General features: G+C 37.5%; 58 protein-coding genes (2 of these 58 only partly in view). 57 read left to right on the top strand and 1 reads right to left on the bottom strand.

The window, feature by feature from the left end; translation table 11 throughout:
- The 17 genes from KPL75_RS05930 to spoVM form a co-directional block, all read left to right on the top strand.
- On the top strand, positions 1 to 744 hold the 3' portion of the coding sequence (locus tag KPL75_RS05930; protein WP_219919748.1) for a calcium-translocating P-type ATPase, SERCA-type. Its footprint begins 1,980 nt before the window's first position; only the last 744 of its 2,724 coding nucleotides appear in the window; the start codon falls outside the window, past its left edge; its stop codon occupies positions 742 to 744.
- Positions 745 to 843: 99 nt separating this feature from the next.
- Complete coding sequence (locus tag KPL75_RS05925; RefSeq protein ID WP_219919747.1) at positions 844 to 1,719, top strand: YicC/YloC family endoribonuclease; 876 nt, start codon at positions 844 to 846, stop codon at positions 1,717 to 1,719.
- Between the two features lie 67 nt (positions 1,720 to 1,786).
- Positions 1,787 to 2,050 (top strand): extracellular matrix/biofilm regulator RemA, encoded by a 264-nt coding sequence (gene remA / locus KPL75_RS05920; protein ID WP_001251456.1) that lies wholly within the window; start codon positions 1,787 to 1,789, stop codon positions 2,048 to 2,050.
- A gap of 13 nt (positions 2,051 to 2,063) precedes the next feature.
- A complete protein-coding gene (gene gmk / locus KPL75_RS05915; protein ID WP_219919746.1) occupies positions 2,064 to 2,681 on the top strand; it encodes a guanylate kinase in 618 nt (205 codons plus the stop codon).
- 2 nt (positions 2,682 to 2,683) lie between these two features.
- Positions 2,684 to 2,896 carry a DNA-directed RNA polymerase subunit omega gene (gene rpoZ / locus KPL75_RS05910; protein ID WP_002146068.1) on the top strand — a complete coding sequence of 71 codons (213 nt, stop codon included), beginning with the start codon at positions 2,684 to 2,686 and terminating at the stop codon, positions 2,894 to 2,896.
- Between the two features lie 200 nt (positions 2,897 to 3,096).
- Positions 3,097 to 4,302, top strand: coding sequence for a bifunctional phosphopantothenoylcysteine decarboxylase/phosphopantothenate--cysteine ligase CoaBC (gene coaBC / locus KPL75_RS05905; RefSeq protein WP_219919745.1), 1,206 nt, complete (start codon positions 3,097 to 3,099; stop codon positions 4,300 to 4,302).
- Positions 4,299 to 6,704 carry a primosomal protein N' gene (gene priA, locus KPL75_RS05900; RefSeq protein WP_219919744.1) on the top strand — a complete coding sequence of 802 codons (2,406 nt, stop codon included), beginning with the start codon at positions 4,299 to 4,301 and terminating at the stop codon, positions 6,702 to 6,704. The genes coaBC and priA overlap by 4 nt, the downstream gene beginning before the upstream one ends.
- 11 nt (positions 6,705 to 6,715) lie before the next feature.
- Positions 6,716 to 7,186 carry a peptide deformylase gene (def, locus tag KPL75_RS05895; RefSeq protein WP_002014496.1) on the top strand — a complete coding sequence of 157 codons (471 nt, stop codon included), beginning with the start codon at positions 6,716 to 6,718 and terminating at the stop codon, positions 7,184 to 7,186.
- Positions 7,187 to 7,208: 22 nt separating this feature from the next.
- Positions 7,209 to 8,153, top strand: coding sequence for a methionyl-tRNA formyltransferase (gene fmt, locus KPL75_RS05890; RefSeq protein WP_219919743.1), 945 nt, complete (start codon positions 7,209 to 7,211; stop codon positions 8,151 to 8,153).
- A complete protein-coding gene (gene rsmB / locus KPL75_RS05885) occupies positions 8,150 to 9,484 on the top strand; it encodes a 16S rRNA (cytosine(967)-C(5))-methyltransferase RsmB (protein WP_219919742.1) in 1,335 nt (444 codons plus the stop codon). Before fmt ends, rsmB begins: the two co-directional genes overlap by 4 nt.
- Before the next feature lie 4 nt (positions 9,485 to 9,488).
- Complete coding sequence (gene rlmN, locus KPL75_RS05880) at positions 9,489 to 10,577, top strand: dual-specificity RNA methyltransferase RlmN (RefSeq protein ID WP_002146075.1); 1,089 nt, start codon at positions 9,489 to 9,491, stop codon at positions 10,575 to 10,577.
- A gap of 4 nt (positions 10,578 to 10,581) precedes the next feature.
- Positions 10,582 to 11,334, top strand: coding sequence for a Stp1/IreP family PP2C-type Ser/Thr phosphatase (locus tag KPL75_RS05875; RefSeq protein WP_219919741.1), 753 nt, complete (start codon positions 10,582 to 10,584; stop codon positions 11,332 to 11,334).
- A gap of 8 nt (positions 11,335 to 11,342) precedes the next feature.
- The gene (pknB, locus tag KPL75_RS05870; protein WP_219919740.1) at positions 11,343 to 13,316 is read left to right on the top strand and encodes a Stk1 family PASTA domain-containing Ser/Thr kinase; all 1,974 of its coding nucleotides are present in this window, start codon (positions 11,343 to 11,345) and stop codon (positions 13,314 to 13,316) included.
- Positions 13,317 to 13,586: 270 nt separating this feature from the next.
- Positions 13,587 to 14,468, top strand: coding sequence for a ribosome small subunit-dependent GTPase A (gene rsgA, locus KPL75_RS05865; RefSeq protein WP_219919739.1), 882 nt, complete (start codon positions 13,587 to 13,589; stop codon positions 14,466 to 14,468).
- Between the two features lie 2 nt (positions 14,469 to 14,470).
- Positions 14,471 to 15,115 (top strand): ribulose-phosphate 3-epimerase, encoded by a 645-nt coding sequence (gene rpe / locus KPL75_RS05860; RefSeq protein ID WP_219919738.1) that lies wholly within the window; start codon positions 14,471 to 14,473, stop codon positions 15,113 to 15,115.
- Between the two features lie 100 nt (positions 15,116 to 15,215).
- Positions 15,216 to 15,896 (top strand): thiamine diphosphokinase, encoded by a 681-nt coding sequence (locus KPL75_RS05855; protein ID WP_219919737.1) that lies wholly within the window; start codon positions 15,216 to 15,218, stop codon positions 15,894 to 15,896.
- Between the two features lie 66 nt (positions 15,897 to 15,962).
- Entirely contained in the window at positions 15,963 to 16,043 is an 81-nt protein-coding gene (gene spoVM / locus KPL75_RS05850; RefSeq protein WP_001213599.1) for a stage V sporulation protein SpoVM, read from the top strand.
- 73 nt (positions 16,044 to 16,116) lie between these two features.
- Here spoVM and rpmB read toward each other — a convergent pair whose 3' ends face one another.
- Complete coding sequence (gene rpmB / locus KPL75_RS05845) at positions 16,117 to 16,305, bottom strand: 50S ribosomal protein L28 (RefSeq protein WP_000124776.1); 189 nt, start codon at positions 16,303 to 16,305, stop codon at positions 16,117 to 16,119.
- Between the two features lie 378 nt (positions 16,306 to 16,683).
- On the opposite strand from rpmB, the gene KPL75_RS05840 reads away from it, so the two are divergent.
- From KPL75_RS05840 to KPL75_RS05645, 40 genes are all read left to right on the top strand, one after another.
- Complete coding sequence (locus KPL75_RS05840) at positions 16,684 to 17,046, top strand: Asp23/Gls24 family envelope stress response protein (RefSeq protein WP_000021109.1); 363 nt, start codon at positions 16,684 to 16,686, stop codon at positions 17,044 to 17,046.
- A gap of 22 nt (positions 17,047 to 17,068) precedes the next feature.
- Entirely contained in the window at positions 17,069 to 18,745 is a 1,677-nt protein-coding gene (locus KPL75_RS05835) for a DAK2 domain-containing protein (RefSeq protein ID WP_219919736.1), read from the top strand.
- Between the two features lie 405 nt (positions 18,746 to 19,150).
- Positions 19,151 to 21,199 (top strand): ATP-dependent DNA helicase RecG, encoded by a 2,049-nt coding sequence (gene recG, locus KPL75_RS05830; RefSeq protein ID WP_002146083.1) that lies wholly within the window; start codon positions 19,151 to 19,153, stop codon positions 21,197 to 21,199.
- An 88-nt stretch (positions 21,200 to 21,287) separates the two neighbouring features.
- Complete coding sequence (gene fapR, locus KPL75_RS05825) at positions 21,288 to 21,881, top strand: transcription factor FapR (protein WP_219919735.1); 594 nt, start codon at positions 21,288 to 21,290, stop codon at positions 21,879 to 21,881.
- A complete protein-coding gene (gene plsX, locus KPL75_RS05820) occupies positions 21,878 to 22,870 on the top strand; it encodes a phosphate acyltransferase PlsX (protein ID WP_097949888.1) in 993 nt (330 codons plus the stop codon). The genes fapR and plsX overlap by 4 nt, the downstream gene beginning before the upstream one ends.
- Before the next feature lie 14 nt (positions 22,871 to 22,884).
- On the top strand, positions 22,885 to 23,829 hold the full coding sequence (gene fabD, locus KPL75_RS05815) for an ACP S-malonyltransferase (RefSeq protein ID WP_219919734.1): 945 nt from the start codon (positions 22,885 to 22,887) through the stop codon (positions 23,827 to 23,829).
- Positions 23,829 to 24,569: a 3-oxoacyl-[acyl-carrier-protein] reductase gene (gene fabG / locus KPL75_RS05810; RefSeq protein WP_002014514.1), complete on the top strand. Its 741-nt coding sequence runs from the start codon at positions 23,829 to 23,831 to the stop codon at positions 24,567 to 24,569. Before fabD ends, fabG begins: the two co-directional genes overlap by 1 nt.
- 69 nt (positions 24,570 to 24,638) lie before the next feature.
- On the top strand, positions 24,639 to 24,872 hold the full coding sequence (gene acpP, locus KPL75_RS05805; protein ID WP_002014515.1) for an acyl carrier protein: 234 nt from the start codon (positions 24,639 to 24,641) through the stop codon (positions 24,870 to 24,872).
- Positions 24,873 to 24,930: 58 nt separating this feature from the next.
- The gene (gene rncS, locus KPL75_RS05800; protein WP_070144596.1) at positions 24,931 to 25,668 is read left to right on the top strand and encodes a ribonuclease III; all 738 of its coding nucleotides are present in this window, start codon (positions 24,931 to 24,933) and stop codon (positions 25,666 to 25,668) included.
- Between the two features lie 148 nt (positions 25,669 to 25,816).
- Entirely contained in the window at positions 25,817 to 29,386 is a 3,570-nt protein-coding gene (gene smc, locus KPL75_RS05795; RefSeq protein ID WP_219919733.1) for a chromosome segregation protein SMC, read from the top strand.
- A 14-nt stretch (positions 29,387 to 29,400) separates the two neighbouring features.
- Entirely contained in the window at positions 29,401 to 30,390 is a 990-nt protein-coding gene (gene ftsY / locus KPL75_RS05790; RefSeq protein ID WP_002146088.1) for a signal recognition particle-docking protein FtsY, read from the top strand.
- 132 nt (positions 30,391 to 30,522) lie between these two features.
- Positions 30,523 to 30,855, top strand: a complete 333-nt coding sequence (locus KPL75_RS05785; RefSeq protein ID WP_002146089.1) for a putative DNA-binding protein — start codon at positions 30,523 to 30,525, stop codon at positions 30,853 to 30,855.
- Positions 30,856 to 30,867: 12 nt separating this feature from the next.
- Positions 30,868 to 32,217: a signal recognition particle protein gene (ffh, locus tag KPL75_RS05780; protein ID WP_002111383.1), complete on the top strand. Its 1,350-nt coding sequence runs from the start codon at positions 30,868 to 30,870 to the stop codon at positions 32,215 to 32,217.
- 100 nt (positions 32,218 to 32,317) lie between these two features.
- Positions 32,318 to 32,590 carry a 30S ribosomal protein S16 gene (rpsP, locus tag KPL75_RS05775; protein ID WP_219919732.1) on the top strand — a complete coding sequence of 91 codons (273 nt, stop codon included), beginning with the start codon at positions 32,318 to 32,320 and terminating at the stop codon, positions 32,588 to 32,590.
- 14 nt (positions 32,591 to 32,604) lie between these two features.
- Complete coding sequence (locus KPL75_RS05770) at positions 32,605 to 32,832, top strand: KH domain-containing protein (RefSeq protein WP_219919731.1); 228 nt, start codon at positions 32,605 to 32,607, stop codon at positions 32,830 to 32,832.
- A 121-nt stretch (positions 32,833 to 32,953) separates the two neighbouring features.
- On the top strand, positions 32,954 to 33,469 hold the full coding sequence (gene rimM / locus KPL75_RS05765) for a ribosome maturation factor RimM (RefSeq protein WP_002014521.1): 516 nt from the start codon (positions 32,954 to 32,956) through the stop codon (positions 33,467 to 33,469).
- The gene (gene trmD / locus KPL75_RS05760) at positions 33,469 to 34,203 is read left to right on the top strand and encodes a tRNA (guanosine(37)-N1)-methyltransferase TrmD (RefSeq protein ID WP_002014522.1); all 735 of its coding nucleotides are present in this window, start codon (positions 33,469 to 33,471) and stop codon (positions 34,201 to 34,203) included. Before rimM ends, trmD begins: the two co-directional genes overlap by 1 nt.
- A 146-nt stretch (positions 34,204 to 34,349) precedes the next feature.
- Positions 34,350 to 34,694 carry a 50S ribosomal protein L19 gene (gene rplS, locus KPL75_RS05755; protein ID WP_002014524.1) on the top strand — a complete coding sequence of 115 codons (345 nt, stop codon included), beginning with the start codon at positions 34,350 to 34,352 and terminating at the stop codon, positions 34,692 to 34,694.
- Positions 34,695 to 34,794: 100 nt separating this feature from the next.
- On the top strand, positions 34,795 to 35,346 hold the full coding sequence (gene lepB / locus KPL75_RS05750) for a signal peptidase I (RefSeq protein ID WP_002066791.1): 552 nt from the start codon (positions 34,795 to 34,797) through the stop codon (positions 35,344 to 35,346).
- A 20-nt stretch (positions 35,347 to 35,366) separates the two neighbouring features.
- Positions 35,367 to 36,257: a ribosome biogenesis GTPase YlqF gene (gene ylqF, locus KPL75_RS05745; RefSeq protein WP_002088188.1), complete on the top strand. Its 891-nt coding sequence runs from the start codon at positions 35,367 to 35,369 to the stop codon at positions 36,255 to 36,257.
- Positions 36,258 to 36,312: 55 nt separating this feature from the next.
- Complete coding sequence (locus tag KPL75_RS05740) at positions 36,313 to 37,086, top strand: ribonuclease HII (protein ID WP_219919730.1); 774 nt, start codon at positions 36,313 to 36,315, stop codon at positions 37,084 to 37,086.
- A gap of 193 nt (positions 37,087 to 37,279) precedes the next feature.
- On the top strand, positions 37,280 to 38,440 hold the full coding sequence (gene sucC, locus KPL75_RS05735) for an ADP-forming succinate--CoA ligase subunit beta (protein ID WP_002121788.1): 1,161 nt from the start codon (positions 37,280 to 37,282) through the stop codon (positions 38,438 to 38,440).
- A gap of 19 nt (positions 38,441 to 38,459) precedes the next feature.
- Positions 38,460 to 39,362, top strand: coding sequence for a succinate--CoA ligase subunit alpha (gene sucD, locus KPL75_RS05730; RefSeq protein ID WP_070144589.1), 903 nt, complete (start codon positions 38,460 to 38,462; stop codon positions 39,360 to 39,362).
- 88 nt (positions 39,363 to 39,450) lie between these two features.
- The gene (dprA, locus tag KPL75_RS05725; protein WP_219919729.1) at positions 39,451 to 40,320 is read left to right on the top strand and encodes a DNA-processing protein DprA; all 870 of its coding nucleotides are present in this window, start codon (positions 39,451 to 39,453) and stop codon (positions 40,318 to 40,320) included.
- A 144-nt stretch (positions 40,321 to 40,464) separates the two neighbouring features.
- Complete coding sequence (topA, locus tag KPL75_RS05720; RefSeq protein WP_219919728.1) at positions 40,465 to 42,543, top strand: type I DNA topoisomerase; 2,079 nt, start codon at positions 40,465 to 40,467, stop codon at positions 42,541 to 42,543.
- 48 nt (positions 42,544 to 42,591) lie between these two features.
- Positions 42,592 to 43,896 carry an FADH(2)-oxidizing methylenetetrahydrofolate--tRNA-(uracil(54)-C(5))-methyltransferase TrmFO gene (gene trmFO, locus KPL75_RS05715; protein WP_219919727.1) on the top strand — a complete coding sequence of 435 codons (1,305 nt, stop codon included), beginning with the start codon at positions 42,592 to 42,594 and terminating at the stop codon, positions 43,894 to 43,896.
- Between the two features lie 71 nt (positions 43,897 to 43,967).
- The gene (gene xerC, locus KPL75_RS05710; protein ID WP_219921072.1) at positions 43,968 to 44,867 is read left to right on the top strand and encodes a tyrosine recombinase XerC; all 900 of its coding nucleotides are present in this window, start codon (positions 43,968 to 43,970) and stop codon (positions 44,865 to 44,867) included.
- A 42-nt stretch (positions 44,868 to 44,909) separates the two neighbouring features.
- A complete protein-coding gene (hslV, locus tag KPL75_RS05705; protein WP_002014538.1) occupies positions 44,910 to 45,452 on the top strand; it encodes an ATP-dependent protease proteolytic subunit HslV in 543 nt (180 codons plus the stop codon).
- Between the two features lie 22 nt (positions 45,453 to 45,474).
- Positions 45,475 to 46,866, top strand: a complete 1,392-nt coding sequence (gene hslU, locus KPL75_RS05700) for an ATP-dependent protease ATPase subunit HslU (protein ID WP_219919726.1) — start codon at positions 45,475 to 45,477, stop codon at positions 46,864 to 46,866.
- 77 nt (positions 46,867 to 46,943) lie between these two features.
- Complete coding sequence (gene codY, locus KPL75_RS05695) at positions 46,944 to 47,723, top strand: GTP-sensing pleiotropic transcriptional regulator CodY (RefSeq protein ID WP_002014541.1); 780 nt, start codon at positions 46,944 to 46,946, stop codon at positions 47,721 to 47,723.
- A 353-nt stretch (positions 47,724 to 48,076) separates the two neighbouring features.
- On the top strand, positions 48,077 to 48,778 hold the full coding sequence (rpsB, locus tag KPL75_RS05690; RefSeq protein ID WP_000111485.1) for a 30S ribosomal protein S2: 702 nt from the start codon (positions 48,077 to 48,079) through the stop codon (positions 48,776 to 48,778).
- 82 nt (positions 48,779 to 48,860) lie between these two features.
- Positions 48,861 to 49,748 (top strand): translation elongation factor Ts, encoded by an 888-nt coding sequence (tsf, locus tag KPL75_RS05685; RefSeq protein ID WP_002088177.1) that lies wholly within the window; start codon positions 48,861 to 48,863, stop codon positions 49,746 to 49,748.
- Positions 49,749 to 49,814: 66 nt separating this feature from the next.
- Positions 49,815 to 50,537, top strand: a complete 723-nt coding sequence (pyrH, locus tag KPL75_RS05680; protein ID WP_002111372.1) for a UMP kinase — start codon at positions 49,815 to 49,817, stop codon at positions 50,535 to 50,537.
- Positions 50,538 to 50,540: 3 nt separating this feature from the next.
- Positions 50,541 to 51,098 carry a ribosome recycling factor gene (gene frr / locus KPL75_RS05675; RefSeq protein WP_000531506.1) on the top strand — a complete coding sequence of 186 codons (558 nt, stop codon included), beginning with the start codon at positions 50,541 to 50,543 and terminating at the stop codon, positions 51,096 to 51,098.
- Positions 51,099 to 51,183: 85 nt separating this feature from the next.
- A complete protein-coding gene (uppS, locus tag KPL75_RS05670) occupies positions 51,184 to 51,960 on the top strand; it encodes an undecaprenyl pyrophosphate synthase (RefSeq protein ID WP_002111371.1) in 777 nt (258 codons plus the stop codon).
- A gap of 17 nt (positions 51,961 to 51,977) precedes the next feature.
- Complete coding sequence (gene cdsA, locus KPL75_RS05665; RefSeq protein ID WP_219919725.1) at positions 51,978 to 52,769, top strand: phosphatidate cytidylyltransferase; 792 nt, start codon at positions 51,978 to 51,980, stop codon at positions 52,767 to 52,769.
- Positions 52,770 to 52,792: 23 nt separating this feature from the next.
- Positions 52,793 to 53,935 (top strand): 1-deoxy-D-xylulose-5-phosphate reductoisomerase, encoded by a 1,143-nt coding sequence (gene dxr / locus KPL75_RS05660; RefSeq protein ID WP_219919724.1) that lies wholly within the window; start codon positions 52,793 to 52,795, stop codon positions 53,933 to 53,935.
- Positions 53,936 to 53,952: 17 nt separating this feature from the next.
- Positions 53,953 to 55,209, top strand: coding sequence for an RIP metalloprotease RseP (rseP, locus tag KPL75_RS05655; protein WP_144505428.1), 1,257 nt, complete (start codon positions 53,953 to 53,955; stop codon positions 55,207 to 55,209).
- Between the two features lie 109 nt (positions 55,210 to 55,318).
- Positions 55,319 to 57,019 (top strand): proline--tRNA ligase, encoded by a 1,701-nt coding sequence (locus tag KPL75_RS05650; protein ID WP_219919723.1) that lies wholly within the window; start codon positions 55,319 to 55,321, stop codon positions 57,017 to 57,019.
- Between the two features lie 124 nt (positions 57,020 to 57,143).
- On the top strand, positions 57,144 to 57,671 hold the beginning of the coding sequence (locus KPL75_RS05645; RefSeq protein WP_219919722.1) for a PolC-type DNA polymerase III. The gene runs 3,774 nt beyond the window's last position; 528 of the gene's 4,302 nt are visible here — the first part of the coding sequence; the start codon lies at positions 57,144 to 57,146; the stop codon falls past the right edge of the window.

Genomic DNA, 57,671 nt, shown 5'->3' with positions numbered 1-57,671 from the left:
GAAGCTTCTTCACTTGTGTTGTTAGATGATAACTTTGCTACGATTAAATCGGCGATTAAAGAAGGTAGAAACATATATGAAAATATTCGGAAGTTTATTCGTTATTTGTTAGCATCAAACGTTGGTGAAATTTTAGTTATGTTATTTGCGATGTTACTTGCACTGCCATTGCCGATGGTTCCAATTCAAATTTTATGGGTGAACTTAGTTACTGACGGTTTACCAGCGATGGCATTAGGTTTGGATAAGGCTGAAGGAGACGTGATGAAGAGAACACCACGCCATCCGAAAGAAGGGGTGTTCGCTAGAGGGCTTGCGTGGAAAATTATAAGTCGTGGTTTTCTAATCGGAGCAGTGACATTAGTAGCGTTTATTATTGCATTTAACCAGCATCCGAATGAATTGAAGTATGCACAAACGGTAGCTTTCGCAACATTAGTACTGGCTCAGCTTATTCATGTATTTGATTGTCGTAGTGAACATTCTATATTTCACCGCAACCCGTTTGGAAATATATATTTAGTAGGGTCGGTTATTATTTCTTTACTGTTAATGCTTGTAGTTATATATTATCCACCATTACAGCCGATTTTTAGCACAATGCCGATACAAGCACGAGATTGGTTGCTAATTGGGGGATTATCATCTATTCCGACCTTCTTATTAGTAGGATCTTTATTAACAAGAAAAAAGGAAAAAAAGAAAAAGCCACTGTTATATAAGAAGGGATTAAACTTGAAATAGTCAATGATATGAAAATATGATATAATTTAATGAAGGTAGTAGAGCCTTGTCTCTATTACCTTTTTCATTGAGTTATTTCATGGCTTGGATGTGATAAAGATGATTTGTAGTATGACAGGATTTGGAAGATCAAAGATAGAAAACGATACTTTTCAAATAACAGTAGAAATGAAGTCGGTGAACCATCGTTTTTTAGAAATGAGTATTCGGCTTCCGAAGCAAATGATGGTATTTGAAGACAAGATTCGTAAAATAATTGCAAAGCAAGTTCGCCGTGGACGTATTGAAGTGTCTATTAGTATAGCAGGTGAAGGGCTTGTTGAAAGAAAATTAACTGTGAATTGGGAACTTCTCAAGCAGTACCAATCCATTATGGAAGATATAAAAGGGAAATTTCAATTACAAGATTCTATTACACTTGGGCAGCTAATGGGAATGCCAGAAGTAACGGCAGTTGAAGAAATAGAAAATGTAAATGAACAATTTGAAACCGGTTTATATGAGGCTGTTCGCCAAGCTGCTCATATGTTGAAAACGATGAGAGATGGCGAAGGAGAACGATTACATAAAGATATAGCATATCGCTTGCAAGAGATTCATAATTGTGTAAATGCAATTATTCCACATGCACCAATTGTTACACAAAAATATCGTGAACGATTAGAAAATCGTTTAAAAGAATTACATAACCAAGATTTAGATGAACAACGATTGTTGACAGAAGTAGCAATATTTGCAGAGCGTTCAGATATTCACGAAGAATTAGTTCGATTACAAAGTCATTTAGATCAATTTCGTGAAGCACTGCAAATTACAGAGCCTGTTGGAAGGAAAATGGATTTCATCGTGCAAGAGATGCATAGGGAAGTTAATACGATAGGTTCTAAGGCAAATGACTTAACAATTTCAAAATATGTCGTAGAAATGAAAAATAACCTTGAAAAAATTCGTGAACAAGTACAAAATATTGAGTAGCTTTCAAAAAATATATAAAGTTATATGTGGTGGAGAAATCGGATAGACTTACTAGGAGGCGCAAGCTATGGCCATGCGGTTTTTAAATATTGGATACGGAAATATTGTATCTGCTCATCGAATTATTGCTATTGTAAGTCCGGAGTCAGCTCCTATTAAACGAACAGTACAGGAAGCGCGTGAACATAATGCTTTGCTTGATGCTACGTATGGGAGAAAAACAAGGGCGGTTATTGTTATGGATGATGGGCATGTAGTATTAAGTCCAATTCAGCCAGAGACGATTGCACATCGTTTGAATAATAAAGAAGATTTAAGTGAGGAAGGGTAGGTTTTACATATTTATGAGAAGTAGAAGAGGATTGCTCATCGTTCTTTCGGGACCTTCTGGTGTCGGGAAAGGAACGGTTCGAAAAGAGCTGTTTAGCCATGAAGACACACGTTTTCAGTACTCTATTTCAGTAACGACACGTAAACCGCGTGAAGGTGAAGTAGATGGTGTGGATTATTTCTTTAAAGAGAGAGAAGAATTTGAAGACATGATTCGTAATGAAAAGTTACTTGAATGGGCTGAGTTCGTTGGTAATTATTACGGAACACCGATTGATTATGTTGAAAAAACGTTACAAGAAGGAAAAGATGTGTTCTTAGAAATTGAAGTGCAAGGAGCAATTCAAGTTAAGAAAGCCTTCCCAGAAGGTGTATTTATTTTCTTAGCACCTCCAAGTTTATCTGAACTAAAGAACCGAATTGTCGGCCGTGGTACAGAAACTGAAGATGTTATTGAAAATCGTTTAACTGTAGCGAAAGAAGAAATCGAAATGATGGACGCTTATGACTATGTTGTAGAAAACGATCAAGTTGAATTAGCTTGCGACCGAATTAAAGCAATTGTGGTTGGTGAACATTGCCGCCGCGAAAGAGTGGCAAAATACTATAAAGAAATGACGGAGGGTCTATAATTATGTTAAATCCATCAATTGACTCATTATTAACAAAAATCGATTCTAAATATACACTTGTAACAGTAGCTGCAAAGCGTGCACGTGAAATGCAAATTGCTGACAATTGTGTTATTGAAAATCCTGTTTCTCATAAATGTGTAGGTAAATCATTAGAAGAAATCGATTTAGAAGTATTAAAATATGTACCAAGCGATGACAAAATAATTGATTAAGACATTCTTTTCGACAAATTAAAACATAGACTTTATAATTTTCTATGTAACGGTAACAACCTATTTACAAGTAGGTTGTTATTTTTTTACGACAGAGCTGAAAAGAACTTGGATAAAGATGAAACGAAATGCTAGCACTGACGAGCTGAAAAAATTCCATTTCAGCAGAATAAGTTTGAAAAAGAAAGAGGACGAGTCATATGCTAAAAGGGAAAAAAATACTTCTATGTGTAACAGGAGGCATTGCGGTTTTTAAAGCAGCGGCGTTAACGAGTAAATTGACACAAGCGGGGGCAATTGTAAAAGTAATGATGAGTGAGTCGGCAATGAAATTTGTTACGCCTCTTACATTTCAAGCACTTTCCCGCCATGATGTATATACAGATACGTTTGATGAGAAAGACTCGGCTGTTATCGCTCATATTGATTTAGCGGATTGGGCAGATGTTGTACTTGTTGCACCGGCTACAGCTAATTGCATTGGAAAGTTAGCTGGCGGTATTGCTGATGATATGATTACAACTACTTTGTTAGCTACTACAGCTCCAGTGTGGATTGCACCGGCTATGAATGTGCATATGTATGAAAATAAAATTGTTCAAAAAAACATGATGACGTTAAAAACATTAGGATATACATTTATTGAGCCTGGGGAAGGTTTTTTAGCATGTGGTTATGTAGCAAAAGGAAGACTGGAAGAACCTGAAGTGATTATTGGACGATTAGAAGAGGTTTTCTCAGAACAAAAACCATTGCAAGGAAAGCGAATATTAATAACAGCTGGACCGACACGTGAAAAGATTGATCCGGTTCGTTTTATGACGAATTTTTCTTCTGGAAAGATGGGGTATGCAATCGCAGAAGTTGCAGCAAGCTTAGGTGCTGATGTCATACTTGTGTCAGGACCGACAGCATTAGAGTCACCATTACATGTAACAACAATACAAGTAGAATCTGCACAAGATATGTTAGAGGCGGTCCTTCAACATTATCAGAATGTGGATGTTGTCATCAAAACAGCAGCAGTTGCAGATTACCGTCCAAAATATGTTCATGATAATAAAATGAAAAAGAAAAATGGCGATGCTGTAATTGAATTAGAAAGAACAGTGGATATTTTAAAAATGTTAGGTGAGAAGAAGGACCGACAGTTACTTATCGGTTTTGCAGCTGAAACGACAAACATAGAGGAATATGCAACGAGAAAATTACGTGAGAAAAATGCGAATATGATTGTTGCGAATGACGTGAAAGCTCAAGGGGCTGGGTTTGGTACGGATACAAATATTGTGACAATGTATAGAAAAAATGGAGAAATTATTGAGCTGCCACTTTTAACGAAGAAAGAAGTAGCTCGTGAAATATTAAAGCAAATAGAAATGATGTTAGAAGATGATTGTGTATGAAGTTTGCAAGTGTAATTGTTGATGTACCTGCACGTCAAACAGATCGACCGTTTGATTATATTATTCCTGAAAAATGGGAAGATATTGTGCAAACAGGAATGCGTGTAGTAGTCCCATTCGGTCCGAGGAAATTGCAAGGTTTTATTATTGGCATAAAGGATTCGGTTGACCTAGAAAGTAAAAAGTTAAAAGCGTTGTATGAAATATTAGATGTCACTCCGGTTTTAAATGATGAATTATTAAAGCTTGGGTATTGGCTTACAAGTGAAACGTTATGTTATATGATTTCAGCTTTTCAGGTAATGCTTCCGACGGCGATAAAAGCAACATATAAAAAGCGTCTGCAACTTCGCAACCAAGAAGAAGTTGCGCCAGAAATTCTTTCTTTATTTCAAGGGAAGGAAACGATAGATTGGGAAGCTATCGAAGCGCAGCCGCACCTATATCGTACTATTCAACAAGAAATTAAAAATGGTACGACTGAAGTGGTTTATCAAGTAAAGGATAAAGTGCAGAAGAAGAAACAAAGAGTAGTTCAACCGGAGTTGCCGGCAAATAAATTGGAATTAGCAGCATTCGAACTGAAAAGTAAAAAACAACAAGACGTACTCTATTATTTTGTAGAAAACTACAAAAGTGTATCGTTAAAAAATTTAACAGAAGAATTACAAATAACAGATGCTCCAATAAAAGCACTTGTTAAAAAGGGTCTAATCTCAGAAAAGTATGTAGAAGTATACCGGAATCCGTATGACGATGATGATTTTGAACAAACAAAACCATTTCCGCTTACTGAGGAACAAAAACAAGTAATTACACCGATTTTGTCATCAATTACAAATGAAACTTACAATCCATTTTTACTATATGGTGTTACAGGAAGTGGTAAGACTGAAGTGTATTTACAATCTATAGCAGCGGTGCTCGAGAAAGGAAAAGAAGCAATTGTGCTTGTTCCTGAAATTGCGCTAACGCCCCAGATGGTAGACCGCTTTAAAGGTAGGTTCGGTTCGCAAGTTGCAGTTCTTCACAGTGCGCTTTCTGTTGGCGAGAAATATGATGAATGGCGAAAGATATTAAGAAAAGAAGTGAAAGTTGTAGTTGGTGCGCGTTCAGCTATTTTTGCTCCATTTGAAAATTTAGGAATCATTATTATTGATGAAGAGCATGAATCAAGTTATAAGCAAGAGGATAACCCAAAGTATCATGCAAGAGATGTAGCAGTGTGGAGAGGACAATACCATAAGTGTCCAATTGTTCTCGGAAGTGCAACGCCGACACTTGAATCGTTTGCTAGAGCGAAAAAAGGTGTCTATGGGTTGCTTACAATGGAAAAACGTATGAACAAACAAGCTTTGCCGACTGTAGAAATTGTTGATATGCGTGAAGAACTTCGTGATGGAAATCGCTCAATGTTTTCAAAGGCACTGCATGAAAAAATAGCAGATCGATTAGAAAAGAAAGAGCAAATGGTTCTCTTTTTAAATAGAAGGGGTCATTCTACGTTTGTGATGTGCCGTGATTGTGGGTATGTCGTACAATGTCCGCATTGTGATATTTCGTTGACATATCATAAAATGAACCATCGTTTAAAATGTCATTATTGTAGTCATGAGGAAAATATGCCAACGGAGTGTCCTGCTTGTAATAGTACGTATATTCGTTTCTTTGGTACAGGGACGCAAAAGGTTGAAGAAGAAATCACAAAACTATTTCCACAGGCGCGGGTCATTCGAATGGATGTGGATACAACAAGCCGTAAAGGAATGCATGAAAAATTATTAAAGGCATTTGGTGAAGAGAAAGCAGATATATTACTTGGAACACAAATGATTGCAAAAGGGCTTGATTTTCCGAAGGTGACGCTTGTTGGGGTTTTAACGGCGGATACGATGCTTCATCTACCTGATTTTCGGGCGAGTGAAAAGACATATCAGCTATTGACACAAGTGAGTGGACGTGCAGGAAGACATGAATTGCCAGGGGAAGTTGTAATTCAAACGTATACGCCGGAACATTACAGTGTAGAATTAGCAAAGAATCAACAATATGATGTATTTTATGAGCAAGAAATGCAAATGAGGCGAATGAGACAATATCCGCCATATTACTACGTTGTACTTGTAACTGTCTCTCATCCGGAATTATTAAAGGCAGTCCAAGTGACGGAAAAAATTGGCGGTCATTTACGAACGCATTGTTCAAGGCAAACAATGGTGTTAGGGCCGGTTGCTTCAGCAATTCCAAGGATAAAAGATAGATATCGTTACCAATGCATGATAAAATACAAACGGGAACCAAACTTAAAGAACGTGCTCAAAATGGTAAATGAACATTATCAAGCAGAAATGCAAAAAGAGCTACAAATCTCAATTGATTTTAATCCAACAATGTTAATGTAGCGGAGGGAAATATGGCAGTTTTAGAAATTGTAAAGCATCCAAATGAAGTGTTAGAAACACCATGCGAAAGAGTAATTAACTTTGATAAAAAGTTAGTGAAATTGTTAAAAGATATGCATGAAACAATGTTAATTGCAGACGGCGTTGGTCTAGCTGCGCCACAAGTAGGTGTAAGCTTACAAGTTGCTGTTGTTGATATAGGTGATGATACGGGGAAAATTGAATTAATTAATCCTGTTATTTTAGAAAAACGTGGTGAACAAGTAGGTCCCGAAGGCTGCTTAAGCTTTCCGGGACTTTATGGTGAAGTGGAGCGTGCAGATTACATTAAAGTACGTGCACAAAATCGTCGCGGTAAAATATTTTTATTAGAAGCGGATGACTTCTTAGCGCGTGCAATTCAGCATGAAATCGATCATTTACACGGTGTTTTATTTACATCTAAAGTGAAAAGATATTATGAAGCAGGCGAATTAGAATAGGTTTAAAAGGAGCGGTTTTTGAATGATGAAAGTAGTATTTATGGGGACACCGGACTTTTCTGTGCCGGTGCTTCGTCGTCTTATCGAGGACGGATATGACGTAGTTGGTGTTGTAACGCAACCTGATCGTCCAGTTGGTAGAAAAAAGGTTTTAACACCTACTCCTGTTAAAGTAGAAGCGGAGAAACATGGTATTCCAGTATTACAGCCGTTAAAAATTCGTGAAAAAGACGAATATGAAAAAGTATTAGCATTAGAGCCAGACTTAATTGTAACAGCGGCATTTGGACAAATCGTACCGAATGAAATTTTAGAAGCACCAAAGTATGGATGTATTAATGTCCACGCGTCATTACTTCCAGAACTTCGCGGTGGTGCACCAATTCATTATGCGATCATGAAAGGCAAAGAGAAAACAGGTATTACAATTATGTATATGGTAGAAAAATTAGATGCTGGCGATATATTAACGCAAGTAGAAGTAGAAATTGAAGAGCGTGAAACAACAGGTTCATTATTTGATAAGTTAAGCGAAGCAGGAGCACACCTTTTATCTAAAACGGTTCCTTTACTAATTCAGGGTAAACTAGAACCAATTAAGCAAAGTGAAGCTGAAGTGACGTTTGCATATAATATTAAACGTGAGCAAGAGATAATTGATTGGACAAAAACAGGTGAAGAAGTATACAATCACATTCGCGGATTGAATCCATGGCCAGTTGCTTATACGACTTTGGCAGGACAAGTTATTAAAGTATGGTGGGGAGAGAAGGTCTCAATTACAGAGAAAGCTGAACCAGGTACAATAGTAGCTCTTGAAGAAGATGGATTTGTTGTTGCAACAGGGAATGAGACAGGCGTTAAAATCACTGAATTGCAACCATCTGGTAAAAAGCGTATGAGTTGTTCACAATTTTTACGTGGAACAAAACCTGAAATTGGTACGAAGTTAGGAGAAAATGAATGAGACAAAATGTTCGTGAGTTAGCTCTGGATGGCTTAATTCAAGTAGAAAAAAGTGGTGCATATAGCAACTTACTTTTAAATAATCTGATTGAAAAAAATACAATTGACAGAAAAGATATTGGTTTATTAACTGAAATGGTATATGGAACAATTCAACGTCGTGACACACTAGATTATTATTTACAACCATTTTTAAGAAAAAAGGTTGAAGCGTGGGTAAGAGTGTTGCTTCGCCTATCTCTATATCAAATGCTATATTTAGACCGAGTTCCAGAAAGAGCGGCCATTCATGAAGCAGTTGAGATTGCAAAGCGTCGTGGGCATAATGGGATTTCAGGCATGGTGAACGGAGTATTGCGTTCAATTCAGCGAGAAGGTGTACCTTCGTTAGAAGAAATCGAAAATCCAGTAGAACGTCTTGCAATTGCAACGAGTCATCCAATGTGGCTTGTACAAGAATGGGCATCCGAATATGGTTTAGAGACAGCAGAGAAAATGTGTGAAGTAAATATGTTGCCACCTGTACCGACAGCACGTGTAAATGTTGATAAAGTAACGGTAGAAGAAGCGGTTGCGTTATTAGCTGATGAGGGGATAGAAGCAAAACGTGGCGAATTGTCAGAGGATGCAATTCAAATTGAAAGAGGAAATGTCGCACATACAGAAGCGTTCAAAAAAGGTTTCCTTTCTATTCAAGATGAAAGCTCAATGCTTGTAGCACGTGCTTTAGAACCGAATAAAGGAGATACAGTTCTAGATAGTTGTGCTGCTCCTGGCGGAAAAACAACTCATATTGCAGAGCGTTTGGACAGATCTGGTAAGGTAATGTCGCTTGATTTACACGCACATAAAGTACGTTTAATTGAACAACAGGCGAAGAGACTTGGTTTAGAAAATGTAGAAACGATGGCTTTAGATGCTAGAAAAGTTCAAGAGCATTTTGCAAATGAATCTTTTGACAAAATATTAGTAGATGCACCATGTTCTGGATTTGGTGTTATTAGACGTAAACCTGATATTAAGTTAGGTAAAGATAAGGGCGATAGTGAAAGGTTATCAACGATTCAACTTGCGATACTAGAAAAAATAGCACCACTTTTAAAACAAGGTGGTCGCCTCGTTTATAGTACGTGTACAATTGAAAAAATAGAAAATGAACAAGTAATAAAGCAATTTTTACAAGAGCATCCTGAATTTGAATGGGATACTACGATAAAAGATCGTATGCCAGAAAAGTTAAATCCGTATATTGATGAAGGTCAAGTACGAATTTTACCGCATTATTTTGCAACAGATGGCTTTTATATTGCTTGTTTAAGAAAGAAGGTGTAGCATCATGGAAACGACTGTAAAAAAACAAAAGAAAAATCTAGAGACAAAGAAACCATCAATTTATTCTTTACAACTTCATGAAATGCAAGATTGGTTAAAGGAACAAGGAGAACCTAAGTTCCGTGCAGGACAAATTTTTGATTGGCTATATAAAAAACGTGTAAAAAATTATGAGGATATGTCAAACCTTGCTAAAGGATTGCGCGATAAATTGTCGAATTCCTTTGATATTACTACTTTAAGCACTTTAGTAAAACAAACGTCTTCGGATGGAACGATTAAATTCCTATTCCAGTTATACGATGGGTACTCTATTGAAACTGTACTAATGCGACATGAGTATGGAAATTCCATTTGTGTAACAACACAGGTGGGTTGCCGCATTGGCTGTACGTTCTGTGCATCTACACTTGGTGGGTTAAAACGAAACTTAGAGGCTGGAGAAATTGTAGCGCAAGTAGTAGAAGTTCAGCGTGCGCTTGATGAAACAGAAGAACGTGTAAGTTCTCTTGTTGTTATGGGAATTGGAGAACCATTTGATAATTATGATAACTTAATGTCATTCTTACGCATTGTAAATCATGAAAAAGGAATTCATATTGGTGCAAGACATATGACAGTTTCAACAAGTGGAATTGTTCCAAAAATTTATAAGTTCGCTGAAGAAGATATGCAAATCAATTTTGCGATTTCATTGCATGCTGCAAATACAGAGATACGTTCAAAATTAATGCCGATTAACCGTGCTTATAAGCTACCTGATTTAATGGAAGCTGTTAAATACTATGTAAATAGAACAGGGCGTCGTATTACATTTGAATATGGCTTATTTGGAGGAGAAAATGACCAAGTTGAGCACGCTGAAGAACTTGCTGCGCTCTTAAAAGGTGTAAAATGTCATGTAAACTTAATTCCGGTAAACTACGTGCCAGAACGTGATTATGTACGTACGCCACGAGAGCAAATTTTCTTGTTTGAAAAGACGCTAAAAGATCGTGGAGTGAATGTAACAATTCGCCGTGAACAAGGTCATGATATTGATGCAGCCTGCGGTCAGTTGCGTGCAAAGGAGCGCAAAGAAGAGACGAGGTGACAAGATGAAAGCCGTGTTTCTATCGGATAAAGGAAAAGTTCGTCAACATAATGAAGATAGTGCAGGAGTTTTTCGCAATTTAGATGGAAATATTTTAGCGGTAGTAGCAGATGGAATGGGAGGTCATCGAGCTGGCGATGTAGCTAGCTCGATGGCTATTCAATTATTCCATGATTATTGGAAGCAAACGCATAATATGAATGAGCCTAAAAAGGTAGAAAAGTGGTTGCATACTAACGTTGGAATTATTAATGAGCGCATATATGCTTACTCTAAGCAGCATGCAGAATGTAATGGCATGGGAACAACAGTTATCGTAGCGATTTGTACACCTAGTTTTGTAACAATAGGTCATATAGGAGATAGTCGTTGTTATATGGTATCAGAGGGAGAAATATCGCTTGTAACGGAAGATCACTCACTTGTAAATGAACTTGTTAGGCACGGCGAAATTACAAAAGAAGATGCAGAATATCACCCGAAAAAGAATGTTCTGTTAAGAGCTTTAGGAACAGAAGAAAAAGTCGGACTAGATGTTAAAACATTGGTGCTCGAAGAAGACGATCAATTGCTTCTTTGCTCTGATGGATTGTCTAACAAAGTTCCTATGACTGATATGCAGCAAATTTTACAATTGAATGAACAGCTCGAGGCGAAGGGAGAGCATCTCATTCAATTAGCAAATGATCGTGGTGGAGAAGATAATATCACCCTCGTTATTATTGATTATGCGGATTCGACAAACGAAAGTAGGTGAAGTGCAACGTGCTGATTGGAAAACGCTTAAATGACCGTTATAAGCTGCTGAAAATGATTGGCGGTGGAGGAATGGCCAATGTATATTTAGCTCATGATGATATACTTGGCAGGGATGTAGCGGTAAAAATATTAAGACTCGACTATTCAAATAATGAAGAGTTTATTAAACGTTTCCATCGAGAAGCGCAATCTGTTACAACGTTGTCGCATCCAAATATTGTGAATATGTATGATGTTGGGGAAGAGGATGGTATATATTATCTTGTAATGGAATATGTACCTGGACGAACATTGAAGCAATACATAATTGATCGAGGGATGTTACCGATAGGAGAAGCTCTTGATATAATGGAGCAGTTAACGTCCGCCATGGCACACGCTCATCATTTTGAGATTGTGCATCGCGATATTAAACCGCACAATATTTTGATCCGAGATGATGGAGTGATAAAAGTCACAGACTTTGGAATTGCGACAGCTACAAGTGCAGCAACGATTACACATACAAATTCGGTGCTCGGTTCGGTGCATTATTTATCACCAGAACAAGCACGCGGCGGTATAGCGAATAAACAATCAGATATTTATTCACTTGGGATTGTTATGTTTGAATTGTTAACAGGAAGACAACCGTTTTCTGGTGAATCTGCTGTTGCAATTGCGTTAAAACATTTACAAAATGAAATGCCATCTCCAAAAAGATGGAATGAAAATATTCCACAAAGTGTTGAAAATATTATATTAAAGGCAACTGCGAAAGATCCGTTTCATCGATATCAATCTGCTAACGCGATGAAACGAGATATTGAAACAGCACTATACCCAGAACGAATAAATGAACAACCGTTTTACATACCAGAAGATATGGAAGCAACGAAAGCGATTCCAATTATTCAACAAGAACAACTATTTCAAAATGTAAGTGATGAAACGATTGTATTAAAAGGAAGTAAAGTGGATGAACAAGTAAGGAAAGAAGAGACCGAATCAGGTAAGAAGAAAAAACGAAGTAATAAATGGCTGAAAGTTTTAATTACAACATTTTTACTTTTAGCGATAGGGATAACCTTAGCACTTACTGTTATTCCAGGCTTCTTTATTCCGAAAGATGTGAAGGTTCCTGATGTGGCTGGTATGAAATATACGACAGCTGTAAATACATTAGTTGAAAAAGGGTTTGAAGTTACTGAACCTAATCTTGTATATACAGATGATGTTGAAGCCGGAAAAGTGATAAAAACAGATCCTATAGCAGGAAGAGTAGTGAAAGAAAACTCTAAAATTACTATCTATCAATCAGGTGGGAAAAAGAAAAGTAAGATGCGTGATTTGACAGGAAAAGATTTCGAGAGTATAAGAGCTGAGTTAGAAGAAAAATATAAACAAGTTACAATAAATTATATTGAAAATGATAAGCCAAAAGGTGAAATTGTAGAGCAAATACCAACGCCTGATCAAATGGTTATAGAGGCGGAACAAGAACTGAAAATTTGGGTAAGTAAAGGACCTTATCAAATAAGACCAGGTGATTTTTCAGGATGGACTGAAAATAGTGTAAAAGGTTATTTAAATGAAAGAAAGCTTGTTTCTGATATAAAAAGAGAGTATTCAGATACGGTTGATAAAGGCCTTGTTATTTCACAGTTACCAAAGCCTGGGACACCTTTAAAAGAAGGAGATACAGTATCGGTCGTTATCTCCGATGGTCCGAAGCCTAAAGTGACGAAAACGGTAAAAGTGGATAACATTTCTATCCCATATGAAGCTTCTGCAACAGGTGAGAAAAAGCCCCAAACAATAGAAATTTATAAAGAAGATATGCAGCAAAAAATGGATAAACCAGTTGAAACGAGAACAATTACTGAGTCAGCGATTATTTCTTTAGAATTTGTAATTCAAGAAGGTGCAAAGGGACACTATAAAATTGTCCGAGATGGAGTAACGATTATCGACAAGGAAGTACCATATCCAGCTCAATAATAGTAAAATCCATCGTCCTTATATAGAAGATGGATTTTATTACTCTTGCCTGTTATGCTGTCTACATCGTGGACTGTATAACAGGCAAAAATATATGATTCAAAAAGCTGTAAAAGTGATACTGTTGTAAATAATATTTCAAATTTGATGGTAGATTAAATATATGAACCTGGGTATATATTTGGTGGGTTTTGAAATAATTGTTTAAAGAACTCTAGTCTATTCATATTTAATTGCAGTTTCATTTTATACAAAATAAAGGAGAATTATATGCCAGAAGGAAAAATTGTAAAAGCTCTAAGTGGGTTTTATTATGTGCAGAATGAGGAAGGGATTACACAATGTCGCGGGCGTGGTGTATTTAGAAAGAATAAAATTACGCCACTTGTAGGAGACCAAGTTGTTTTTCAAGCGGATAATCCGAATGAAGGTTATGTATTAGAAGTATTTGATCGGAAAAATGAACTTGTTAGACCTCCTATTGCTAATGTTGATCAAGCTATTCTTGTTTTCTCTGCAGTAGAACCAGATTTTAATCCAGGACTGTTAGATCGATTTTTAGTATTGATTGAATATCATAACATTAAACCGATTATTTGTATTAGTAAGATGGATTTAGTAGCTGAAAAAATGAGAGAAACTGTTGAATCTTATGCAAATGATTATCGTGAAATGGGTTATGATGTGTTGTTTACTTCTATAAATACATCGGAAAGTATTGATATTCTGAAACCATTCTTAGAAGGCTGTATTTCCGTCGTTGCAGGCCAATCTGGTGTTGGGAAATCTTCCATGCTAAACGTATTACGTCCAGATTTAGAATTGAAAACTAATGATATTTCTTCACATTTAGGACGTGGAAAGCATACGACAAGACACGTGGAATTAATTACAGTTGGGAGCGGGCTTGTTGCTGATACACCTGGTTTTAGTTCGCTTGATTTCATAGATATAGAGGTAGAAGACCTTACATATTGTTTTCCAGAGTTGAAAGAAGCGAGCCAATACTGTAAATTTAGAGGGTGTACACACCTTGCTGAACCGAAATGTGCGGTGAAAGCTGCGGTTGAAGAAGGAAAGATTACCGAATATCGTTATAAGAATTACAAACAATTCGTAGAAGAAATTAGAGAGAGAAAGCCGAGGTATTAGTCATGATTAAAATTGCACCATCGATTTTATCAGCAGATTTTTCAAGATTAGGGGAAGAAATTAAAGATGTAGAAAAAGGCGGAGCTGACTACATTCACGTCGATGTAATGGATGGACATTTCGTACCGAATATTACGATTGGACCATTAATTGTAGAAGCAATCCGTCCGATTACATCGTTACCGCTAGATGTACATTTAATGATTGAAAATCCTGATAACTATATCCCAACTTTCGCAAAAGCGGGAGCGGATATTATTACTGTTCATGTAGAAGCGTGTCCTCATCTACATCGTACAATTCAGTTAATTAAATCTCATGACATTAAAGCAGGGGTTGTATTAAATCCGCATACTCCGGTTTCAACGATTGAGCATGTATTAGAAGATATAGACATGGTATTATTTATGACAGTAAATCCTGGATTTGGCGGACAGAAGTTTATTCATTCTGTATTACCGAAAATCAAACAAGTTGCAGAAATGGTTAAAGAGCGAAATCTAGAAGTGGAAATTGAAGTTGATGGTGGTGTCAACGCTGAAACAGCAAGACTTTGTATTGAAGCAGGAGCGAATGTTCTTGTAGCGGGATCAGCAGTATATAATCAAAAAGACCGTGGTGAAGCAATTCGTGTAATTCGCGGATAAAGAATGAACGAACCTTTATCCTAGTAAAGCTTCTAGTTCATTAAGACTTCATTATTTATATATGTTAGAGTGGCAAATAAGGAGAAAGGCAATCTACCGAATGGCAGATTGCCTTTTTACAATAGAAGGGGAAGGAAAAATGATTATTCATATTTTAGCGGGAGGACCTACGGAATACTGCGCAGATTTTTCTCGGTATGAAAATGAAGAAGTAGTTTGGGCGGCCGTTGATAGAGGAGTGTACCGTTTGCTGAAAAGAGGAATCACTCCGGCTGTTGCGTTTGGAGATTATGATTCAGTTACTGATGAGGAATTAGCATGGATGAGGCAGCAAACAAATGAATTACATATTGTCCCGCGAGAAAAAGATCAAACAGATTTAGAAATTGCAATTAGCTGGGCCTTAGAACAGAAACCAAAATTAATTCGTATTTTTGGTGCTACTGGTGGAAGACTTGATCATGGTTTAGCGAATATTCAGATGCTTTTAAAAGGGTTAGAAGTAAATATAGAAATGTGTATTGTGGACAATAAAAATGAAATAATGGTGAAAAAGTTTGGTATGTATATAATTGAAGGAAACGAACATTTTCCATACGTATCATTTGTACCAGTTACTGAAAGGGTAGAAGGCATTACACTTGACGGTTTTAAGTATCCTCTTACTAATAAAACAATAGAGTGGGGATCGACACTTTGTATTAGTAATGAACTCGTTGAGGAAAAAGGTACTTTTTCATTTACTTCTGGCATATTAATGATGATAAGAAGTACTGATTGAAGAAACAATTTTGCTCCTTGCATCATATAGTGAACAAGTGGAGTAATGGGGATTAGGAGGGAAACCATGAGATTTTATACAATTAAGTTACCTAAATTTCTTGGTGGAATTGTTCGTGCGATGTTAAATACCTTCAAAAAAGACTAAAAAAAGCACCTATTACCGGTGCTTTTTCCATTGGTATAATAAAAAAAGAGCCTAGCGGCTCTTTTTTTTATTATTAAACACGTTCGATTTTGCCAGATTTTAATGCTCTAGCAGAAACGTAAACACGTTGAACTTTTCCGTCGATGCGTACGCGAACTTTTTGAAGGTTAGCGCCCCATTTACGTTTTGTAGCGTTCATTGCGTGAGAACGAGAGTTACCAGAACGAGCTTTTCTTCCAGTGATAGCACAAACACGAGCCATTTATATTTCCCTCCCTTAACTACCGTAACATACGTAATTTTTCAATGTTAGTCTTCTATGCGATGCTAAAAACACTACTATAATTTAACACAACTAAAAAGAGAATGCAACACCGTAGGAAAAAGAAATCAAGAAAAAATACTTGACACTATATGTCAATGAAGAAAAGGTGAAATCAAGAAAAATTGCTTGACATATTATAGTGGTACATGTTGTATAATAACAATGGACTATTTTGCTCATCATAAAAAAATGTAATTAAAAACATAAAATATGAGAGTGAAAAAGAAAGAACGATGGAATTTTCTTTAAAAAGATTATATGATAGTAACTAAAGTAGTCTAGCTCACTTTCACCATTTATGAAGGGGGAAACGAGATGTCAATTGAAATTAAAACAAAGTACGGTCAAATTGATATTAGTACAGATGTAATTGCAACAATTGCTGGAGGTGCCGCAGTAGATTGCTACGGTATCGTAGGTATGGCATCAAAAAATCAGTTAAAAGATGGATTAACAGACATTTTACGAAAAGAAAACTTCACTAGAGGTGTTATTGTTCGTAAAGATGAAGATGAAGTACATATTGATATGTATATTATTGTGAGCTATGGTACGAAAATTTCAGAAGTAGCACATAACGTGCAGACTAAAGTGAAATATACATTAGATCAAACTGTAGGACTAGCAGTAGATTCTGTAAACATCTACGTACAAGGAGTTAAAGTAATAAACTTGTAATGTGCATTAAGGAGGAAAATCTGTGTCAATTCAAAAAATTGATGGAAAACGTTTATCACAAATGATCATTCAAGGAGCCAATAATTTAACAAATAATGTTCAGCTTGTTGATGCATTAAACGTATTCCCAGTTCCAGATGGCGATACCGGTACAAACATGAACTTATCAATGACTTCAGGCGCACGTGAAGTGAAAGCAAATCCTTCACAGCATGCTGGTAAAGTCGGTGTAAGTTTAGCTAAAGGATTATTAATGGGAGCTCGTGGTAACTCTGGGGTTATTTTATCTCAGTTATTCCGTGGTTTCTCTAAATCCATTGAACAAAAAGAAGAATTAACGACAGTTGATTTTGCTACAGCTTTAGAAGCTGGAGTAGAGGCAGCTTACAAAGCGGTTATGAAACCAATTGAAGGAACGATTTTAACGGTTGCAAGAGAAACGGGTAAATATGCAGTGACAGTTGCGAAAAAACAGCGCGACTTTGTTTTGTTTATGGAAGATGTTGTAAAAGAAGCGAACGCATCGTTAAATCGTACGCCAGATTTATTACCTGTATTAAAACAAGTTGGCGTTGTAGATAGCGGTGGTAAAGGTCTTGTTGTTGTATATGAAGGATTTTTAGCTGACTTAAAAGGAGAAACGATTTCTTCTAATATGCCTGCCCAACCATCTATGAATGACATGGTGCGTGCAGAACATCACCGTAGTGTACAAAGCCAATTGAGTACAGAAGATATTAAGTATGGATATTGTACGGAATTCATGGTGAAATTAGAGCCTGAAAAAATGAAGGAACATAATTTCTCTGAACAAAAATTCCGTGAAGATATTAGTGTGTACGGAGATTCACTACTTGTCGTATCGGATGATGAGGTTGTAAAGGTTCATATTCATGCGGAACATCCTGGAGATCCTATGAACTATGGACAACGTTACGGTAGTCTAATTAAGATTAAAGTAGAAAATATGCGTGAACAGCATACTGCTTTATTAGATGAACCTACCATGGTGCCAGAACAAATGAATCAGCCAATAGAGAAACAACCGTATGGTATTGTAACTGTAGCTATGGGATCGGGTATTAAAACTCTATTTGAGAGCATTGGCGCAACGAAAGTTATCGAAGGTGGCCAAACAATGAATCCGAGTACGGAGGATATTGTGAAGGCGATTGAAGAGGCGAATGCTGAAAAAATCATCATCTTACCAAATAACGGGAATATCGTGATGGCAGCAGAACAAGCAGCATCAGTTGTAGAACAAGAAGTTATTGTTATTCGTTCAAAAACAGTTCCTCAAGGTATGGCTGCAATGTTAGCATTTAATCCAATTGGAACGCTAGAAGAGAATGAAGAAAACATGAAAGAAGCTTTAGCTCATGTGAAAACAGGTCAGATTACGTATGCTGTTCGTGATACGGAAATTGACGGTGTAGCGATTCAAAAAGATGATTTCATGTGTATTGCAGATGGGAAAATTGTATCTACAAATGCAGAGAAAGTAGGAGCTGCAAAGCAATTACTAGAAGCGCTAATTGATGAGGATTCTGAAATCGTAACGATTCTACAAGGTGAAGATGCAACAGATGAAGAAGTGGCTGAATTAGTTGCGTTTGTAGAAGAGAACTTTGAAGATGCAGAAGTAGAAGTACATGCAGGGAACCAACCGGTGTATTCTTTCATCTTCTCTGTAGAATAAGAAAAGATTCGGTTTGAAAATAAATGGGTTACTTACTTGCTAATGGATAAGAAATAGTGATATGGAGTTTATTACTAGTTTTTATTCAAAAGGCTAGCATATTGATGATAGAAAAGAGCCTTGCTGCTAATAGTGAGGCTCTTTTCTTACGTATTGTACAACTTTGTTTTATCCCGCATTAACTGCCCGTAAACGCCCGATTGGTGAAGGCTAATAATCAGTGGGGGGTGAACAAAACCCCCACTGATTATAGTTTCACTTTATATAGAGGGATTAGAGTAGTTTCTCTTAGAATGCCTATGATAGAATATATAAGGTGAAAGAGAGCGATTACGGATGTCAATGGTATTAATGGATAATCAATAGAATGAATCAAAGAAAATAATGTGACGGAGCGTGAGAATCTTGAATGAAGTTGTACAAGTTCCTGTTACGGATGTAAAGGGAATCGGAGGAGAAACATCTGAGTTGTTACACGAGATGGGAATTTATACAGTTTCTCATCTATTAGAACATTTTCCGTACCGCTATGAAGACTATGCGATGAAAGATCTTGCTGAAGTAAAGCATGACGAACGTGTAACGGTTGAGGGGAAAGTTCATAGTGCTCCTTTACTGCAATATTATGGGAAGAAGAAGTCACGTCTTACAGTTCGTGTTCTCGTCGGTCGTTATTTAATTACAGCTGTATGTTTTAATAGACCATACTACAAACAAAAGTTAAATTTAGATGAAACGGTAACGATTACTGGTAAATGGGATCAGCATCGCCAAACAATTGCTGTATCAGAACTGAATTTTGGACCGGTTGTACGGCAACAAGAAGTAGAGCCTGTATATTCAGTGAAAGGAAAACTGACAGTAAAACAGATGCGCCGTTTTGTTGCACAAGCATTTAAGGAGTATGGAGATTCTATAGTCGAAGTGTTACCAGATGGTTTGTTAAGTCGATATAAATTATTATCACGCTATGAAGCGCTCAGAGGGTTACATTTTCCAGTGGGACAGGAAGACTTAAAGCAAGCGCGTCGCCGTTTTGTATATGAGGAGTTTTTCTTGTTTCAGTTAAAAATGCAAACATTACGGAAAATGGAAAGGGAAAACTCGAAAGGGACGAAAAAAGAAATTTCATTGGTAGAATTGCAAGAGTTTACTGATGCACTTCCGTTTCCATTAACTGGCGCACAACGCCGGGTTGTAGATGAAATAATGAAAGATATGACATCTCCGTACCGAATGAATCGATTATTGCAAGGGGATGTAGGTTCTGGGAAAACAGTTGTTGCTGCGATTGCTCTTTATGCGGCGAAATTGGCTCATTATCAAGGTGCTTTGATGGTTCCTACAGAAATTTTAGCCGAACAACATTATCAGTCGCTCGCGGAGACGTTTTCACATTTCGGTATGAAGGTGGAATTGCTAACAAGTTCTGTTAAAGGTGCGAGACGTCGAGAAATTTTGTCGAGATTAGAACAGGGAGAAGTAGACATCCTTGTTGGGACGCATGCTTTAATTCAAGACGAAGTTATATTTCATAGGTTAGGTCTCGTTATTACCGATGAACAGCATCGATTTGGTGTGGCGCAGCGCCGGGTTTTACGTGAGAAAGGTGAAAGTCCAGATGTGTTATTTATGACGGCGACCCCAATCCCGCGTACGTTAGCTATCACTGCATTTGGAGAGATGGACGTTTCTATTATCGACGAAATGCCAGCTGGTAGAAAGGTAATCGAAACGTACTGGGCAAAACATGATATGTTAGATCGTGTTCTCGGCTTTGTTGAGAAAGAGATAAAAAAAGGAAGACAGGCATATGTTATTTGCCCTCTTATTGAAGAGTCTGAGAAGCTTGATGTACAAAATGCTATCGACTTACATAGTATGCTGACTCATCATTATCAAGGGAAATGCCAAGTTGGATTAATGCATGGGAGACTATCATCTCAAGAAAAAGAAGAGATAATGGGACAGTTTAGTGAAAACAAAGTGCAAATTCTTGTGTCGACAACAGTTGTTGAAGTAGGTGTGAATGTACCAAATGCGACTGTAATGGTTATTTATGACGCAGAACGTTTCGGTTTATCACAGCTCCATCAGCTGAGGGGGCGTGTTGGGCGTGGTAGTGAACAATCATATTGTTTATTAATTGCGGACCCGAAATCAGAAACGGGAAAAGAAAGAATGCGCATTATGACTGAAACAAATGATGGATTTGTATTGTCAGAAAAAGATTTAGAGTTACGAGGTCCTGGGGATTTCTTTGGAAGTAAGCAAAGTGGTCTACCAGAATTTAAGGTTGCTGATATGGTGCATGATTATCGGGCGTTAGAAACAGCGAGGCAAGATGCGGCGATACTAGTTGATTCAGAAGCGTTTTGGCATAATGATCAGTATGCTTCGCTGCGTACTTATCTTGATGGGACAGGTGTGTTCCAGGGAGAGAAGCTCGATTAAAAGTAGTCTGCAAAAGTTTTTGTTGCATTCTACTTTTAATGATTATATACTACTTTTAGTACCTAGTCATAAAAATGGATGGTGCGGTATGAAAAAAAGAAAAAGTAAAAAAGAAAGACAAGAATTATTACAACAAACAATAGAAACGAATCCTTTTATAACGGATGAAGATTTAGCGGAAAAATTTCAAGTGAGCATACAAACTGTTCGTCTCGATCGTATGGAATTATCTATTCCTGAATTAAGAGAACGAATTAAGCATGTGGCTACAAAACAACATGAAGAAGATGTGAAGTCTTTACCGTTAGAAGAGGTTGTCGGAGAAATTATCGATATAGAATTAGATAGACATGCGATTTCTATCTTTGAAGTAAAGGTAGAACATGTATTTAAAAGAAATCAAATTGCTCGTGGGCATCATTTGTTTGCACAAGCAAACTCACTAGCTGTTGCGGTTATTGATGAGGAATTAGCTTTAACTGCAAAGTCCACCATTCGATATATTCGTCCTGTAAAATTAGGAGAGCGTGTTGTTGCAAAAGCACGTGTTGAAGATGTAGAGAATGATAAAGGACGGACGGTTGTCAAAGTGCGTAGCTTTGTTGGAGAAGAACTTGTTTTCACAGGCACTTTTGAAATGTATCGATCTAGTAATTATAGTGAGGAAGGTAACAACTTATGAAAATCGCAATAGATGCAATGGGCGGCGATCATGCACCAAAAGCGGTAGTGTTAGGAGCAATGAAAGCTATTAAGGAATACTCAGATTTACATATTACGTTAGTAGGGAAAGAAGAGGAAATTCGTCAATATTTAACGAGTGAAGAGCGAATTACTATAATTCATACGGACGAAAAAATCGAATCGACAGACGAACCAGTAAGAGCGGTTCGTCGAAAAAAACAAGCTTCAATGGTACTAGCGGCGCAGCAAGTAAAAGACGGTGTAGCGGATGCTTGTATATCAGCAGGTAGTACAGGAGCTTTGATGGCAGCTGGATTGTTTGTTGTTGGTCGTATGGAAGGAATTGAACGACCAGCTTTATCACCTACAATGCCAACTGTTGATGGAGAAGGTTTTGTTATGTTAGATGTTGGAGCCAATGTTGATGCAAAACCAATTCATTTATATCAATATGCAGTAATGGGCTCTGTTTACGCAGAGAAGGTAAGAGGAATTAAAAATCCACGCGTTGGGCTTTTAAACGTTGGAACAGAGGATGGTAAAGGAAACGAGCTTTCAAAACAGGTCTTTGCTATGCTCAAGGATGCACCAATTAATTTCGTTGGAAACGTTGAATCAAGAGATTTATTGCAAGGTGTAGCAGACGTTGTTGTATGTGATGGTTTTACGGGTAATGTAGCGCTAAAATCATTAGAAGGAACAGCACTTGCGTTATTCTCTATGTTAAAAGAACAATTAATGAGTTCGTTTACGAGCAAATTAGCAGCAGCGGTATTAAAACCAAAACTTATGGTATTAAAAGATAAAATGGATTATTCGGAGTATGGAGGAGCGGCGTTGTTTGGATTGAAAGCTCCTGTCATTAAGGCTCACGGTTCTTCTAATGACCAATCGATATTTAGTGCGATTCGTCAAACGAGAGAAATGGTAGCGAAAGAAGTAATTCCTACAATTTCAAGTGTAATGGAGAAGGAGCCGCTTCAATAAGAGGAGGATTTGAAATGGGAAAAATAGCATTTCTTTTTCCGGGCCAAGGTTCACAGGCAGTTGGAATGGGTAGACAGTTAGCGGAGAATAATAAAGAGGTTGCGAAAGTGTTTGCAAAAGCGGATGAGGTTTTGCATGATTCTCTTTCAGAAGTGATTTTTGAAGGACCGCAGGAAAAGTTAACATTAACGACAAATGCGCAGCCGGCATTATTAACAACGAGCTTTGCGATTTTAACAGCTTTGAAGGAGTATGATATTACACCTGGTTTTGTCGCAGGACATAGTTTAGGTGAATATAGCGCTCTTGTAGCTGCTGGTGCATTAACATTCGAAGATGCTGTATATGCTGTAAGGAAACGTGGAGAATATATGGAAGAAGCTGTTCCAGGCGGGGAAGGTGCAATGGCAGCTATTTTAGGTGCAGATCCGGATATGCTGAAACGAGTTACAGAAGAAGTAACAAGTGAAGGATACGCAGTACAAATTGCTAATATGAATAGTACTAAGCAAATTGTTATTTCTGGAACAAAGCAAGGAGTAGAACTTGCTTCTCAAAGAGCGAAAGAAAATGGTGCTAAAAGAGCAATTCCGCTCAAAGTAAGTGGACCGTTTCATTCCTCGCTTATGAAACCAGCTGCTGAGAAATTCCAAAGTGTTTTAAATGAAATTACAATTCAAGACACGAATATTCCTGTTATTGCAAATGTTACGGCAGATGTTATTACACGTGGTACAGATATTCAAGAAAAGCTAATTGAACAGCTCTATTCGCCTGTATTATGGTACCCATCTATTGAGTATATGGTGAATCAAGGGGTAGATACATTTATTGAAATCGGACCTGGAAAAGTACTTGCTGGTCTTATGAAGTCGATTGATTCTTCAGTGAAAGCATATGCAATATATGATGAAGAGACATTAAAAGATACCATTTCAAATTTGAGAGGAGAAAGCTGATGTTAAAAGGGAAAGTAGCATTAGTAACTGGTGCTTCACGTGGGATTGGTCGTGCGATTGCCATTGATTTAGCGAAACAAGGGGCAAATGTTGTAGTAAATTATGCCGGTAATGAGCAAAAGGCGAATGAAGTAGTTGATGAAATAAAGAAATTAGGTTCAGATGCCATTGCAGTAAGAGCAGATGTTGCAAATGCTGATGATGTTACTGCAATGGTGAAACAAACTGTAGATACGTTCGGACAAGTTGATATTCTTGTAAATAATGCTGGTGTAACAAAAGATAATTTATTAATGCGTATGAAAGAAGAAGAATGGGATACAGTTATTAATACAAACTTAAAAGGTGTTTTCTTATGTACGAAAGCAGTATCGCGCTATATGATGCGTCAACGTCATGGACGTATTATTAATATCGCTTCTGTTGTTGGTGTAACAGGAAACCCAGGACAAGCAAATTATGTTGCTGCTAAAGCTGGTGTAATTGGATTAACAAAAACATCAGCAAAAGAATTAGCGAGCCGAAATATTACTGTAAATGCAATCGCTCCAGGGTTTATTGCGACTGATATGACGGATGTATTAGATGAAAATATAAAAGCAGAAATGTTAAAATTAATTCCTGCAGCTCAGTTTGGAGAAGCACAAGATATCGCAAATACTGTAACATTTTTTGCTTCTGATCAAAGTAAATATGTTACAGGTCAAACGTTAAATGTTGATGGCGGTATGGTAATGTAATAAAAGAATCGATTTCACCTAGTTTTTTTGGACAATATTTTATATAATATTTGAGGGGAGGTGAATAGAATGGCAGATGTTTTAGAGCGTGTAACAAAAATTGTCGTTGATCGTTTAGGAGTAGAAGAAACTGAAGTAGTACCAGCTGCAAGTTTCAAAGAAGATTTAGGCGCAGACTCCCTAGATGTAGTAGAACTTGTAATGCAATTAGAAGATGAATTCGAAATGGAAATTTCTGATGAAGATGCTGAAAAGATTGCTACTGTTGGCGATGCTGTGACTTACATAGAGAGTCATCTATAATGCTTAAGTGAAGTCCCGTTTTTTAACGGGGCTTCTCGGCTTATATCTGGAGGGACCTATGCCGTACCGAAAACATAGAGAAAAAAAATACGAAGCAAAATATCGTGAAGCTTTTAAAGTATTTCAAGAAAAGATAGGTATTACGTTTACAGATGAAAAATTATTGATTCAAGCATTTACGCATTCATCGTATGTGAATGAGCATCGAAAAAAACCGCATGAGGACAATGAGCGTCTTGAATTTCTTGGCGATGCTGTATTGGAACTCACTGTATCACAGTATCTGTTTCAAAAATATCCGACAATGAGCGAAGGAGAGTTAACAAAACTACGTGCAGCTATTGTATGTGAGCCATCTCTTGTTCGTTTTGCAAACGAAATGTCATTTGGTAGCCTTGTTTTATTAGGAAAAGGTGAGGAAATGACGGGTGGACGTGAACGACCAGCTTTATTAGCGGATGTCTTTGAAGCGTTTATTGGTGCCCTTTATCTTGATCAAGGGCTAGAAACAGTTTGGGGATACTTAAAAGAAGTTGTATATCCAAAAATTAATGAAGGTGCTTTTTCTCATGTGATGGATTATAAGAGTCAATTGCAAGAATTGATTCAGCGTGATGGTAGTGGCAATATTGAGTATCAAATTTTGCAAGAAAAAGGACCGGCCCACAACCGAGAATTTGTGTCCCGTGTAACTTTAAATAATGAGGCATTAGGTCTTGGAAGTGGTAAGTCAAAAAAAGAGGCAGAGCAACAAGCTGCTGCAGAAGCATTGAAAAAATTAAAAGAACAATCATGAGGAATCCCCCTTTGAATGAGGGGGATTCCTTATGCATAGAATGAAACTTTCCTTTTATTTATAAATAAAAGGAGTGGGAAATCCGTATAGTAGTTTGTTTTCGTACAGACAACGTTTACAACAACGGAGAATAGGAGGAAGGCCTTTCGTGTTTTTAAAAAGATTAGAAATAGCAGGATTTAAATCTTTTGCTGAGCGTGTATCTGTCGATTTTGTTCCAGGTGTAACTTCTGTAGTAGGACCTAACGGGAGCGGGAAAAGTAATATTACTGATGCAATTCGCTGGGTACTTGGTGAACAATCTGCAAAGTCATTACGCGGTGCAAAGATGGAGGATATTATTTTTGCCGGTAGTGATACGAGAAGAGCGGTTAATGTTGCTGAAGTTACATTAACTTTAAATAATGAAGACCAACGCTTACCGATTGAGTATAACGAGGTGTGTGTAACGCGTCGTGTATCTCGTTCGGGTGATAGTGATTTTTATATTAATAAACAATCTTGTAGATTGAAAGATATTATTGATTTATTTATGGACTCTGGTATGGGAAGAGAAGCTTTTTCAATTATTAGCCAGGGGAAAGTCGAAGAGATTTTGAGTAGTAAATCAGAAGAACGTCGTGGTGTATTTGAAGAAGCTGCGGGTGTACTGAAATACAAACTTCGTAAAAAGAAAGCTGAAGGGAAATTGGCGGAAACACAAGAAAACTTAAATCGTGTACAAGATATTATTCACGAATTAAGTAGTCAAGTAGAACCATTAGAAAGACAAGCTTCTATTGCGAAAGATTATCTTGAGAAAAAAGAAGAATTAGAGAAGGTAGAAGCTGCACTTATTGTACATGAAATTGAAGAATTACATGCAAAGTGGGAAGCGCTTCGAAATCAATTTGGGCATAATAAAGATGAAGAAGCTAAAATGTCGGCGAACTTACAAAAAAGTGAAGAAGAGCTTGAGGAATTACGCGGGCAATTACAAGCCGTTGATGAATCTGTAAATTCCTTACAAGAAGTTCTACTTCTGTCTAGTAAAGAACTAGAAAAACTAGAAGGGCAACGCGAGCTGTTAAAGGAAAGAAAGCAAAATGCAACGACACATTGTGCGCAGCTTGAAAAGCTAATTGTTGAATTAACAGAGAAAGCTACAAGTTATGATGGCGAAATTGAAGCAAGTACAGAAGCGTTAATGCAATTTGTGAATCAAGTAAAAGAATTGGAGAAGAAATTGCATGATAACGAGCAATTACTTGCGACTTTTGCTGAGAATTTAGAGGAACAAATTGAGAATTTAAAAGGTGACTATATTGAACTTTTAAATCAACAAGCAAGTCTTCGTAATGAATTATCTATGATTGAAGAACAATCAAAACAGCAAAACTCTAAAAACGAACGACTTGATGAAGAAAATGAAAAGTATGTACAGATGCGTGTGGAAATTACAGCGAAAAAAGCGAAACTTGTAGAAAGTTATGAGCAAGCGAGAGAGAAAATAGCTGGCATTATTTCTAACATACAGAAGACAGAAACGGCACTTGGGAAATGTAAGTCACAGTATAGTGAAAATGAAACGAAACTGTATCAAGCGTATCAATTTGTACAACAGGCGCGCTCTCGGAAAGAAATGTTAGAAGAGATGCAAGAGGACTACTCTGGCTTCTATCAAGGGGTACGTGAAGTATTAAAGGCTAGAGAAAATAGACTACAAGGTATTGAGGGGGCTGTTGCAGAACTTCTGACTGTGCCGAAAGAATATGAAATCGCAATGGAAATCGCCCTTGGGGCAGCGATGCAACATATCGTAGTACAAACAGAAGAACATGCTCGTAATGCAATTACATTTTTAAAGCAAAATAAACATGGCCGTGCAACGTTTTTACCTCAAGCTGTTATTAAAAGCCGATCGCTATCATTTGATCAATTACGCATTGTGAATCAACATCCATCGTTTGTGGGTGTAGCGGCAGAACTTGTGCAGTACAATAATAAATATGAGAATGTAGTTTCAAGTTTATTAGGTACAGTTGTTGTTGCGAAAGATTTACGCGGAGCAAATGAGTTAGCGAAACAACTGCAATACCGCTATCGTATTGTAACACTCGAAGGTGACGTAGTGAATCCGGGTGGTTCTATGACGGGTGGAGCTGTAAAACAAGCGAAATCCTCTTTATTGGGACGTCAACGTGAACTTGAAGAGTGGAATAAAAAACTAACTGACATGGAAGAAAAAACAACGAAGCTAGAAAACTTTGTTAAAGCAGTAAAGCAAGAGATTCAAGAAAAAGAAGTACAAATACGAGAGCTACGCCAAGGTGTAGAGACCGAACGTGTAGATGAACAGAAGCTAAGAGAAGAAATTAATCGTTTAGAATTAGATGAACATCGTATTAATGATCGTTTATCGATTTACGATTTAGAGATTGAAGGATTTTTACAAGATCAAGTAAAAATGCAAGGGCGTAAAGAAGAGTTAGAAAAGATTTTAGCTACTCTTCAAACGGAGATTGGGGAATTAGATAGCAAAATCGTCGTTTTAACGAAACAAAAAAGTGAACAACATTCTTCAAAAGAAAAAGTTCAGAAGGAAATGACGGAGCTAAAAGTGCAAGCTGCTGAACAACAACAACGTTTGTCTAATCAAAAAGAAAAAGTCGAACGATTGACGAAGGAAAAAGAAGAGACTGATGCGACGCTTGTAAAAACGAAAGAAGATTTAGCGTTCTTAAAGCAAGAGATGACATCTAATTCAAGTGGCGAAGAACAAATTACGAATATGATTGAGAAGAAAGCGTATGATCGTAATCAAACTTCGGAGTTAATTCGTTCTCGTCGTGAACAACGCGTATCATTGCAAGAAAGAGTTGAGCATTTAGAGCGCGGTACGAAAGAAACAATAGGTAAACATAAATATATTCTTGAGATGCTGAAAGATCAAGAAGTGAAAATTAACCGACTTGATGTAGAGCTGGAAAATAGATTGCAACATTTACGTGAAACATATACTATTTCATTTGAAGCAGCAAAACTTAAGTATACAATGATGATGCCTGCAGAAGATGCGCGTAAAAAGGTGAAACTAATTAAACTATCCATCGAAGAGTTAGGCGCAGTAAATTTAGGGGCAATTGATGAGTATGAACGTGTAGCAGAGCGCCATACATTCTTATTAGAGCAAAGAGATGATCTGGAAGAAGCGAAATCGACATTGCATCAACTTATTACGGAAATGGATGAAGAGATGAAAAAACGCTTTTCTACTACGTTTGAAGGGATTCGAACAGAGTTTCAATCTGTATTCTCTGAACTATTCGGGGGCGGTAGAGCGGATTTAGTAATGATAAATCCGGAAGATTTACTAAATACTGGTATTGATATTGTCGCGCAACCACCAGGAAAGAAACTACAAAACTTAGGTTTACTTTCAGGGGGAGAGCGTGCTTTAACGGCAATTGCGCTCTTATTTGGTATTTTAAAAGTACGCCCAGTTCCATTCTGTGTGCTAGATGAAGTAGAAGCAGCTCTTGATGAGGCAAACGTTGCTCGTTTTGCGCAGTATTTAAAGAAATTTAGTGATGAAACACAGTTTATTGTAATTACACACCGAAAAGGTACAATGGAAGAGTCTGATGTATTGTATGGTGTCACAATGCAAGAATCAGGGGTGTCGAAGCTTGTTTCTGTTCGTTTAGATGATGGCGAAGAACTTGTTGCAAGTAGATAGGAAGGATGGGAAGTATGAGTTTTTTAAAAAAATTAAAAGAAAAAATTTCAAAACAAACGGATACGGTAACAGAGAAGTTTAAACAAGGATTAGAAAAAACGAGAAATTCATTTGCTGATAAAGTAAATGATTTAGTGTACCGTTACCGTAAAATAGACGAAGACTTCTTTGAGGAATTAGAAGAAATTTTAATTAGTGCGGATGTCGGAGTTTCGACAGTGATGGAATTAATTGATCAGTTAAAAGAAGAAGTGCAACGTCGTAACATTCAAGATCCGAAAGAAGTACAGGCTGTTATTTCTGAAAAGTTAGTGGGAATTTACAAAGGTGACAGCGACTTTAGTAATGAAGTTAATATACAAGAGGATCAATTAACAGTAGTTTTATTTGTTGGTGTAAATGGTGTGGGGAAAACGACGACGATTGGTAAGCTTGCACATAAATTTAAATCAGAAGGTAAGTCTGTCCTATTGGCGGCAGGAGATACATTCCGTGCTGGAGCGATTGAACAATTAGAAGTATGGGGCGATCGTGTTGGTGTAGAAGTAATTAAACAAGAATCAGGATCTGATCCAGCGGCGGTTATGTATGATGCAGTACAAGCGGCAAAGGCCCGTAAAGTGGATGTATTGCTATGTGATACAGCAGGACGCTTACAAAATAAAGTAAACTTAATGAAAGAGTTAGAGAAAGTGAAGCGCGTAATTGAGCGCGAAGTACCAGGGGCTCCTCATGAAGTATTACTAGTTATTGATGCAACAACAGGACAAAATGGTTTAAGCCAAGCGAAAACATTCCGTGAAGCAACGAATGTTACTGGTATTGTTTTAACGAAGTTAGATGGAACTGCTAAAGGTGGTATCGTCTTAGCGATTCGTAACGAAATGGATGTTCCGGTGAAATTTGTTGGGCTAGGAGAGCAAATGGATGATCTGCAGCAGTTTGATCCAGAACAATATGTTTATGGTTTGTTTGCGAACTTAGTAGAAACAGAAGAAGTGTAAGTGAAAGAAGCGGTATTTCCGCTTCTTTTTCTATAAAAATATGTGATGTTAAGAAAAAAACTTGACACTCTTTTGCACTCCATGTAAACTAAATCATGTAAAGGGAAATCACTTAACAAAGGATGATCCAACATGCTCGAGAAAACAACGAGAATGAACTATTTATTTGATTTTTATCAATCGTTGTTAACGCAAAAACAAAGAAGTTATATGTCGCTTTATTATCTAGATGATTTATCTCTTGGTGAAATTGCGGAAGAATTTGATGTAAGTCGCCAAGCCGTGTATGATAACATTAAACGGACTGAAGCGATGCTTGAAGAATATGAAGATAAATTAGTATTACTTCAAAAGTTTCAAGAGCGACAGCGACTTGTTGCAAAGCTAAAACAGCTAATCAGCGAAGAAGAGCATGTGAATGAAAAAATGAAACAAGTTGTTGAAGCTATCGAAAAATTAGATTAGGAGGGCGGCAATATGGCATTTGAAGGATTAGCCGACCGACTTCAACAGACAATGCAAAAAATCCGCGGCAAAGGAAAAGTTTCTGAAGCCGATGTGAAAGAAATGATGAGAGAAGTTCGTCTAGCTCTTTTAGAGGCAGATGTTAACTTTAAAGTAGTAAAAGATTTTATAAAGCGTGTGTCTGAGCGTGCTGTCGGACAAGATGTAATGAAAAGTTTGACACCTGGACAACAAGTAATTAAAATCGTACAGGAAGAACTTACAGAACTTATGGGCGGAGAGCAAAGCAAAATTGCTGTTGCTAATAAGCCACCTACTGTTATAATGATGGTTGGTCTGCAAGGTGCGGGTAAAACAACGACGACAGGTAAGCTTGCGAATTTGCTTCGTAAAAAGCATAATCGTAAACCGATGCTTGTTGCAGCGGATATTTACCGTCCAGCAGCGATCAAACAGCTTGAAACATTAGGGAAGCAATTGGACATGCCTGTTTTCTCCTTAGGAGATCAAGTAAGTCCGGTTGAAATTGCGAAACAAGCGATTGCGAAAGCAAAAGAAGATCATCACGATTATGTTTTAATCGATACAGCGGGTCGCCTGCATATTGATGAAGAACTAATGGATGAATTAGCGAAAGTCAAAGAAGTTGCGAAACCGGATGAAATTTTCCTTGTTGTCGATGCGATGACAGGACAAGACGCGGTAAATGTAGCACAAAGTTTCCATGAACAGCTAGGATTAACAGGTGTTGTATTAACGAAATTAGATGGTGATACGCGCGGTGGTGCGGCATTATCTATTAAGGCTGTAACAAATACACCAATTAAATTTGCTGGTATGGGTGAAAAACTAGATGCAATTGAAGCGTTCCATCCAGAACGTATGGCATCCCGTATTTTAGGGATGGGCGACGTCTTAACATTAATTGAAAAAGCGCAAGCTACAGTTGATGAAGAGAAAGCAAAAGAACTTGAGCAAAAAATGCGTACGCTTTCGTTTACGCTTGACGATTTCCTAGAACAACTTGGACAAGTGCGTCAACTTGGACCGCTTGACGAATTGTTAGGAATGCTTCCTGGTGCAAATAAAATTAAAGGGCTGAAAAATGCACAAGTTGATGAAAAACAAATTGGGCATATTGAGGCAATTATTCGTTCTATGACTAAAGTAGAACGAGAACAACCGGAAATAATCAATGCTAGTCGTAAAAAGCGCATTGCCAAAGGTAGCGGTACAACAGTACAAGAAATCAATCGTCTAATCAAGCAATTTGATGATATGAAAAAAATGATGAAGACGATGACGGGAATGCAAAAAGGTAAGAAAAAAGGACTAGGTGGATTGAAGTTTCCATTCATGTAAGGAAAAAAGATGGCTCTGTTAAGAAAAAACACTTTACAAAGCAATAGTCTTTTTGCTAATATAATTATCTGTGTGAAATAAATTCGGAGGTGCTTTATAAATGGCAGTTAAAATTCGTTTAAAACGTATGGGAGCTAAAAAAACTCCTTTCTATCGTGTAGTTGTTGCAGATTCTCGTTCTCCTCGTGACGGACGTTTCATTGAGGAAATCGGTACTTACAATCCGGTTGCTCAACCAGCGGATTGTAAGATCAACGAAGAAGCAGCATTAAAATGGTTAGGAAATGGTGCTAAACCATCTGATACAGTTCGTAATCTTTTCTCTAACCAAGGTATCATGGAGAAATTCCACTTATCTAAACAAGGTAAGTAATTGAGGCAATGACAATGAAAATGTTAGTCGAGACAATTGTTAAACCTCTTGTGGATCATCCTGGAGATGTAAAAGTTACACAGGAACTTTGCAACGGAGAAATAAAGTATCGATTAACTGTACATCCTGAGGATGTTGGAAAAGTCATTGGAAAGCAAGGGAGAGTTGCGAAAGCGATTCGAATGCTCTTGTATTCAGTGGGACATCATAATGATGAGAACGTCACACTGGAAATTCAATAAACGTAAAAAGGGCGAGGAATTATTTCCTCTCCCTTTTTTAACATTTAAAGAGAAATTGCATGTTCCATATATAAAATGGAAATGCTTAATTTATATAGAAACCAGGGGTGACATACTATTTATGACAAAATGGTTTAACGTAGGGAAAATTGTAAATACTCATGGCGTAAAAGGAGAAATTCGTGTTATTTCGCGTACTGATTTTCCAGAAGAGCGATATAAAGTAGGGAACACGTTATACATATGGGATGAGAAAGGTACAGACTATCTTACAGTGAAGGTAACTTCTCATCGTCAACATAAGACATTTGATTTATTAACACTTGAAGGATACAACAATGTAGATGAAGTAGAGAAGCTTAAAGGTTCTTTAATAAAAGTACCAGAAGAGCAGTTAGGCGAACTAGCTGAAGGTGAATACTACTACCATGAAATTATTGGTTGCAACGTTGTAACGGAAGAAGGAGAAGCGTTAGGGACAATCAAAGAGATTCTATCTCCTGGTGCGAATGACGTTTGGGTGATTAAGCGTCCGAAGGGTCAAGATCTGTTAATTCCTTATATTGATGACGTTGTACTTCAAGTTAACATTGAAAATAAATTAGTAACCATTCATGTAATGGAAGGGCTACTATAATGAAAATTGACATTTTAACATTGTTTCCAGATATGTTTACGGGAGTATTTGGGTCTTCAATTTTAAAGAAAGCACAAGAAAAAGAAGCGGTAGAGCTTCGTGTTGTCAATTTCCGTGAGTATACAACTAGTAAGCATAATAGTGTAGATGATTATCCGTATGGTGGGGGCGCTGGTATGGTATTAACCCCGCAACCTATCTTTGACGCAGTAGAAGAGTTAACGAAGGAAACAGACCGTAAGCCGAGAATCGTCTTAATGTGTCCACAAGGAGAGCGTTTCACGCAGAAGAAGGCAGAAGAGCTTGCTGGAGAAGAGCATGTTATTTTTGTATGTGGCCATTATGAAGGATACGATGAACGAATTCGTGAGCATCTTGTAACAGATGAGATTTCTATTGGAGATTACGTATTAACGGGTGGAGAATTGGCTTCTATGGTAGTCACTGACAGTGTTGTACGTCTTTTGCCAGGAGTACTTGGGAATCAAACGTCACAAGTGGAAGACTCTTTTAGCACAGGTTTGTTAGAGCACCCGCATTATACACGTCCTGCTGATTTTCGTGGTATGAAGGTACCGGATGTACTAATGTCAGGAAATCATAAAAACATTGATGAATGGCGCCATAAAGAGTCACTACGTCGTACGTACACACGTAGACCGGATTTACTAGAAGAACGAGAATTATCTAAGCAAGAAGAGAAATGGCTGGAACAGATTAAAGAAGACCGATAAGGGCTTGATATATTTTCTATTGCAACAGTCCTAGCAATATGCTATTATAACATTTGTGCTACTGAAATCAGTAGCCGTATTAACGATGTTCCGCTGTAATTTAATAAGACTTTATAAGAGCATCTGTTTAAAGGAGAGAATTTAATATGCAACAATTAATCACAGAAATCACAAAAGGCCAATTAAAAACTGACCTTCCTTCATTCCGTCCTGGAGACACTTTACGTGTACACGTAAAAGTAGTTGAGGGAACTCGTGAAAGAATTCAGCTTTTTGAAGGTGTTGTAATTAAACGTCGTGGTGGCGGAATCAGTGAAACATTCACAGTTCGTAAGATTTCTTACGGTGTAGGTGTTGAGCGTACATTCCCAGTTCACACGCCAAGAATCGCGAACATCGAAGTACTTCGCCGTGGTAAAGTACGTCGTGCTAAGTTATACTACTTACGTAACCTTCGCGGTAAAAAAGCACGTATTAAAGAAATTCGATAAGACATGTATGGGAGCTTGTAAATACACAAGCTCCCTTTTTCCAATCTATATGAAATTTTGGTATAATACGAGCAGCTTACATAACTGTGGAGGGGAAAACATGAAAAAAGAGAAGAGCTCACTTTGGGAATGGATCAAAGCAATTTTGATTGCTGTTGTATTAGCGGGCGTAATTAGACAGTTTTTCTTTGCCCCAATTCTCGTAGATGGTGTATCGATGTCGCCAACTTTACATGATCGTGATCGAATGATTGTTAATAAAATTGGCTATCACATAGGTGATCCGAAACGCTTTGATATTATTGTATTCCGAGCGACGGAAGAAAAAGATTATATTAAGCGTATTATTGGCCTGCCAGGCGACGAAATCGAATACCGTAATGATAAACTATATGTTAACGGGAAACCTTATGAGGAGCCGTATTTAGATAAGCAGAAAAAACAACTTGCTGACGGACCGCTTACATATGATTTTACTCTTGAAGAAATGACAGGAAAGAAAACTGTTCCAGAAGGTCAATTATTTGTTTTAGGCGATAATCGTCGTTTTAGTAAAGATAGCCGTTCGATTGGTACAATTTCAATGGACCAAGTGATTGGTAAAGCAAATATGCTATATTGGCCGTTAAAAGATGCACGTATTGTGAAATAAAAGAAAAAGAAGGTGGCAACATGGTAATCCAATGGTTCCCGGGACATATGGCAAAGGCTAGACGCCAAGTAACAGAAAAATTAAAGTTAATTGATGTTGTAATTGAGCTTGTAGATGCTCGATTACCTTTATCTTCTCGTAATCCAATGATTGATGAAATTATTACGCATAAACCAAGGCTTGTTGTTTTAAATAAAGCGGATATGGCGGATGACCGTCTTACAAAGCAGTGGATTGCATATTTTGATGAAAGAGGTCAAAAGGCAATTTCAATTAATGCGCAAGCTGGACAAGGTATGAAAGAAATTGCAGCAGCTTGTAAAGTGCTTGTCAAAGAAAAATTCGATAAGATGGTTGCTAAAGGCATTAGACCGAGAGCAATTCGTGCTTTAATTGTAGGTATTCCAAATGTTGGTAAATCTACACTGATTAATAAATTAGCGAAGAAGAATATAGCAAAAACAGGAGATCGTCCTGGTGTGACAACGGCCCAGCAGTGGATTAAAGTTGGAAAAGAAATGGAATTATTAGATACACCAGGTATTTTGTGGCCTAAATTTGAAGATGAATTAGTTGGTCTTCGTTTAGCGACGACTGGTGCAATTAAAGATTCTATATTAAATCTACAGGATGTAGCTATTTATGCGTTACGTTTTATGGAAAAACATTATCCAGAACGTTTAAAAGAGCGATATAATTTAAATGACATTCCAGAAGAAATTGTGGAGTTATTTGATGCAATTGGAAAAAACAGAGGTTGCTTAATGGGCGGCGGAATGATTGATTATGATAAAACATCTGAGCTTATACTTCGTGAGCTTCGTGGTGGAAGATTTGGAAAAATGACGTTTGAAACACCAGAAGAGTTTGCAGAGCAGGTAGAAGATGTGGAAAAAGTAGAAGAAGTATAAGACGTGCGTTTGTACGTCTTTTCTTTTTGGTTACGTTTAAAAGGAGTGTAAATGGATGCAAAAAATGACTATTTATGAAGCTGAATGTTTGCTGCAAGAAATTATGAGTGAAGAAGACGAGCGTTTTCAAATGTTAGTGAAAGATGAGCGAAAAGGTGTTCAAAAACTAATTTTGAAGTGGTATAAACAAAAAGAGTTAGCGCAAAAAGAAAGAGAAAAATTTCTAGAAATGTCAAAATACGAAAATGAGTTGCGCGAAAAAGGCCTCACACACATTGCTGGTATTGATGAAGTGGGCCGTGGGCCGTTAGCAGGACCGGTTGTGACGGCGGCTGTCGTCCTTCCGGAAGATTTTTATATTCCAGGATTAAATGACTCGAAAAAATTAAGTGAAGCGAAACGTGAGCGTTTTTATGATGAAATTAAAGAGCATGCAATTGCGATTGGAGTTGGAATTATATCACCACAAATTATTGATGAAATAAATATTTATCAAGCGACGAAGCAAGCGATGTTAGATGCAGTTGCTAATTTATCATGTACACCAGAATATTTATTAATCGATGCGATGAAGCTTCCTACATCAATTCCGCAAACATCAATCATTAAAGGTGATACGAAAAGTGTCTCTATTTCAGCTGCATCTATTATTGCGAAAGTGACGAGAGATCGCATGATGAAAGAGTTAGGAGAGAAGTATCCTGCATATGGGTTTGAACAACATATGGGATATGGGACGAAACAGCATTTAGAAGCGATTGAAGTGCATGGAGTATTAGAGGAACATCGAAAATCATTCGCGCCAATTAAAGATATGATTCAAAAATAAGCTGTATATTCACAGCTTATTTTTTATTTTGGTATATAAACATTATTATTTTCGAAAAAGAATAAAGCGATTTCAGTTTTCTGACACTTTATTGTAGACAGCGTGCCAATCATCTTATACAATGGCAATGTAATGTTTTTTAAACATTAAAAAACTTTTCGAGTAAAACAGGAAAACAGGGGAGGATGGGACCATGAATATCCATGAGTACCAAGGTAAGGCAGTCCTTAGAAGCTATGGGGTTAGCGTTCCGAACGGGAAGGTTGCATTTACAGTAGAAGAAGCTGTAGAAGCAGCGAAAGAATTAGGAACGGACGTATGTGTAGTTAAAGCGCAAATTCACGCTGGTGGACGCGGCAAAGCTGGCGGTGTAAAAGTTGCGAAAAATTTAGAAGAAGTTCGTACATATGCAGAAAGCATTTTAGGAACTACACTTGTGACGCATCAAACAGGTCCTGAAGGTAAGGAAGTAAAACGCTTACTTATCGAAGAAGGTTGCGATATTAAAAAAGAATATTATGTAGGTCTTGTATTAGATCGTGCAACTTCTCAAGTTGTTTTAATGGCATCTGAAGAAGGTGGAACAGAAATTGAAGAAGTAGCAGAAAAAACGCCTGAAAAAATCTTTAAAGAATATATTGATCCAGCAGTAGGTTTACAAGGGTTCCAAGCGCGTCGAATCGCGTTTAACATCAATATTCCAAAAGAACTTGTAGGACAAGCTGTAAAGTTTATGATGGGCTTATACAGTGCGTTTATCGAAAAAGATTGCTCTATCGCTGAGATTAATCCACTTGTTACAACAGGTGACGGTAAAGTTATGGCGTTAGATGCAAAATTAAACTTTGATTCTAATGCGTTATATCGCAATAAAGATATTTTAGAACTTCGTGATCTTGAAGAAGAAGATTCAAAAGAAATTGAAGCTTCTAAATATGACTTAAACTACATTCCTTTAGATGGAAATATCGGTTGTATGGTTAATGGTGCAGGTTTAGCAATGGCTACAATGGATATCATTAAACATTACCATGGTGACCCAGCTAACTTCTTAGATGTTGGTGGCGGCGCAACAGCTGAAAAAGTTACAGAAGCATTCAAAATTATTCTTTCTGATAAAAATGTAAAAGGTATCTTCGTTAACATTTTTGGTGGCATTATGAAGTGTGATGTTATCGCAGAAGGTGTTATTGAAGCGACGAAGCAGGTAGGTCTTGAGTTGCCTTTAGTTGTACGTCTTGAAGGTACAAACGTAGAGTTAGGAAAGAAAATTTTAAATGAGTCTGGTTTAAATATTGTTGCAGCAGAATCTATGGCAGACGGTGCACAAAAAATTGTTTCACTAGTGGGCTAATAGAAAGCGGGGGAGAAAAATGAGCGTATTAGTTAATAAAGATACAAAAGTTATTGTTCAAGGTATTACAGGTTCTCAAGGGTTATTCCATACAAAGCAAATGATTGAATACGGTACGAAAATTGTAGGTGGTGTAACACCAGGTAAAGGTGGCACTGATATTGAAGGTGTACCAGTATTTGATACAGTAGAAGATGCTGTGAAAGCAACAGGCGCAAACGCTTCAGTTGTATACGTTCCACCCGCTTTTGCGGCTGATGCAATTATGGAAGCAGTTGATGCAAAGATTGATTTAGTAGTATGTATTACTGAAGGAATCCCTGTATTAGATATGGTAAAAGTAAAGAGATATATGGCAGGTAAACATACACGTTTACTTGGACCAAACTGCCCTGGTGTCATTACACCTGACGAATGTAAAATTGGTATTATGCCAGGATATATTCACAAAAAAGGTCATGTTGGTATCGTGTCTCGCTCTGGTACATTAACGTATGAAGCTGTACATCAGTTAACACAAGAAGGTATTGGCCAATCTACTGCTGTAGGTATCGGCGGAGACCCTGTTAACGGTACGGACTTTATTGATGCGTTAAAAGCATTTAATGAAGATGAAGAAACGCATGCTGTAATTATGATTGGTGAAATCGGCGGTACGGCAGAAGAAGAAGCAGCAGAATGGGTAAAAGCTAATATGACAAAACCAGTTGTAGGCTTCATTGGTGGTCAAACTGCGCCTGAAGGCAAACGTATGGGTCATGCTGGGGCGATCATTTCTGGCGGCAAAGGAACTGCTGCTGAAAAGATTAAAACAATGGAAGCTTGTGGTATTAAAGTAGCGGAAACACCAGCTGTTATGGGTGAAACATTAATCTCTGTTTTAAAAGAAAAGGGATTATTTGAGACTTGTAAAAACTACTAATCTTTTTGAAAGACACCTTCTTATTAGAGGGTGTCTTTTTACACATTTTTTGTTTACATAATAAAAATTATGGGTAAGGAGAATTGAGATGAAAAGAGAACGTTTATTGCACCTTCATTACATGTTGGCGGATCATTGGAAGGCGATGGAGAGACTACTATATATTGATCCAGAACTGAAGGGAATATACACTTTTAGTCCAAGACAATTTGAATATTACGCTGGAATATCCCCGGAAAAATCTTCAGAACTAGCAAATTTCCTTCAGACTTCAAAACTCCAACAATATGTCTCCTATTTAGAAAAAAATCGAATATTTTATATAACCATATGGGATGAGGATTATCCACAACTGTTGCAGGAAATACAAGATCCCCCTTTTGTTTTATACGGAAAAGGAGAGAGAGATTTTCTTAGCAAGATAAATAAATTAGCGATTGTTGGAACGAGAGAACCGTCTTTATATGGAGAGGAGAGTATGAAGTTTATTTTACAACCTTTACTTGAAAAAGAATGGCTTATTGTTAGTGGGTTTGCAAGAGGGATAGATACAATTGCTCATGAAGTTACAGTAAGGCAGCATTGCCCGACTATTGCAATATTAGGACACGGATTATCTTATATGTATCCAAAGGAGAACAGAGGTTTATATGACACGTGGAAAGATTATATATTGTTATTGACAGAGTATCCGCCGCATTATGTACCGAAAAAATGGTATTTCCCAAAAAGAAATCGAATTATTAGCGGTATTAGTAAAGGTGTTTTAGTTGTAGAAGCAAAAACGAGAAGTGGATCCCTTATTACTGCAGACCTTGCGTTAGAACAAAATAGAGAGGTGTTTGCGCTTCCTGGACCTATATTTATAGAGAGTGCAGAGGGAACGAATCATCTAATTCAACAAGGCGCAAAGCTAGTAAGAAATGCGGAGGATATCCTTGAAGAAATTTTAAATTAACCATATATTTTTATGTTTTTATTAAACAATTATTGACAAATGGTAGATTGTCGCTGTATGGTATATTCATTCTTGATTGACAAAAACAAGAGAAATCAATAAGATTGATGAAGACTTGAATCCACCTCTTAAGGAGGCACTAGCATGTCAGATTACCTCGTAATCGTGGAGTCGCCTTCTAAGGCGAAGACCATTGAAAAATATTTAGGGAAAAAATACAAAGTCGTCGCGTCCATGGGACATGTCCGCGATTTACCTAAAAGCCAAATGGGGATAGAAGTAAAGAATAACTTCACCCCGAAGTATATTACCATTCGTGGTAAGGGTCCCGTTTTAAAAGATTTAAAATCAGCGGCAAAAAAAGCAAAGAAAGTCTATCTCGCGGCCGATCCGGATCGTGAAGGAGAAGCAATTGCTTGGCATTTAGCAAATACGTTAAATGTGGACGTTGAATCAGATTGCCGAGTTGTATTTAATGAGATTACAAAAGATGCAATAAAAGAATCATTTAAATATCCTCGTGCAATTAATATGGATTTAGTAGATGCACAACAGGCAAGGCGTATACTCGATCGTCTTGTTGGCTATAATATTAGTCCTTTATTATGGAAGAAAGTAAAAAAAGGATTAAGTGCAGGACGCGTACAATCTGTAGCAGTTCGTTTAATCATCGAACGTGAAAGAGAAATTCAAATTTTTGAACCTGAAGAATTCTGGACAATTAAAACAGAATTTGTGAAAGGGAAAGACACATTTGAAGCAAGCTTTTACGGTGTAGATGGTGAAAAAGTTCAATTAACGAACGAAGCACAAGTGAACGAAATAATCGAAAAGATGAAAGACAATGCGTTTTCGGTTGAAAATGTAACGCGAAAAGAGCGAAAGCGTAACCCTGCATTACCGTTTACAACATCTTCCTTGCAACAAGAGGCAGCGCGTAAGTTAAATATGCGAGCAAAGAAAACAATGATGCTTGCACAGCAGCTGTATGAAGGGATAGATCTTGGAAAACAAGGGACTGTAGGTCTTATTACGTATATGAGAACTGATTCAACACGTATCTCAGAAACAGCTCAAACAGAGGCTCGTGATTACATTACTGAGGCGTTTGGTGCGGAATACATAGGAACAGAGAAGAAGAAAGAAACGAAAAAGTCGAAAGCACAAGATGCGCATGAGGCGATTCGTCCTACTTCGGTAATGAGAAAGCCAGAGGAACTAAAAAGTTTCTTAAGTCGTGATCAACTCCGTTTGTATAAACTGATTTGGGAGCGATTTGTTGCAAGTCAAATGGCATCTGCTATAATGGATACTGTTACAGCAAGACTCATTAATAACAATGTTCAGTTCCGTGCAAGTGGATCAGTTGTAAAGTTCCCAGGGTTTATGAAAGTGTACGTAGAGTCGAAAGATGATGGTGCGGAAGAAAAGGATAAGATGTTGCCACCGTTAGAAGTAGGTGAAACTGTATTTTCAAAAGATATAGAACCGAAGCAACATTACACACAGCCTCCGCCGCGTTATACAGAGGCTCGTCTAGTAAGAACACTTGAAGAGCTTGGAATTGGGAGACCGTCTACTTATGTACCAACACTTGAAACAATCCAAAAACGAGGATACGTTGCTTTAGATAATAAACGCTTCGTTCCGACTGAGCTTGGTGGAATAGTAATCGAACTTATTTTAGAGTTTTTCCCAGAAATTATTAACATTGAATTTACTGCCAATATGGAGCAAAGCCTTGATGAAGTAGAAGAAGGAAATGCAAATTGGGTGAAAATTGTTGATGATTTCTACGTAGGATTTGAACCGCGCTTAGAAAAAGCGGAAAAAGAAATGCGTGAAGTGGAAATTAAAGATGAACCAGCTGGGGAAGACTGTGAATTATGTAGTCACCCGATGGTCTTTAAAATGGGTAAATATGGGAAGTTTATGGCTTGTTCAAATTTCCCGGAATGTCGTAATACAAAACCGATTGTAAAAGAAATCGGTGTTACTTGTCCGAAGTGTGATAAAGGGCAAATTATTGAACGCCGTAGTAATAAAAAGAAACGTCTTTTCTACGGATGCGGTACGTATCCAGAATGTGACTTTGTATCTTGGGATAAGCCGATTGGTCGTAAATGTCCGAAGTGTGAAGGTATGCTCGTAGAGAAAAAGTTGAAAAAAGGCGTGCAAGTACAATGTGTTTCGTGTGATTATGAAGAAGAACAACAAATGTGAGCGTAACTGCTCACATTTTTTTCGGGAAGAAAAGGAAAGGTGATATATATGACAACACAAGTAGTAAACGTCATTGGCGCAGGTCTTGCAGGAAGCGAAGCAGCTTACCAAATTGCAAAACGTGGTGTCCAAGTGAAATTATATGAAATGAGACCAGTAAGGCAAACACCAGCTCATCATACAGATAAATTTGCTGAATTAGTATGTAGTAACTCACTTCGTGCAAACACATTAACAAATGCTGTTGGTGTTATTAAAGAAGAAATGCGCCTAATGGATTCTGTCATTATTCGTGCAGCTGATGAGTGTTCTGTACCAGCAGGAGGTGCTTTAGCTGTAGACCGTCATGAATTCGCGGCAAAAGTGACTGAATATGTGAAAAATCATCCGAACGTAACTGTAATGAATGAGGAAATCACTGAAATTCCAGAGGGACCAACTGTTATTGCGACAGGTCCACTTACGTCTCCAGATCTTTCTGCACAATTAAAAAAACTAACAGGTGAAGATTATTTTTATTTCTATGATGCTGCAGCGCCAATCGTTGAGAAAGACAGCATTGACATGAATAAAGTATATTTAAAATCTCGTTATGATAAAGGTGAAGCGGCGTATTTAAACTGTCCAATGACAGAAGACGAGTTTGATCGCTTTTATGAGGCTTTAATTGCTGCTGAGACAGTGCCTTTAAAAGAATTTGAAAAAGAAATTTTCTTTGAAGGTTGTATGCCAGTAGAAGTTATGGCAAGTAGAGGAAGACAGACGTTAGTATTTGGACCAATGAAGCCTGTTGGGTTAGAAGATCCGAAAACAGGGAAAACACCGTATGCGGTTGTTCAGTTACGTCAAGATGATGCAGCAGGAACATTATACAATATTGTAGGCTTCCAAACACATTTAAAGTGGGGGCCACAAAAAGAAGTGTTACAGCTAATTCCAGGACTAGAAAACGCAGAGATTGTACGTTATGGTGTAATGCATCGTAATACGTTTATTAATTCGCCTAATTTGCTTCGTCCAACATATCAATATAAACAACGTGATGATTTATTCTTCGCTGGTCAAATGACTGGGGTAGAGGGGTATGTTGAATCAGCAGCATCAGGATTATTAGCGGGTATTAACGCTGCTCGACTTGTACAAGGTGAAGAGCCAGTTGTATTACCACCGGTAACGGCAATGGGAAGTATGGCAAATTATATTACTGCGACAAATTCAAAAAACTTCCAGCCGATGAACGCAAACTTCGGATTATTTACACCGTTAGAGAAGAAAATTAAAAATAAACAAGAGCGAAATGAAGCATATGCTACACGAGCTTTGGAAACAATTCAAAATTTTGTAAATATTTAATTAAATTTCTTGCAAAGGCTACTAAGTTGTGATACGATTTAGTAGCCTTTATTGAGGTGAGTTATATGGATGTGAATGTGAAGAAATTGTTACAATTATTCGTTGGATATTTACAAATTGAAAGAAATTATTCAAAATATACAATTGCAAGTTATCAAAATGATTTAGAACATTTTGTGCAATTTATGGAGCGAGAAGGCATATCCTCTTTTTTAGATGTTACATACGCGGATGTTCGTTTATACTTGACGACGTTGCACAATGAAAAGTTAGCCCGTAAATCTGTCGCAAGGAAAGTATCAAGCTTACGAAGTTTATATCGTTTTTTGATGCGTGAAGGTTATAGAAAAGATAATCCGTTTGCGCTTGCGTCACTCCCCAAGAAAGAATTGTCAATCCCAAAGTTTTTATATGCTGAAGAGTTAGAGGAATTGTTTGAAGTTTCTGATACAGAGACGCCATTAGGTCAAAGGAATCAAGCTTTATTAGAGTTGATGTATGCAACTGGGATTCGTGTAAGCGAATGCGTTAATTTGCAACTTAACGACATTGACTTTGCAGTGGGAACAATTTTAGTGATGGGAAAAGGGAAAAAACAAAGATATATTCCGTTCGGAAGCTATGCACAAGATGCTTTAATTACTTATATAGAGAACGGGAGAAAACAGTTAGCTCAAAAGACTGAAGAACAATCTCATATGGTATTTTTAAATGCGAAAGGTAAGCCGTTAACAAGTCAGGGTGTACGTTATGTTTTGAACGAACTCATTAAGAAAGCTTCACTTACAATGCGAATAAGTCCCCATATGTTAAGGCATACATTTGCTACACATATGTTGGATGAAGGAGCGGATTTACGTACTGTGCAGGAGCTATTAGGTCATGAGAATTTGTCTACGACACAAATTTATACGCATGTCTCTAAAGAAAGATTGCGTTCTGTGTACATGAAGCATCACCCGCGGGCATAAATTGCTTTTAAAGCTATAAAAACATATAAAGGAGTTTTTTCTATGGGAAATTTCCACGCTACAACGATATTTGCAGTTCATCATAATGGAGAATGTGCAATGGCTGGAGATGGTCAGGTAACGATGGGGAATGCTGTTGTAATGAAACATACAGCTCGCAAAGTTCGCAAACTTTTCCAAGGGAAAGTTTTAGCTGGTTTTGCAGGCTCAGTTGCTGATGCATTTACTCTTTTTGAAATGTTTGAAGGAAAATTAGAAGAGTATAATGGCAACTTGCAGCGCGCTGCAGTGGAGATGGCGAAACAATGGCGTGGTGATAAAATGCTACGTCAGCTAGAAGCAATGCTCATTGTCATGGATAAAACAACGATGCTCCTTGTTTCAGGTACAGGAGAAGTAATTGAACCAGATGATGGTATTTTAGCAATTGGTTCAGGTGGACATTATGCACTTGCTGCTGGTCGTGCTTTAAAGCAACATGCAAGTGAACATTTAACAGCGAAACAAATTGCGAAGGCCAGTTTAGAAATTGCAGGCGATATTTGTGTTTATACGAACCACAACATAATTGTTGAAGAATTGTAGAATCGTAAGGGAGGCATTTTATATGCATTTACATTTTACTCCGCGTCAAATTGTGGAAAAATTAGATCAATACATCATCGGTCAAAAAGATGCAAAGAAAGCGGTTGCTGTAGCTCTACGAAATCGATACCGTCGCAGTAAATTAGTTGAAAATTTACGTGATGAAATTGCACCTAAAAACATTTTAATGATTGGACCGACAGGTGTTGGTAAAACAGAGGTAGCACGGCGAATGGCGAAACTCGTTGGAGCACCTTTTATTAAGGTTGAAGCGACGAAATTTACAGAAGTTGGATATGTGGGTCGAGATGTAGAGTCGATGGTCCGCGATCTTGTTGAAACATCTGTTCGTATCGTAAAAGAGGAAATGGTAGTTAAAGTTCAAGATAAAGCAGAAGAGCAAGCGAATCAACGACTTGTTGAAATTTTAGTGCCGAGTCCGGAGAAACAATCTGGATTTAAAAATCCATTAGAAATGCTTTTTGGTGGTAATCAAAATTCAAACCAAACATCTGATGAACAGGAAGATGTTGAAATCGAAAAGAAACGTCAAGATGTGGAAAGAAAGCTTGCGGCAGGCCTTCTTGAAGATGAAGTGGTATCGATCGAAGTGACGGAACAACAGTCTTCTATGTTTGATATGTTGCAAGGAACTGGCATGGAGCAAATGGGGATGAATTTCCAAGATGCACTAGGAAGTATCATGCCGAAAAAAACGAAAAAACGTAAACTTTCTGTAAAAGAAGCAAGAAAACTCTTGACAAATGAAGAGGCACAGCGCTTAATTGATATGGATGAAGTTACACAAGAGGCTGTTTATCGTGCTGAACAGCTCGGGATTATTTTTATCGATGAAATTGACAAAATTGCTGGTAAGCAGTCGAATAGCGTAGATGTATCGCGTGAAGGTGTGCAACGTGACATTTTACCGATTGTAGAAGGGTCGAATGTTGCAACGAAATACGGATCAGTAAAAACGGATTATATTTTATTTGTTGCAGCTGGAGCGTTCCATATGTCTAAACCGTCGGATTTAATTCCGGAATTGCAAGGGAGATTTCCGATTCGAGTAGAATTAACAAAATTATCGGCGGATGATTTTGTTAAAATATTAATCGAGCCTGACAATGCGCTAATTAAACAGTACACGGCGTTATTAGCGACTGAAGGTATAGAAATTGAATTTTCAGACGAAGCTATTCGTAAGATTGCTGAGATTGCTTATCAAGTTAATCAGGATACAGATAATATTGGAGCGAGAAGACTTCATACTGTTATGGAGAAGCTCCTTGAAGATTTATCGTTTGAGGCATCTGAAATTACGTTAGAGAAAATAACGATAACACCTCAATATGTTGAGGAAAAATTAGCGACAATAGCTAAAAATAAAGATGTGAGCCAGTTTATTTTGTAATAGTGTCATCAGGTGACTCGCCCTAGTTTCCAAGTGATGAAAAAATATGTAAGTAACATGTAGGAGGAAATTTTGAAATGGAATTATTAGCAAAAACGAGAAAATTAAATGCGTTATTACAGAGCGCAGCAGGAAAGCCTGTAAACTTTAGAGAGATGTCTGACACAATGTGTGAAGTAATTGAAGCGAACGTGTTCGTTGTAAGTCGTCGCGGTAAATTATTAGGATATGCGATTCACCAACAAATCGAAAACGAACGTATGAAGCATATGCTTGCAGAGCGTCAATTCCCAGAAGAGTATACGCAAAGTTTATTCAATGTTACAGAAACATCTTCAAATTTAGGTGTGGATAGTGACTACACAGCATTCCCAGTAGAAAATAGAGAATTATTCGGTCAAGGTTTAACTACAATCGTACCAATCGTTGGTGGCGGTGAGCGTCTAGGTACACTAGTATTAGCTCGTCTTGGTCAAGAGTTCTTAGACGATGATTTAATTCTTGCTGAATACAGCTCAACTGTTGTAGGTATGGAAATCTTACGTGAAAAAGCAGAAGAAATCGAAGAGGAAGCACGTAGTAAAGCTGTTGTTCAAATGGCGATTAGCTCATTATCTTACAGTGAGTTAGAAGCAATCGAGCATATCTTCGAAGAATTAAATGGAACAGAAGGTTTACTTGTTGCAAGTAAAATTGCTGATCGTGTAGGAATTACTCGTTCGGTAATCGTAAATGCACTACGTAAATTAGAAAGTGCTGGTGTTATTGAATCTCGCTCTTTAGGTATGAAAGGAACATACATTAAAGTGCTAAACGACAAGTTTCTACAGGAACTTGCTAAATTAAAAACAAACTAATTTATAAAAAAACTCTCCTCGCTTGAGGAGAGTTTTTTGTTTTTTTTAGAGAATGATTTTGCTTACGTAAGGCGTCATGACAACATTCATTAGAAAACTATTAATTAGCCGTCAATTCCTTGCTTAAAGGAATTGACGGTTGGTAATACTAGAATTTGAGCGTGAAAAAAAGAAAGTTTTACATTGTTCGCATTTTCGACTTGATTGTAATATTTCAGTATGATATAGTAAGCAGTGGTGTCAGTACAAAGTACACACGTTTACTGATTTAAGTGTTGGTGCTACGTTCGTAGTTTCGCTTAGAGATGAAGTAAACGGAGGATATCAAAAAACCATTTAGGAGGAACTAAATTATGTCAGTAATTTCTATGAAGCAATTGCTTGAAGCTGGTGTTCATTTCGGACATCAAACTCGTCGTTGGAACCCAAAAATGAAGCGTTACATTTTCACAGAGCGTAACGGTATCTACATCATCGACTTACAAAAAACTGTGAAAAAAGTTGAGGAAGCTTACAGAACGATGCGTGACATCGCTGCTGAAGGCGGAGACATCTTATTCGTAGGTACTAAAAAACAAGCACAAGAAGCTATTAAAGAAGAAGCAACTCGTGCTGGTATGTACTTCGTTAACCAACGTTGGTTAGGTGGAACTTTAACAAACTTCCAAACAATCCAAAAGCGTATCAAGCGTCTTAAAGATATCGAAAGAATGCAAGAAGATGGTACTTTCGAAGTACTTCCTAAGAAAGAAGTTGTTCAACTTAAAAAAGAGTTAGAGCGTCTTGAGAAATTCTTAGGCGGTATTAAAGATATGAAAGGTCTTCCAAGTGCATTATTCGTAGTAGACCCTCGTAAAGAGCGTATTGCAGTTGCTGAAGCACGCAAATTACACATTCCAATCATCGGTATCGTTGATACAAACTGTGATCCAGACGAAATCGATCATGTTATCCCAGCAAACGATGATGCAATTCGTGCTGTAAAACTTCTTACATCTAAAATGGCAGACGCGATCCTTGAAGCAAAACAAGGTGAAGAAACTGTTACTGCGTAACAAATTTGGAAAGGTGATAAGGGGTTCGGCCTTTTATCACCTTTTTTAAGGTATAAATACATATTTTAGGAGGATGAAAAACATGGCAATCACTGCACAAATGGTAAAAGAACTTCGTGAAAAAACTGGCGCAGGTATGATGGACTGCAAAAAAGCTTTAACAGAAACTAACGGCGACATGGAGAAAGCAATTGACTTCTTACGTGAAAAAGGTATTGCGAAAGCTGCTAAAAAAGCAGACCGCATCGCTGCTGAAGGTTTAACTTTCATCGAAACAAACGGTAACGAAGGTTTAATCTTAGAATTAAACTCTGAAACTGATTTCGTTGCGAAAAACGAAGGTTTCCAAGCATTAATTAAAGAACTAGCTGCTCACTTATTAGCTAACAAACCTGCTAACGTTGAAGAAGCTATGGCTCAAACAATTGAAGGCGGCAAAACAGTAGAAGAGCACATCAATGAAGCAATCGCTAAAATTGGTGAAAAACTTACACTTCGTCGTTTCGAAATCGTATCAAAAACTGATGCAGATGCATTCGGCGCTTACCTACACATGGGTGGACGTATTGGTGTATTAACAGTTCTTGAAGGTTCTACTGATGAAGCAGCTGCTAAAGATGTAGCAATGCACATTGCAGCAGTTAACCCTAAATACATCGACCGCGATGCTGTAACAGCTGAAGAAGTTGAGCATGAGCGTCAAGTATTAACACAACAAGCTTTAAACGAAGGAAAGCCTGAAAAAATCGTTGCGAAAATGGTAGAAGGTCGTCTTGGCAAATTCTTCGAAGAGATTTGCTTACTTGACCAAACATTCGTTAAGAATCCTGACATGAAAGTTCGTCAATTCGTTGAGTCTAAAGGCGGAACATTAAAAGGATTCGTTCGCTACGCTGTTGGTGAAGGTATCGAAAAACGCGAAGACAACTTTGCTGAAGAAGTAATGAACCAAGTAAAAGGTAACAACTAATACAGATTAGGGAACACATTGTGTTCCCTTTTTTAAAATAAAGATGTAAGCAATTGGAGGTTCATTATGAGTAAACCGAAATATAATCGTGTCGTTTTAAAGCTGAGCGGAGAAGCTTTAGCTGGCGAGCAAGGATTTGGAATTAACCCAGCTGTTATTAAATCAGTTGCGGAACAAGTGAAAGAAATTGCAGAACTTGATGTAGAGGTTGCTGTTGTTGTTGGTGGCGGTAACATTTGGCGTGGGAAAATTGGAAGCGAGATGGGTATGGATCGTGCAGGAGCAGATTACATGGGCATGTTGGCAACAGTTATGAATTCATTAGCTCTTCAAGATAGCTTAGAGAATATTGGAATTCAAACTCGCGTACAAACTTCAATTGAGATGCGTCAAGTGGCAGAGCCTTACATTCGTCGTAAAGCAATTCGTCACTTAGAGAAAAAACGTGTTGTTATCTTTGCTGCAGGTACTGGTAACCCATACTTCTCTACAGATACAACAGCAGCATTACGTGCAGCTGAAATCGAAGCGGACGTTATTTTAATGGCGAAAAATAATGTGGATGGCGTATATAGTGCAGATCCATCTATTGACCCAACAGCTACGAAATACGAAACACTTACTTACTTAGATGTATTAAAAGCAGGTTTAGGTGTAATGGATTCTACAGCTTCTTCTTTATGTATGGATAATGATATTCCATTAATTGTATTCTCGGTTATGGAAAAAGGTAATATTAAACGTGCCGTTTTAGGCGAAAATATTGGAACAGTTGTAAGGGGGAAATAAATTATGGGACAACAAGTATTGAAGTCTTCAAATGAAAAAATGGAAAAAGCAGTTGCTGCTTATTCTCGTGAATTAGCAACAGTTCGCGCTGGTCGCGCAAGCTCTTCTGTATTGGATAAGGTACAAGTTGATTACTATGGTGCACCAACACCAGTTGTGCAATTAGCGAACATTACAGTTCCAGAAGCACGTTTGCTTGTAATTCAACCTTATGATAAAACTTCTATCGGTGATATTGAAAAAGCAATTTTAAAAGCAGATTTAGGCTTAAACCCTTCTAATGATGGAACTGTAATTCGTATTGCATTCCCTGCATTAACAGAAGAGCGTCGTCGTGATCTTGTAAAAGTTGTGAAAAAATATGCTGAGGAAGCAAAAGTTGCTGTTCGTAACGTACGTCGTGACAGTAATGATGACCTTAAGAAGCTTGAAAAAGCTGGCGACATTACAGAAGATGATTTAAGAGGATATACTGAAGATATCCAAAAAGAAACAGATAAATATATTGCAAAAGTTGACGAAATCGCAAAAAACAAAGAAAAAGAAATTATGGAAGTGTAATAGCGATAATTTCGCAAATATGACCCTCTTCTTAAGGGGGTCTTTTTACACTTTTAGGCATACGTCTGCTTGTTGGAGGGTATGAATGATGTTTAAAAAGTTTCCTTTTTTTAAAAGTAAAAAGGTCACATCGTTTGATCATCTCATTGAAAAAGTAAAAAAAGGATATATCCCAGAACACATTGCTATTATTATGGATGGTAATGGAAGATGGGCAAAGAGAAGAGCGATGCCTCGCATTGCTGGCCATCATGAAGGTATGCAAGTTGTGAAAAAAATCACAAAATTTGCAAGTAAGCTTGATGTGAAAGTATTAACTCTTTATGCTTTTTCGACTGAGAACTGGAAAAGACCGAAAAAAGAAGTTGATTATTTGATGAAGCTTCCAGAAGAATTTTTAGGTGCATTTTTACCAGAGTTGATTGAAGAAAACGTACAAGTCCGAGTAATAGGGCAAAAAGATCGTCTTCCTACGCATACGCGCAGAGCGATGGAAAAAGCCATGGAAGATACGAAAGAGAATACGGGATTAATTCTTAATTTCGCGTTAAACTATGGAAGTCGAGATGAAATCGTTTCTGCTGTGCAACATATGATGAAAGATAGTGAAGAAGGAAAAATTCGTTCGGAAGAAATAAGTGAAGAAATGATTTCTTCTTACTTAATGACGAGTTCTTTACCTGATCCAGAGTTGTTAATCCGTACAAGCGGAGAGCTACGTATTAGTAATTTCATGTTATGGCAAATTGCTTATTCGGAATTTTGGTTTACAGATGTGTATTGGCCAGATTTTACCGAGGAACATTTGCTAAATGCGATTACAGACTTTCAGCATAGAGGGCGCAGATTCGGAGGCGTGTAGAAAGAGAGGGTTTGGTAGTGAAACAGAGAATTATTACTGGAGTGATTGCTGCCGCGCTATTCATTCCCATCGTAATTTACGGTGGCGTGCCTTTTACAGTTTTAGTGTATGCACTTGCTTCTATAGGTTTATATGAATTAATTCGTATGAACAAGCTTACGCTTATTTCGGTACCAACAGTTTTAGCTGCAGTATTATTGTGGGTTATTTTAATTCCAAGTAGTGCATCAGAGCTGTTTACATGGATTGGATTAGGTAAATTAGAAATCACAGTTGTGATTGTTTTATTACTTTTATCATATACAGTCCTTTCTAAGAATACATTTACTTTTGACCATGCTTCATTTTTACTTATGGCAACGACATATGTTGGAATGGGATTCTTATATTTAAATGAAACGAGAATATTGGGAATCAAATATGTGTTCTGTGCACTATTTGTCATTTGGGCAACTGATTCAGGTGCATATTTCATAGGAAAAGCATTTGGGAAAAGAAAATTGTGGCCAGAGATTAGTCCGAATAAAACGATTGAAGGTTCATTAGGCGGTATTGTTTGTGGAATTGTTGTTGCACTTGTTTACAACATGTTCTTCCCAGTTGAATCTAATGTAGGGATTTTAATTGTGTTGACGATTATCATTTCTATTTTTGGACAAATTGGTGATTTAGTGCAATCTGCATTTAAACGCCATTATGGTGTAAAGGATTCAGGTACAATTTTACCTGGGCATGGTGGTATATTAGATCGAACAGATAGTTGGTTATTTGTGTTACCAATTCTATACTTCTTATTACAATATAATTAATAAATGAACGAGGGGTTGGAGTCATGAAAAACATTAGTTTATTAGGTGCGAGCGGATCAATCGGTACACAAACATTAGATGTGTTACGCTCGCACCCAGACCAATTCCGTCTCGTTGCTTTTTCTGTAGGGAAAAATGTTGACTACGCAGTAAAGGTAATTCAAGAATTTTCTCCGCAACTTGTCTCTGTGCAAAGAGAGGAAGATGTTTTAAAATTACAAGCTGTTTCTGGTAATACAAAAGTCGTATATGGTAGCGAAGGTTTATTAGAAGTAGCGTTACACCCAGATACAGAAATTGTAGTGAATGCTGTTGTAGGTAGCGTAGGCTTGTTACCGACACTCCGCGCAATTGAGGCGAAAAAAACAATTGGAATTGCAAACAAAGAAACTTTAGTAACTGCAGGGCATCTTGTAATGGAAGCAGCACGAAAACATAATGTATCGTTACTTCCAGTAGACAGTGAACATTCAGCTATTTTTCAATGCTTGAATGGTGAAAATGAAAAAAGAATCTCTCGATTAATTATAACTGCTTCAGGCGGAAGTTTTCGTGATAAAATGAGAGATGAATTGCATCATGTGACCGTAGAAGATGCGCTTCGTCATCCAAACTGGTCAATGGGTTCGAAAATTACAATTGATTCTGCTACAATGATGAATAAGGGGCTAGAAGTAATTGAAGCACACTGGCTTTTTGGTATCCCTTATGAGCAAATCGATGTTGTTCTACATAAAGAAAGTATTATTCATTCTATGGTTGAATTTGAAGATCGTAGTGTAATGGCACAGCTTGGCTCACCTGATATGCGAGTACCGATTCAATACGCGCTTACATACCCTGATAGATTACCTCTTTCAGACACAAAACAGTTAAATTTATGGGAAATGGGAACATTGCATTTTGAGAAAATGGATCAAGAACGTTTCCGTTGTCTACGTTTTGCGTATGAAGCTGGAAAGACAGGTGGAAGTATGCCGGCTGTAATGAACGCGGCAAATGAAGTAGCTGTTGAAGCTTTTTTACAAAAGAGAATTAGTTTCTTAACAGTGGAAGACCTCATTGAAAAAGCAATGCACCATCACACTGTCATTGCACGTCCGAGCTTAGAGGAAATTCAGGAAATTGACGCAGCCACAAGACGGTTTGTGATGGAACAAATTTAGCAAAGGTGGTTATGGAATTGAATACAGCGATTGCCTTTATATTAATTTTCGGTGCACTCGTATTTTTCCATGAGCTAGGGCATCTATATTTCGCAAAAAGAGCAGGTATTTTGTGCCGCGAGTTTGCGATTGGTTTTGGTCCGAAAATATTCTCATTTGAAAAGAATGAAACGGTGTATACGATTCGATTACTGCCCCTTGGTGGCTATGTAAGAATGGCTGGCGAGGATGCGGACACAGTTGAGTTAAAGCCTGGAAAAAAGGTTGGGCTTGTATTAAATGAAAAAGACGAAGTTGTGAAATTAGTTTTTGACGGACATGAAAAATATCCAAATGTTCGTGTCATTGAAGTCGAACAAGCTGATTTAGAGCATAATCTTACAATTTCGGGCTATGAAGAGTACGAGGAAGAGCTGCAAACATTCCGAGTGAATGAAAAAGCTCGTATCATTTCTGCGGGAGAAGAAATTCAAATCGCTCCGTACAATAGACAATTTGGCTCTAAAAAATTGGGCCAACGTGCTCTAACAATCTTTGCAGGTCCTGCAATGAACTTTATTCTAGCATTTGTTATTTTTGTGATTCTTGGGTTTGTACAAGGAGTTCCCGTTGACAAACCGATGGTCGGAAAAGTAATGGAGAATAGTGCTGCAGAACAAGCTGGATTAAAAGAAAACGATACAATTCAAGCAATCAATGGGAAAAACACTAGTACATGGAAAGATGTTGTAACGATTGTACGTGAAAACCCAAATAAAGAAATTACGTTACATGTAAAGCGTGATAGTGAGCAATTTAATGTGAAAGTAACACCAACGCTTGATAAAGAAGGAAAAGACGAAGTTGGTAGAATTGGTGTTTATTCTCCTGTAGAGAAAACAGTGATGGGTTCTATTAAATCAGGATTTGAACAAACATACGAATGGACGAAACTAATTTTTGATTCTCTTGTGAAATTAGTAACGGGTCAATTTTCTATTAATGAGTTGTCAGGTCCAGTAGGAATTTATAATCTAACAGATCAAGTTGTAGATTATGGATTTACGCGTGTACTAAGTTTAGCGGCAGTTTTAAGTATTAACCTTGGTTTATTTAATTTATTACCAGTCCCAGCTTTAGACGGTGGACGTTTGTTCTTCTTCTTAATTGAAGCGTTACGAGGAAAACCAATTGATCGTCAAAAAGAAGGAATGGTTCACTTTATTGGGTTTGCATTATTAATGTTGCTTATGTTAGTTGTAACATGGAATGACATCCGTAAGTTTTTCTTGTAAAATAAGAAGAGGTATATAATGAAATAGAGCTCGTAGAATAAAATCCCTCACCTAACTCGAGGTGAGGGATTTTATTGCGTGTAAGAGTAAAATGAAGAGGTGCGAATAAATGAAACAAAGTATGGTATTCAGTCCTACATTACGTGAAGTTCCAGCAGATGCTGAAATTAAGAGTCATCAATTATTACTTCGCGCAGGGTTTATGCGTCAAAATGCTTCTGGTATTTATAGTTTTCTACCATTTGGTTTAAAAGTGTTACACAAAGTAGAACGTATTGTTCGTGAAGAAATGGAGCGCGCAGGGGCAGTAGAACTATTAATGCCAGCTATGCAAGCTTCTGAATTATGGCAAGAATCAGGCCGTTGGTATTCTTACGGATCAGAATTAATGCGTATGAAAGATCGTAATGCTCGCGAGTTTGCGCTAGGGGCAACTCATGAGGAAGTAATTACAGACCTTGTACGTGATGAAATTAAATCATACAAAAAACTACCATTAACATTATATCAAATTCAAACAAAATTCCGTGATGAGCAAAGACCACGTTTCGGTTTATTACGCGGAAGAGAATTTTTAATGAAAGATGCGTATTCTTTCCATGCAACACAAGAAAGTTTGGATGAAGTATATAGCGGTTTATACAAAGCGTATTCTAATATCTTTGCTCGTTGTGGTTTGAATTTCCGTGCAGTTATCGCTGATTCTGGAGCAATGGGCGGAAAAGATACACACGAATTTATGGTGTTATCTGATGTAGGTGAAGATACAATTGCGTATTCTGATACATCTGATTATGCGGCAAATATTGAAATGGCTCCTGTTGTTGCTACGTATACGAAGAGTGATGAAGCCGAAAAAGCACTTGAAAAAGTAGTAACTCCAGATCAAAAAGCTATTGAAGAAGTATCTGCATTCTTAAATATTGCAGCGGAAAAATGCATTAAATCTATGGTGTTTAAAGTAGATGAGAAATTAGTAGTAGTACTTGTTCGTGGCGATCATGAAGTCAATGATGTAAAAGTGAAGAATGTATACGGAGCTTCAGTCGTTGAGCTTGCTTCCCATGAAGAAATAAAAGAGTTATTAAACTGTGAAGTTGGTTCTTTAGGACCGATTGGTGTTACAGGGGATATCGAAATTATCGCTGATCATGCTGTAGCATCAATTGTCAACGGATGTTCAGGAGCGAACGAAGAAGGATTCCATTATGTAAATGTAAATCCAGAACGTGACTTTAAAGTAAGTCAATATACAGATTTACGCTTCATCCAAGAAGGAGACCAATCTCCGGATGGAAATGGAACAATTCTTTTCGCACGTGGAATTGAAGTTGGTCATGTATTCAAATTAGGTACTCGTTATAGTGAAGCAATGAACGCAACGTTCCTAGATGAAAACGGAAAAACAAAACCACTTATTATGGGTTGTTACGGTATCGGTGTATCTCGTACAGTGGCAGCAATTGCAGAGCAGTTTAATGATGAGAATGGCTTAGTTTGGCCAAAAGCTGTTGCACCGTTCCATGTGCATGTAATTCCAGTAAATATGAAATCTGATGCACAACGTGAAATGGGTGAAAAGATCTACAACTCATTACAAGAGCAAGGATACGAAGTATTACTAGATGATCGTGCAGAACGTGCAGGTGTTAAATTTGCAGATGCAGATTTATTCGGCCTTCCAGTTCGTGTTACAGTTGGTAAAAAAGCAGATGAAGGTATTGTAGAAGTGAAAGTACGTGCTACAGGCGAGTCTGAAGAAGTGAAAGTAGAAGAACTTCAAACATATATTGCTAATATTTTAAAATAAGAAGAGGTACCTCGTAATGAGGTACCTTCTCTTTCTTTGTAAACGTATTTTGTAAAAGAAGAAGGAAGAAATCTTTCTTTGTATTACGTTTCAATTTATAATAGCAAATGGAAGGAGAGTGCTTATGTCATTAACAAATGAACAACAAGAGCGATTTCAAATTTTGCTCCAACAGTTGCAAATACCAGAAGACCTTATAAATCAATATTTACATGGCGGTGGTATTGAAAAGCTAGTTATTGATAAAGCGAATAAAAGTTGGCATTTTGACTTACAAGTGCCACGTATTTTGCCGACAGAATTATATGAGTTGCTAGAAACAAAGCTTAAGCAATCATTTTCTCATATTGCAAGAACAACATTTGCATTACGGGCAGAGAATAAACAATTTACAGAAGAAGAAGTGAGGGCATATTGGCCGCTTTGTACAGAACGAATTACATTTTCACCTATGTTCGCGTACTTAAAGAAGCAACTTCCGCAGGTCAATGGCGTGAAGTTGCTATTAAATGTGAATAATGAGCTGGAATCTACTGCTTTAAAGAAAAACGTTGCGAAACCAGTAGGTGATCAATACGAAGCTTTTGGATTCCCACGTTTTCAGTTAGACACACATATAAAGCAAAATGCAGAAGAAATGCAAAAGTTTCGT

The sequence above is a fragment of the Bacillus sp. NP247 genome, from assembly GCF_018966865.1.
Lineage (GTDB): Bacteria > Bacillota > Bacilli > Bacillales > Bacillaceae_G > Bacillus_A.
The sequence above is the reverse complement of the archived record's forward strand: the minus strand, read 5'-3'. Positions and strand labels throughout refer to the sequence as shown.

Bases quoted from the DNA above. Each gene is read 5' to 3' on its own strand.
- fapR (WP_219919735.1), top strand. From the start codon at position 21,288: ATGAAAAAAAGAAAAAGTAAAAAAGAAAGACAAGAATTATTACAACAA.
- frr (WP_000531506.1), top strand. From the start codon at position 50,541: ATGGGACAACAAGTATTGAAGTCTTCAAATGAAAAAATGGAAAAAGCA.
- gmk (WP_219919746.1), top strand. From the start codon at position 2,064: ATGAGAAGTAGAAGAGGATTGCTCATCGTTCTTTCGGGACCTTCTGGT.
- spoVM (WP_001213599.1), top strand. From the start codon at position 15,963: ATGAGATTTTATACAATTAAGTTACCTAAATTTCTTGGTGGAATTGTT.
- coaBC (WP_219919745.1), top strand. From the start codon at position 3,097: ATGCTAAAAGGGAAAAAAATACTTCTATGTGTAACAGGAGGCATTGCG.
- rncS (WP_070144596.1), top strand. From the start codon at position 24,931: ATGCCGTACCGAAAACATAGAGAAAAAAAATACGAAGCAAAATATCGT.
- uppS (WP_002111371.1), top strand. From the start codon at position 51,184: ATGATGTTTAAAAAGTTTCCTTTTTTTAAAAGTAAAAAGGTCACATCG.
- trmD (WP_002014522.1), top strand. From the start codon at position 33,469: ATGAAAATTGACATTTTAACATTGTTTCCAGATATGTTTACGGGAGTA.
- ffh (WP_002111383.1), top strand. From the start codon at position 30,868: ATGGCATTTGAAGGATTAGCCGACCGACTTCAACAGACAATGCAAAAA.
- KPL75_RS05650 (WP_219919723.1), top strand. From the start codon at position 55,319: ATGAAACAAAGTATGGTATTCAGTCCTACATTACGTGAAGTTCCAGCA.
- rpoZ (WP_002146068.1), top strand. From the start codon at position 2,684: ATGTTAAATCCATCAATTGACTCATTATTAACAAAAATCGATTCTAAA.
- rsgA (WP_219919739.1), top strand. From the start codon at position 13,587: ATGCCAGAAGGAAAAATTGTAAAAGCTCTAAGTGGGTTTTATTATGTG.
- trmFO (WP_219919727.1), top strand. From the start codon at position 42,592: ATGACAACACAAGTAGTAAACGTCATTGGCGCAGGTCTTGCAGGAAGC.
- topA (WP_219919728.1), top strand. From the start codon at position 40,465: ATGTCAGATTACCTCGTAATCGTGGAGTCGCCTTCTAAGGCGAAGACC.
- sucC (WP_002121788.1), top strand. From the start codon at position 37,280: ATGAATATCCATGAGTACCAAGGTAAGGCAGTCCTTAGAAGCTATGGG.
- lepB (WP_002066791.1), top strand. From the start codon at position 34,795: ATGAAAAAAGAGAAGAGCTCACTTTGGGAATGGATCAAAGCAATTTTG.
- rpsB (WP_000111485.1), top strand. From the start codon at position 48,077: ATGTCAGTAATTTCTATGAAGCAATTGCTTGAAGCTGGTGTTCATTTC.
- rpmB (WP_000124776.1), bottom strand. From the start codon at position 16,305: ATGGCTCGTGTTTGTGCTATCACTGGAAGAAAAGCTCGTTCTGGTAAC.
- codY (WP_002014541.1), top strand. From the start codon at position 46,944: ATGGAATTATTAGCAAAAACGAGAAAATTAAATGCGTTATTACAGAGC.
- tsf (WP_002088177.1), top strand. From the start codon at position 48,861: ATGGCAATCACTGCACAAATGGTAAAAGAACTTCGTGAAAAAACTGGC.
- KPL75_RS05770 (WP_219919731.1), top strand. From the start codon at position 32,605: ATGAAAATGTTAGTCGAGACAATTGTTAAACCTCTTGTGGATCATCCT.
- KPL75_RS05855 (WP_219919737.1), top strand. From the start codon at position 15,216: ATGGCAGATTGCCTTTTTACAATAGAAGGGGAAGGAAAAATGATTATT.
- KPL75_RS05925 (WP_219919747.1), top strand. From the start codon at position 844: ATGATTTGTAGTATGACAGGATTTGGAAGATCAAAGATAGAAAACGAT.
- def (WP_002014496.1), top strand. From the start codon at position 6,716: ATGGCAGTTTTAGAAATTGTAAAGCATCCAAATGAAGTGTTAGAAACA.
- acpP (WP_002014515.1), top strand. From the start codon at position 24,639: ATGGCAGATGTTTTAGAGCGTGTAACAAAAATTGTCGTTGATCGTTTA.
- dprA (WP_219919729.1), top strand. From the start codon at position 39,451: ATGAAAAGAGAACGTTTATTGCACCTTCATTACATGTTGGCGGATCAT.
- ylqF (WP_002088188.1), top strand. From the start codon at position 35,367: ATGGTAATCCAATGGTTCCCGGGACATATGGCAAAGGCTAGACGCCAA.
- hslU (WP_219919726.1), top strand. From the start codon at position 45,475: ATGCATTTACATTTTACTCCGCGTCAAATTGTGGAAAAATTAGATCAA.
- fabG (WP_002014514.1), top strand. From the start codon at position 23,829: ATGTTAAAAGGGAAAGTAGCATTAGTAACTGGTGCTTCACGTGGGATT.
- rpsP (WP_219919732.1), top strand. From the start codon at position 32,318: ATGGCAGTTAAAATTCGTTTAAAACGTATGGGAGCTAAAAAAACTCCT.
- rlmN (WP_002146075.1), top strand. From the start codon at position 9,489: ATGGAAACGACTGTAAAAAAACAAAAGAAAAATCTAGAGACAAAGAAA.
- priA (WP_219919744.1), top strand. From the start codon at position 4,299: ATGAAGTTTGCAAGTGTAATTGTTGATGTACCTGCACGTCAAACAGAT.
- KPL75_RS05840 (WP_000021109.1), top strand. From the start codon at position 16,684: ATGTCAATTGAAATTAAAACAAAGTACGGTCAAATTGATATTAGTACA.
- fabD (WP_219919734.1), top strand. From the start codon at position 22,885: ATGGGAAAAATAGCATTTCTTTTTCCGGGCCAAGGTTCACAGGCAGTT.
- plsX (WP_097949888.1), top strand. From the start codon at position 21,878: ATGAAAATCGCAATAGATGCAATGGGCGGCGATCATGCACCAAAAGCG.
- KPL75_RS05875 (WP_219919741.1), top strand. From the start codon at position 10,582: ATGAAAGCCGTGTTTCTATCGGATAAAGGAAAAGTTCGTCAACATAAT.
- rpe (WP_219919738.1), top strand. From the start codon at position 14,471: ATGATTAAAATTGCACCATCGATTTTATCAGCAGATTTTTCAAGATTA.
- remA (WP_001251456.1), top strand. From the start codon at position 1,787: ATGGCCATGCGGTTTTTAAATATTGGATACGGAAATATTGTATCTGCT.
- dxr (WP_219919724.1), top strand. From the start codon at position 52,793: ATGAAAAACATTAGTTTATTAGGTGCGAGCGGATCAATCGGTACACAA.
- pyrH (WP_002111372.1), top strand. From the start codon at position 49,815: ATGAGTAAACCGAAATATAATCGTGTCGTTTTAAAGCTGAGCGGAGAA.
- hslV (WP_002014538.1), top strand. From the start codon at position 44,910: ATGGGAAATTTCCACGCTACAACGATATTTGCAGTTCATCATAATGGA.
- rimM (WP_002014521.1), top strand. From the start codon at position 32,954: ATGACAAAATGGTTTAACGTAGGGAAAATTGTAAATACTCATGGCGTA.
- KPL75_RS05785 (WP_002146089.1), top strand. From the start codon at position 30,523: ATGCTCGAGAAAACAACGAGAATGAACTATTTATTTGATTTTTATCAA.
- ftsY (WP_002146088.1), top strand. From the start codon at position 29,401: ATGAGTTTTTTAAAAAAATTAAAAGAAAAAATTTCAAAACAAACGGAT.
- KPL75_RS05740 (WP_219919730.1), top strand. From the start codon at position 36,313: ATGCAAAAAATGACTATTTATGAAGCTGAATGTTTGCTGCAAGAAATT.
- fmt (WP_219919743.1), top strand. From the start codon at position 7,209: ATGATGAAAGTAGTATTTATGGGGACACCGGACTTTTCTGTGCCGGTG.
- sucD (WP_070144589.1), top strand. From the start codon at position 38,460: ATGAGCGTATTAGTTAATAAAGATACAAAAGTTATTGTTCAAGGTATT.
- rplS (WP_002014524.1), top strand. From the start codon at position 34,350: ATGCAACAATTAATCACAGAAATCACAAAAGGCCAATTAAAAACTGAC.
- rsmB (WP_219919742.1), top strand. From the start codon at position 8,150: ATGAGACAAAATGTTCGTGAGTTAGCTCTGGATGGCTTAATTCAAGTA.